Source organism: Pantoea sp. sgz302252, assembly GCF_042610525.1.
Lineage (GTDB): Bacteria > Pseudomonadota > Gammaproteobacteria > Enterobacterales > Enterobacteriaceae > Erwinia.
This window is the reverse complement of record NZ_JBHDVM010000006.1, coordinates 322325-371157: the sequence shown is the minus strand read 5'-3', so window position 1 is coordinate 371157 and position 48833 is coordinate 322325. Positions and strand designations below refer to the sequence as shown.

Sequence of the window (48833 nt, the reverse complement as noted above, 5' to 3'; positions counted from 1 at the left end):
TTTAGACCTTCGGGTCATGACTCTCCCGGTGACATGGGAAAGGCGAAATACCTGATATCAGAAGCAACATTCTGAATTCAGTACAGAATCGGTGGAGCGGTAGTTCAGTTGGTTAGAATACCTGCCTGTCACGCAGGGGGTCGCGGGTTCGAGCCCCGTCCGTTCCGCCACTTTATATAAGCCCTGAGCAGATGCTCAGGGTTTTTTTTTGCTTCTATTATTAACTGGCTTGTTCCCGCATTAAGATCTTCTTGCCCCGAAAGTATTAATTTATCCGTTAACAACCGACTTTAATTAACAGGCGCCATACCTACAGGATGCTGCTGCAGCCATTCGTCAAGGAAATCGATAAATGAGCGTATACGCGGGCTGACGATGCGATCGCCGTAATAAACAGCATTAAAAGGCATATCAACCGGCAGCAGCTTATCTGCCATTATTTCTGTGAGCGTACCTGCCGCAAGATCCCCATCGATCATGTAGTCGGAAAGACAGGCGATGCCGTTGCCGCTCAGGCAAAGCTGTCTGAGTGTTTCGCCGCTGTTTGAAGTGGTGGCCGGAATGATTTCGTAAAGCTGACCGTCGCTTTGAGCCACTGGCCAGCGATTCAGATTTAAAGGTTCAACAAAGCCAAGGCAGTCGTGTCGGGCAAGCTCTTCAATTGAATCAGGAATGCCGTGTTGCTGAAGCCAGCCCGGACTGGCAACGATCTTTCGTCGACTGTTAAACAGCAGGCGGGCACGCAGGCTTGAATCAGTTAAATCGCCTGCCCGAATGGCGACATCTACTCTTCTTTCTATCAGGTTGATGTAGGTTTCAGAGGAAACCAATGAAAGCGTGATGTCAGGAAAACGCTCGCGAAAAGGTTTAATCGCCGGCATCAGCAGATGTAAAACCACTGGCGTAGCCGCATCAATGCGCAGAGAGCCCTGCGGCAGCCGTTTGCTTTCGGCCAGCTCGTTTTCTGCCGCCGCCATGTCCTGCAAAATGCTTTGTACTCGCTTAAAGTAGGCTGCGCCTTCCTGAGTCAGCGTTATCTGGCGAGTCGTGCGGGTTAACAGCTCAACGCCCAGCTTTCCTTCCAGCTTTTTGACCGTGCGGCTTACAGCGGAATTCGCCATATTTAGCCTTTCGGCGGCGCGACTGAAGCTGCCGTTTTCCACCACGGCGACAAAGATCGCCAGTTCCTCTGAGTTTGCCTTCATTACCGCTTCCCGAACAATATTCTGCCAGAGATTGTTTACAGAAGGTCATTAAAGCATGTGAAAACCGATCAAGCTATCTGGCCGATAGTCTGTAAGTGCTGAATAAAGCCAGTTTTTCTCTATTTCTGACTGCTCTCTGAACAGCAGAATATTTTGTGTCCTGAAGCGACGAGTGTTCAGACAGGCATGCATCATACCAACAGAGCGCGAACTGTAAGAAAACGCTTAAAAGACGCTAAGACGGACGGCGGTTAAAGTTTGCTTACCTTCAACTGGCACTTATTAGCCGCCTCTGATTGAAACCCGGCTATAAAGCCCCTATAACTGAATGCAGGAATCATTAGTCAACATGCAGAGGTCAGACGCTAACGTGCGGAAAAAAACTTATGCCATGAGATATGTCGCGGGACAGCCAGCGGAACGTATTTTCCCGCCTGGCGCACTGCTGCATATGGGCAAAGCCTTACCGCCCGGCGCGCCGCTGACGACCCACTCGACATTGCGGGTGCTGGTCTGGAATATCTTTAAACAGCAGCGGGCGGAGTGGCTTTCAGTACTGCAGAATTTCGGTAAAGATGCGCAGCTGGTATTGTTACAGGAAGCGCAAACCACCCCGGAGTTAATCCACTTTGCCACCAGTAATTATCTGGCAGCGGATCAGGTTCCGGCTTTCGTGCTGCCGCAGCATCCTTCTGGCGTTATGACGCTGGCTGCCGCCCATCCGGTCTATTGCTATCCGCTGCGTGAACGCGAGCCTTTGCTGCGCCTGGCGAAATCAGCACTGGTCACCGCCTATCCGTTACCGGACGGCAAAATGCTGATGGTTGTTAATATTCACGCCGTGAATTTTAGTCTGGGTATCGACGTCTATAGCAAGCAGCTTGGCCCGATCGGCGAGCAAATCATGCATCATAAAGGGCCGGTCATTATGGCTGGCGACTTTAACGCATGGAGCCGTCAGCGCATTAATGCGCTTTATGCCTTCGCGCATAATATGGGCCTGCATGAAGTTAACTTTACGGACGATCATCGGCGCAAGGCATTCGGCAGGCCGCTGGATTTTGTCTTTTACCGCGATATGGGCGTAGCAGAGGCCTCTGTTCTGGTAACGCGCGCTTCCGATCATAATCCACTGCTGGTTGAGTTCAAGCCTTAAGCGTCGATTAGCGCGATAGCGCGCACAGGCGAAGCGGAAGCGCCTTTCAGGCGTAAGGGCAGGGCAATAAAGGTAAAAGCCGTTGGCAGGCTGTAGAGATTTGCCAGACTTTCGATAATTATGCCATCCGCGCTCAGTATTGCCTGATGGGCTGGATAGTCTTTACTGTCAGCGCAGTCCAGCGACATCGAGTCCGTACCAAAAACCGTCACGCCTTTCTCCAGCAGATAACAGGCGGCGTCGCCGGAAAGCCCCGGCCAGCCGCTCATAAACGCCGCATGATTGGGGCGGCACCGCCACTTCTTGTCGTAACCGGTACGGAACAACAGGATATCTTTGGCCACAATCTTGCCGTAGCTGGCCTCCCAGTCTTTAACCATGGCAGAAGAAATTGCGCTGTTGGGCGGCAAATGAGCCATATCCAGACAGCGGCCGCGTCCTGTTAGCTGACGGATATTAATTTCGTCGATGCTTTTTCCCTGCGGCATAAAATGGACTGGCGCATCAATGTGGGTGCCACAGTGATCGCCCAGGCTAAGCTGGCAGTTATAGTTACCGTCCCCGGCCGCAAAACTCTCCGCGCGACTCAAGAAAAAGCGACCGTCGCCGGGCCAGACCGGCATGTTCTCTTCACAGATATGGCTTAGCTCAATCAGACGCTGCTGGCCCAGCAATCTGACTAATTCACTGGTCATAACACTCTCTCCTGCTGAACGAGAAGAAAGCAGTAAAGCACAGCTGCAGAAAGGGAGGAAGGCGGGCATAAAAAAACCAGTCCGGAGACTGGTTTTTCAAAGGTGCTAGCTGTCTGGCGTAGCGCTGTTGTTAACAAACAGCGTTAGCCGATCGCCGGGCTGAATATTTGCCGAACCGCCGCTGTTCCAGCGCAGCAAATCTTTCGTTTCAACGCCGTGACGTTTTGCGATGCTGGCCAGAGAATCACCCTTACGAACCTTATAGGTGATGCTGTTGCCATTATCGGCCAGTTTGGTCGCGTTACCGCTGCCGCCCAGGCTTAACGTCTGTCCCGGTTTGATGGTCGCTCCCTGCAGGTTATTCGCCTGCTGCAGCGCTTTTACCGAAACATTCAGGCGCTTCGCAATACCTGACAAAGTGTCGCCGTTACGTACCTTGTAGGTGGTGTTGCTGGCCAGCGCCGTTGGCTGCACGGCCGCGATATCGCCTGTTGCCAGGGAGTCACGCAGTTTCGCCACGTTCGACTTCGGCACCATAATGTAGTGAGGCCCATTAGGTGCGGTCTTGCCGCGCTTGTAACCCGTATTAAAGCTTTTCAGCTTGCTTAGCGACATGCCGGCCATTTCCGCCGCCTGCGTCAGCTCTATCTGCTGGCCCACTTCTACACGCGCCAGCGCGCGGGTTTCGTTAGGCTCCGGAAGACGAATGCCGTAGCGCTTGTTGTTTTTCAACAGTTCGCTTAACGCCAGCATCTTCGGTACATAAACCGTAGTTTCACGCGGCAGCGACAGCGACCAGAAATCCGTGGCTTTACCGCGAGCCCTGTTGCTTTTTATCGCTTTCAACACCCGGCCTTCGCCGCTGTTGTAAGCCGCCACGGTCAGCAGCCAGTCGCCGCCAAACATGCCGTTCAGTCGCTGCATCATATCCAGCGCGACCTTGGTTGAAGCGACGATATCGCGACGACCGTCATACCACTGGTTCTGCTTAAGTCCGTAATTGCGTCCCGTTTGCGGCACAATCTGCCAGATGCCGGCGGCATTGGCAGAAGAGGTCGCATGAGGATCAAAAGCGCTCTCCACTATGGGTAATAGTACCAGTTCCATCGGCATCTTACGTTGCTTAATCTGCTCGACTATCCAGTACATATACGGCTCGGCCCGTAACGTTACATCGTGGAGATAGCTCTTGTTTCTTAAATACTTTTGTTTTTGTTCGCGTATCCGGGGGTTTTCCGGAACCTTCATCTTCAGCTCGTCGCCAATGAAATTCCACAGATCCTGATCTTTCGTCAGGCTGGTCCCATCATCCTGCCAACGTGGCGATAACAACCGATCTGCGTTCTGACTGCTCTGCGCTGAAGACAAACTCTGTGCATGCTGTTCGGGGGCGTCATGCTTTGACGCCTGGCACCCCACCAGCAAGACCGAGGCGAGAAATATCGCTGTAGCCTTCATGTGTGTGTCATTGTTCGCTTAAAAGACGAGCAACTATACGTGCTCGGGCTGCTCAACACAACCCGAAAAATCAAAAACGATCTTTCTTCTCGCGTAGAGTTGCAAATACGTGCCATTCGTGTTGCGGAGGTGTTTCATATCCAATAACTTTTTGTAATTCAGCGTCTTGCGTACGCAGAAAAACATTTATTTGCCGCTCTGAAGCCAGCGTTACCGGCAAGGAAACTACATTTTTTGCACGTAACTCCTTAATTTTATGATAATAGCCTGCTATTTGCGGATCCTGAGGCAGCAGCGTAGCCGCAAACTTCATATTTGATAACGTATACTCATGCGCGCAGCAGACCAGGGTTTCTGCCGGTAGCTGGTTAAGCTTTTGAAAAGAATCAAACATCTGCTCAGGCGTTCCTTCAAACAGGCGCCCGCATCCGCCTGAGAACAGCGTATCCCCACAGAAAAGGTAAGGTTCACTATAGTATGAGATATGTCCTAAAGTGTGACCTGGCGTAGCAATTACACTAAATTCGAGCCCCAAAATAGCCACTTTATCACCTTCAAAAACTACCCGGTTCGTTCCTTTATCTTGTGTCTCCTGCGGGCCGTAAACCACCAGATCCGGATAGTTTTGCAGCAGTTCTTTTACGCCGCCAACGTGATCATGATGGTGGTGTGTAAGCAGAATCGCCGCTGGCCGCCACTGATTTTTTTCCAGCGTTGCCAGGACTGGCGCCGCTTCGCCCGGATCCACAATCAGACAATCGCCCTGTTCGTTATTTAATATCCAGATGTAGTTATCCTGAAGAGCTGGAATGCTGGTAAGATTCATTATCGCCTCGTTGACTGGCCGCAATGGAAAGAAGATGGTAAAGCATGAAGCCCGCTAAGACACGCCATATTCGTCACGTGCCGCAATCCTGGGAAGAGATGCCCTGGGGAGAATACTATCGTGACGCGCTAACCCGGCATCTGCAGCCCTGCCTCGACAGGCTGTACGGCTTTCATCTGCTAAAAATAGGCCAGCTAAGCGCAGAGATAGATACGGAAAGCTGCGCTATCTCACACCAGGTTAATGTGGGAACCAGCGGCGCGAACATGCAGGTTTTCGCCGATCCCGGTAGCCTGCCATTTGAATCAAAGTCGGTTGACGCCTGTTTGCTGGCACATAGCCTGGCGTGGAGCAGCGATCCCCATCGCATTTTACGCGAGGTAGATCGCATTTTGATCGATGACGGCTGGATGATTATCAGCGGTTTCAACCTGTTCAGCGTATTGGGAATGGGCAAGCTAATTCCCGGTCTGCGCCGTCGCGTTCCCTGGAACAGCCGGATGTTTACGCAGACCAGACTGATGGACTGGCTCAGCCTGTTGAATTACGAAGTGGTGCAGCGTACGCGCTTTCAGGTGCTGCCCTGGAACAGCCAGGGCGGCAAGGTGATCAGCACGCATCTTCCGGCACTGGGCTGTCTGAGCATAATTGTCGCCCGTAAGCGTACTTTCCCGCTAACCATGAACCTGGCTAAAAAAGCGGCGGCAAAAAGAAGGTTAAGCCCCGCCGTCGGTGCCACCAGCAGAATGCGGCAGCGCCATCAGGATCCCGACTGATAGCCGATATCTTCAAAAGCCGGGCTACCGGCCGCCGCACGCGCCAGCTCGTCGCAGCGCTCGTTTTCCGGGTGGCCTGCATGGCCCTTGACCCATTCCCATTTAATCTGATGATGGCCCAGCGCTGTATCCAGCCGTTTCCATAAATCGACGTTCTTAACCGGCTTTTTATCTGCCGTTTTCCAGCCGCGCTTTTTCCAGTTATGGATCCAGCTGGTAATACCCTGGCGCACATATTGACTGTCGGTGCTGATCACCACCTCGCACGGTTGGGTGAGCGCCTCCAGCGCGACAATAGCCGCCATCAGCTCCATACGATTGTTGGTGGTCAGGTGGTAGCCTGCGCTGAACGTTTTTTCGTGCTTACCGTAGCGTAAAATAGCACCGTATCCGCCCGGGCCAGGGTTGCCAAGACAAGAACCATCGGTGAAAATTTCTACCTGTTTAGGCATCTCTGGTAGACTCTCTGTGGAAAAACGCCAAGTCTGACATAAACAGGTCCTATGAGCACAGTAAATACAACGCGTCAGATCGTTCTCGATACTGAAACCACCGGTATGAACATGATTGGGGTGCACTATGAAGGGCATCGCATCATCGAAATCGGCGCCGTTGAGGTCGTCAACCGTCGTCTCACCGGCAATAACTTTCACGTTTACCTGAAGCCGGATCGACTGGTTGATCCGGAAGCTTTCGGCGTACACGGCATCGCCGACGAATTCCTGGCCGATAAGCCAACCTTTGCCGACGTCGCCGATGATTTCCTGGCCTATATAGAAGGCGCCGAGCTGGTGATCCATAACGCCTCGTTTGATATCGGCTTTATGGACTATGAATTCGGCATGCTTGGCCGCAATATCCCTAAAACGGAAACCTTCTGTAAGATTACCGACAGCCTGGCGATGGCGCGCAAGCTGTTTCCCGGCAAGCGCAACAGCCTCGACGCACTTTGCTCGCGTTACGAAATAGACAACAGCAAGCGAACGCTGCACGGCGCACTGCTCGACTCAGAAATTCTGGCCGAAGTTTTCCTGACCATGACCGGCGGGCAAACGTCGCTGAAGTTTTCTATGGAAGGCGACAGGCAGGAGCAGAGCAACGATGAGGCAATCCATCGCATTACGCGTCCGGCTTCAGGGCTACGCGTAGTCGCCGCTACGGCGGAAGAAATTGCCGGACATGAAGCCCGTCTCGATCTGGTGATGAAGAAGGGCGGAAGCTGCCTCTGGCGCGCCTGAAGAGAAGGAAACGCAGCGCCAGCCGAAAAAACAGGCAGTCGATCTTAAAGCCGAAGAAAAAGCATTGACGGGATGCGGCCTGCACCGTAATATTCGCCCCGTTCCCGACGGGGAACAAAGCGCGGAGCGGTAGTTCAGTTGGTTAGAATACCTGCCTGTCACGCAGGGGGTCGCGGGTTCGAGCCCCGTCCGTTCCGCCAAGTATTAAGAAAGCCTGATGCAGCAATGCATCAGGCTTTTGTCATTTCAGGGCTTTAAAAGGCGCAATGTTAAAATCAACATCGTCACACAGCCTGCCTCTGCTGATGGCACGACTAAGCCCGTATCAGTGCCTATGTGCCGGAAAACATATTCATCACGATGCCGCCGCTGATAATCAGCAGCATGGCTATGATCGCCGGTAAATCGGGTTTTTGCCTGTAAAGGATCATTGAGCAGACGGTCACACCGACAATGCCAAAGCCACACCATAGCGAATAGGCAACGCCTACAGGAATAGTGCTCATAGCGCGGGTAAGAGCGAAATAGCACAGAGCATAGGCGCCAATCACCAGCAGCGAGGGGCCAGGTTTGCTGAAGCCGTGGGTCTTTTTGATCATTGAAGTGCCGGTAATTTCAGAGCCTATTGAAAGCGCCAGCCATAAAAAGCCAAAATTAAACATTTCCATCCCTCTTATTAGTGAGTTGCTTCTTTATCTACTGCGGATTCCGGCGCCGGATGCGCTTCCTCGCCCATTCTGGAAAACAGATTCATGATGACAATGCCGCTGGCGATAACGGCCATGCCGACAATGGTGGCAGCATTGGGATGCTGACCGTAAAACAGCATGCCCAGAGAAGAGACAACCAGAATGCCGGTACCTGACCAGGTGGCGTAGGCCAGGCCGACGGGGATATCTTTTACCGCACGCGACAGCGAGTAGTAACAAACAGAGTAAAGAACGACGAGCAGGGTCAGCAGCAGCATTTTTGTTATGCCTGCGCTGTTATCAAACATTTTTAGCGTTGAGGTCGCCAGCGTTTCTGACAGGATCACCAGCATTAACCACAGCCAGCATTGAGTTTTGGAAGACATAGTCAGCTCCAGAGTTTATTGTTTTTGATAAAATCGCGGGCGGCATCGGTAAGGCGGGCGGCAGGCGCGGAGGCCAACGCTGGATTACCGGATACGTCCGCTACGGTGAGATAACGATGCGGCCCGGCAACCGGCGTCGGTTCCGCCGTATTACCTGACGATTTGCGCGTCAGCTCGCTGCTCGCCAGTTTTTCCAGCAGCTCATTCATCGAACACAAAGTCACGCCGCATTCAGCCAGCCTGGCGAGCGTAGCCTGCCTCTGCTCAGCGTAAGCCGAGCGCGCCACCGCGCCGCGCAGCTGATTCAGCTCGCTATAAGGGTCGCAGTGATAGCGCAGCGCCAGCACGGGCAGGCCGGCAAGCAGAGCTTCCTGTATCCGCATAGCGGCCGGATTTTGCAGCGTGCCGTTCACCAGGCCTGCCGCCAGCGAATAATCCAGAAAAGGCAGTACCAGCGCCCGACAGGGTTCAGGCGGCTGCCCGACGACCGACAAAGCGTTGCCCAGCGTTTGCCACTGCTCGCTATCCGTAAGCCCTTCATCCAGCCATACCTGCAGCCGTTGTCCGCAAGAGGCCAGCCGGTCACGAATAATTTCCCGGTAGCCGCTGGCGGCGGTAACAAGAACCGCTACCGGCGGCTGCAGCCGTTGGAGGATCCGCACCACCATGCGCTCAAGCTCTTTATCGTTCATCGCTGGCCTCCGTTAGCGTATCAGCGACACCAGCGCGCCGTTTTTCAGTCCGGCGGCATTGGCTTCTTCTGTGTCGATATGGAATTCAAGAACAAAATTGTCATCCACCCGGACGACCACTTCATCGAAAGTCAGCTGACGTTCACCGTGGCTGCGCACCCTTACTTTCTGGCCGTTGATCACCTTCAGCTGGTGGGCCTCCTGTGGCGACATATGGATATGCCGCCACGCGCAAATTACCTGGGAACGCAATTCCACATGTCCTGCCGGGCCGATCAACAGAGCGCTGCCTGCGTTATCCAGCTGTCCGGACTCGCGTACGGGTGCGGAGATACCCAGGGTAAAACAGTCGGCGCGGGAGATTTCGAGCTGAGAACGCTGACGCGTTGGGCCAAGTACACGAACGTTGCGGAGCGAGCCTTTTGGGCCGACGACGCTGACACACTCCTGGGCGGCGAACTGGCCCGGCTGGCGAAGTGGTTTGCAAGGCGTCAGAACATAGCCCTGGCCGAACAGCTTCTCCACATCCTGCTGCGACAGATGGACATGCCGATTGGAAATGCCAACAGGGATCGCTGGCGCGCTGGCCGCAAGGCGGGCAAAAATATTTTCACGTAGCTGGCTGTCGATCATGCCTTTTTCCCTTTCTTCGACGCGTTCTTATCTTCCGGTATGCTTTCCTCTGCCGCTGCGGGCAGCGTGGCTGGCATTGCAGGTTCCGTTCCCGCTGGCGGCAGCGTAACGGCTTCATTCGCAGGGCGTGGCGGATAGCCTTTCAGGTTATAAAGCGCATCCACTACGCTGCGTTCCGGACGCGCGATCACCAACGAGCTGACCAGCTGCTCTGCGTTTATCACGCTGGCGGCGCGTTCAATAGCGGTGTGAATGGCGCTGATTTCTCCTTCAAAACAGACGCTGACCCGTCCCGATCCGGGTTTGCGGTAGCCGATACAGCTTACGCCTGCGGCTTTACAGGCGGCGTCTGTGGCCTGAATCGCGGCGATCAGGCCGCGGGTCTCAATTACGCCTATACTTTTCATTGTCGGCTCCTGTTAATGGCGAACTAAGCGAATAGCAAAATCAAAATGAGCGAAAAACTTCTCCAGCTGGTTTAATTCCTCGCTGCTGTATGAAGGATCGTCAGAAATGGGATAGGGCATCGCCAGGCGTTGATATTTTTGCCGTCCCAGCTGGTGGTAAGGCAGCATATCAATACGACGGATATTTCCGCGTTTCGCCAGCTTCTGCACATATTCAACTGCGCCATTAATGGCGTCCCAGGAATCGTTATAACCGCGTACCAGCGGCATACGAATAATCACCTCGGCACCCGAATCCACCAGCCATTCAAGATTACGGCGAATATTCTCATTGCCGATGCCAAACAGCGATTTGTGCGCCTCGCTATTAATCTGCTTAATATCAAATAAAAAAGTGTCGGTCACCGGCTTCAGCTTCTGATAATTAGCCAGTGAGGTTGTGCCCTGGGTTTCCACGGCTGTGTTAATCATCATCTTTTTACATTCACTAAACAGCGCAACGGCAAAATCGGTTTGCAGGCTTAATTCGCCGCCGCTAAGCGTCACGCCGCCGCCGGAAGAGAGATAGAAAGCGTAATCCTGCATAATAATTTCCATCAGCTCGCTGACCGTAACGTCTCTGCCAATAATATCCAGCGCGCTCTGAGTACAAATCTCTTCACATTTACGGCAGCCGATGCATTCTTTATTCCGATCGATAAAATGCGTCATCAGGCCGTTTTCTTCTTTCCGGTAATGCACGCCAGCCGGACAAACCTCGGCGCAGTCGCCGCAATTAATGCACTTATCGGCTGAATACATAACCTGAAACCGGCTGCTTATTCCTTCAGGGTTAGCGCACCAGGGACAGCGTATATTGCAGCCTTTGAAGAAAATCAGCGTGCGAATACCTTCTCCGTCATAGATTGAATATTTTTGAATATTGAAGATGCGCCCGGTTAATTCTTTTTTTTCACCCAAATCTGCCTCCTGTATAAAACCGGACATCCTTGTCCGTTGCTTTTCGCTGTCGACTAAAAATGCTCGATCAGGGTGCGGCTGATAATTTCATCCTGCACTTCTTTACACAGCTCCACGAAATAGGCGCTGTAGCCAGCGACGCGAACGATCAGGTCACGATATTTTTCCGGCTCCTGCTGCGCTTTTTTCAGCACTTCGTTATCGACGTAGCTGAACTGCATCTGCCCGTTACCCAAAATCGAAGCGGTGCGCAGCAGCGTGATCAGTCCCTGGCGGCCTTCCGGCGTATCCAGTAATCCCTTAAGGAACTTGAAGTTGTGCACCATGCCGATATTCATGGATTCGACGTTCATCTTGCTGACCGATTTGATAATCGCAGTCGGGCCCTGCTTGTCCGCGCCCTGGGTCGGGCTGATGCCGTCGGAGAGCGGCTGCCAGGCCAGGCGGCCATTTGGCGTGGCGTTGGTCAGTTCGCCTATCGGCGTGTTATTGGAAATGGAAAGCGTGCCGTGGCTGAGCGTGGAGTAAAGCATTTTGTATTTGCGGCACTCTTTCTCAGTCCATTCGGTAATATCCAGCGCATAGCGATCGACATCGTCGTTATCGTTGCCATATTTCGGCGCGTTCAGGCAGTCGCGGCGCAGCGCGTCATAGCCGACAAAGTTCGCCAGCAGCGCATCGCGGATCTGCTCCAGGGTGTATTTTTTATCCTCATACACCAGCTTGCGGATGGCGACGAGCGAGTCGACATAGGTAGCCAGCCCGGAAAAAATCAGGCCCGGCCCGTGGTTAATAACGGCGCCGCCAGCGGCCACGTCTTTGCCGCTCTCCATGCAACCCTCCACCAGCAACGACATCAGCGGTTTAGGCGCTACGTCGCGGTGGACGCGCTGGCTGATCACCGTGCCGATCGCCGAGAGGCGTACAATATGGGCGATCTGCTTTTTCACCGCCGCATCAAAGTCCTCGAAAGTGCGCAGCTCGCCCAGATCGCCGGTATCCAATCCCTGATAGCTGTCGAACAGCACCATCCGTCCACGGTTAAGCACAAACTCTATCGCGATCGGCCACTGGGTATAGCCGGTTGAAGTCCACTGATAGATACGGCCCGATTTCTGCGGCTCTACGCAGCCCATCAGGCAGTAGTCGCGGGCATCCTCAAAGTCGAAGCCTTTACGCAGCATCATCTTGATATGGGAATCGTCAAAATGGCAGGCCGGGAAGCCCATGCCCGCTTTCACCACATCAACGATCTTCTCCATATATTCCTGCGGCGACTGGTTATGGATGCGGCAGGCCAGTGAGGGCTGGTAAACCTTAACGAAGCGCACCGCATCCATAATCAGGTACGTCAGCTCGTTACAGGCATCGCCGCCGGATCGTTTTTGGCCGCCGACGGTCAGGTTAATAAACGGCTGGTAGCCTGCGAAATATTTCGCGCCCGCTTCGCTGGACATCCACATCAGTTCGGCGCACTTGATAATAAACGCCTGCATCAGCTCCAGCGCCCGATCCCGGCTCAGGCGGCCTTCGCGGATATCCGCTTCATACAGCGGGTAGCAGTACTGATCGAGACGCCCCAGCGACAGCCCGGTCTGGTTCTCTTCAATCTCGAACAGGGATTCGACCGTCCAGATGCTTTGCAATGCTTCCTGCAGCGTTTTCGGCGGATTAGCCGGGACATTTTCGTTAACGTCGGCAATCGTCAACAGTTCGGCGCGTCGCTGGGCGTTCTGTTCGTTGGCCGCCAGCTCGCGGGCGCGGGCGGCGATACGGTGCGCATAATTGACCACGCCTTCGCAGGTTTCTATCGCGGCTTTATAGAAGTAAATCCGATCGATATCTTCCGGGTTCTCCATGCTCAGCGTGGCCAATTGCGCCAGCGCGTCGGCCTTGATGCCGTTCATTCCTTTGGTAAACAGCAGGACGTCATAGCCTGGACAGGTATCGCCGCCGCCGTTTATCTGATGATAGGAGAGGTCGCTGACAAAGGTTTCGCCGCTGAATGACCAGACGCCCGCTTCGCGATATTGCGCTTCGCAGATCTCATCCAGCGAGCGGCCTTCCCAGAAAGGCACAATCTCTTCACGAATGGTTTTTTTATCTTCTTCGCTGATTTCAAACGGATCCTGCGGACGTGTGCTCATGGTATCCAGCTCGTCGCGTACCCAGCGCCAGGCGATATCCGGCGAGAAAGCGCCAGCGCGCGGTTTGCCGCAGGGATGGCCGACGATCAGCTCTTGATCCTGTATCAGGATTGGCGCGGTTTCGCAGGCGTGACGGAAAGCTTTGGCGCGCAGTAAAATCGTTGGCATGCCCGGGTTAGCTTTCGTGACTTCCGTAAAGGCCAGCGCGCGCCAGATTGACACACTTGGCCTGACCTGAAGATATTGGTCGCGCAGATGCTGTATACGGGGCGTTAGTCCGGCCATTGTCCGTGACGCAGGCGGCACTGAAGCCTTTTTCCGTTCGCCCTGATACAGACGTACCGAAATATTTTTCGCGCCCAGATTGTAATGAGCGGCAAGGAACAGTGCGGAAAGGTCGTTGATAACCACGCTGCCGTCATCCAGGCTGGCGCCCTGCGGCAAAGCATCGAACATCGGATAGCCGTCGATAGCGTAGGCGGCGCGGACTTCACTCAGCTGCGCCAGCTTAAACCACAGACATTCAACGATTTCATATGCTTGCTGAGGCGTTAGCCTGCCGCTGTCGATATCGCGTTGATACCATGGCAGGAGTGCTTTATCCACGCCTTCGGGGTTAACGGCGTAGCTGCCGTTATCGAGCTGCAACGCCAGCTGCAACAGATAAAATGCCTGGCAGGCTTCCTTAAAGTTTCGCGCAGGCAAGCCCGGTACGTGATGCAGCATTGCGGCGGCCTCGCGAAGCTCCGCCTGGCGGTATGGGTTATCTTCAGCAGCGGCAAGCTTTTCAGCCTCGCGGGCCAGATTTTGCGCCAGCACAAGCAGGGCATCGCAGGCGTAAATCGCCGCGCGGCAGGCGTTAGCTTCTTCCATGCCGCTACGGCTGACGGCGCTGCCGAGTGCGCGCATTTTTTCTTCTATTTGCTGCTTAATCGCCAGCACGCCTTTTTCAACAACAAGCTTATAGTCTGGCGAGTCCGGTTCGTCTTTCAGGCTAAGGAAGCGGAACACGGAAGGGCGCTGTAACGCAGTTTCATCATGGAAAATAACGCCGTGCGGCTTAGCGGTCTGGTTGCCGACAATCAGCTCATCGACGCTGACGCTGAGCGGTAGCTGGCGCATCAGCTCATAAAAGCGGCGCGCGGGTTTGATCGCGGCGGGCACGCCAGCGATATCGCCGTCAAGGGTGCTCAGAATGCGCGCATGTTCGCTGCACAACATGGTTTTTTGGGCAAGTTGCCGTTCCGCCAGCACGCCGACGCGTGGTGTCAGGTTGTAATGTGCCATAAGGTTCTCCTGATGCTTATATCAATAGCCCTGAGCGGCCGGGCCGTCCTGGCTGCCTGTCCACGCCTGCCGGTAAAGGTGGGTTAAGGTTTCGGCGTCCGGCGTACGTGGATTGCCAGGCGTACAGCCGTCGCGCAGCGCCTGGTTGACCAGCTCCGGCAGCCGCTGTTCAAAATCAGCGTCGTTAATGCCGACGTCGCGGATGCCGCCCGGCATAGCCATCTCGTCTTTTAGGGTGCGGATCGCGGTCAGCAGACTGGCGACGCCCTGGTGCGTGCTGTCGGCAGGCAGCCCCAGCAGCTGTGCCAGCCGGGCATATTTACGTGCCGCTTCGGTATCCCGCGCCTCGCCAGCGTTCCAGCCAACGACCTCCGCCATCAGCAAGGCATTAGCGCGGCCATGAGGAATACGAAAAATACCGCCAAGCGCGTGCGCCAGACTGTGTGTGATCCCCAGCGAGGCATTGGTAAACGCAATGCCCGCCATACAAGAGGCGTTATGCATTTTTTCCCGTGCCTGCTGGTTATTGCCGCTGCGCCAGCAGGCGGGCAGATAGCGAAACACCAGCTGCACCGCTTTCTCCGCCAGCGCGTCGGTAAAATCGCTGGCCGTACGGGAAACGTAGGCTTCCAGCGCGTGGCACAGCACATCCATTCCGGTATCGGCAGTGATGGCTGGCGGCACGGATAGCGTCAGCGAAGGATCGAGAACGGCGATATCCGGCAGCAGCGAAGGATCCACCAGCACTAATTTTTCGACGCCTGCTTTCACCACCGAAAAGGCAGTAACTTCCGAACCGGTACCGCTGGTGGTCGGGATGGCGATAAAACAGGGACGCCCGCGCGGTGTAGCCGAACGCATCTGCGCGAGGGCGAAGATCACCGCTTTGGCTGCATCGATCACCGAGCCGCCGCCCAGCGCGACCACCAGATCCGGGTAGCTGGCATCCATTAACTTCATGCCGCGCACGACGGTGGCGATATCAGGATCGGCTACTACGTCGTCCCAGATCTGAAAGGCGATGCCGCGCTGGCGCCAGATTCGGGTTACGCGGTCGGCCAGGCCGAATTCGATCATCGCCTTATCCGTTACCAGCAGCGCGCTGCGTGCCGACTGCTGTTCCAGGATGCCGAGCGCATCCTCACCAAAGCGAATCCGGGGTTTCAGCAAAAATTCACTCATTGGATTATTTTCTCCTCAGCGATCCCGAAAAACGTTCTCGACAATGGCCACCACCGACATAGCCCGATAACGTTCGCTGTTTAATGCGAAATACTCTTCCGCCAGCACAATGTCATGTAAGCCCGCGCCAACATGGTCAACGGCGACCCAGCTCTTGTCCTTCATCGGCTGTTGGTTATCATCCAGCCGGGCGATCAGCAGCAGATTGCTGCCGCGCAGCTCATCGCATTTTTGCGTGGCGACCACATAACCGGTTACCTTTGCGAGAATCATGGTTTTATCGCCTCATAGCCGTGCGTTAATCGTTCAGGCGCGCCAGCGCCTGGCGAATCAGACGCTCTACGTTTTGCTCGCCAATCTCTTCCGGGGCTGCGGCGCTAAACCGATCGTCTGCCGTTGGGCCATTGTTGGCGGCAAGAGAGCGAAAACGCGTATCCTCAAGGATGCTTTGGCGCGAATCGTTCGCCGGAACCATAGGGGCTGGCTGCGGTTCCGCATGGCTGGCGGAAGGCGAGCGCAACTCTTCAATAGAGCGCACGCCGTAGCCTACTTTGCGGATATTAAGCAGGTTCATCGGCCCGACATTGTCAGAGCTGGAACCGCCGCCGACAGCGCCGCAGCCAAGCGTCAGCGCGGGCGCAAGATTGGTTGTCGCGCCAATGCCGCCCAGCGCGGCCGGGGTATTGATCAGAATACGATTAACAGGTTTTTCCAGGCTGAACTGCCGGATAACTTCCTGGTTGCGGGTATGAATAACCAGCGTATGCCCCAGGCCTTCATTGGTCAGTAGCTCTACTACGCGACGGCAGGCGCTTTGCCAGTCCTGCTCCACGTAGAGGCCGAGCACCGGACACAGCTTTTCGCGAGAGTAGGGGTTATGACGGGAAACCTCGGTCTGTTCGGCAATCAACACTTTGGTGCCTGCCGGCACGCTGAAACCGGCCATCCGGCTCAGATCGGCGGCGGTCTTGCCCACCGTTTTGGGATTGATAGTGCCGCCAGGCCGCAGCAGCAGGGCCGCTATGCTGTCCGCTTCGCCTGCGCTCATCAGCCAGGCACCCTGTGCTTTCAGCTCGCGGAGCGTCTCATCGTAAATAGCTCGTTCGACGATAATTGACTGTTCGGAAGCGCAAATCACCCCGTTATCGAAGGTTTTGCTGGTGATAATATCGCTTACCGCCTGCCGGATATCGGCGCTGCGTTCGATAAATGCCGGGCCATTGCCAGGTCCGCCGCTGATGGTCGGCGTGCCGGAAGCGTAGGCTGCGCGCACCATGCCTTCGCCACCGGTCGCCAGAATCAGCGAAACCTCTTTGCAGTGCATCAGCTCAGAGGTGGCTTCCAGCGTCAGCTCGGTGACGCCGCTGACGCAGCCCGCCGGAGCGCCTGCGGCCTCTGCGGCGCGCCGCACGATATCAATCGCTTTCCAGCTGCACTCGCGGGCGCCCGGATGCGGCGAAAAGATAATGGCGTTACCGGCCTTCAGCGCGATCAGCGTTTTGTAAAAGATGGTTGAGGTTGGGTTCGTCGAGGGCACCAGCGCGCAAATCACGCCCAGAGGCACGGCCACGTCCATGACCTTTTGCGCCGTATCTTCATGGATGATACCGACGGTTTTCACTTCTTTAATGGTGCCGTAGACGCGCAGCGAGGCAAAGCGATTCTTTAACACTTTGTCCTGCCAGTTGCCGAATCCCGTCTCTTCGGCGGCCATTTTTGCCAGCGCTTCCGCGTGGTGAGCTGCTTCGTGAGCCACATTCTTAACGATGGCGTCGATTTGCTGCTGTGAAAAAGTGGCCAGCGTGGCCTGGGCCTTTTTAGCATTACGCGCCAGTTCTCGCGCATGCTGGCGTGAGCGGAGGTCGTTATCCAGTTCTGTCATGAATCAATCCTTAATCAGGCTTAAAAAGGGGCGGAAGCCGCGTCCTGTCAGGTTATGCCCGATGCTTTGCAGCGATTTTTTCGATATCGTTGTGCGGCCGCGCGATAACGCGGCTGGTGACTACTTCGCCAACGCGTTTCGCCGCCTCAACGCCGGAATCCACCGCCGCTTTTACCGCGCCGACATCGCCTTTCACCATGGCGGTCACCAGACCGGAGCCGACGTTTTCATAGCCGATCAGCTCGACGTTGGCGGCTTTACACATCGCGTCCGCCGCCTCAATACAGGCCGCCAGGCCTTTGGTTTCAATTAAACCAAGCGCTTCTTTCATCGTGCTTTCCCCTTACTCCGCCACTTTGTACTGCGCGACAATTTTGTTGATGTCGCCATGCGGGCGGGCGATAACCAGTGAAGTCACTACTTCGCCAATGCGCTGGGCGGCTTCCACGCCGGAATCTACCGCTGCCTTCACCGCGCCAACATCACCTTTCACCATGGCAGTCACCAGACCGGAGCCGACATTTTCATAGCCGATCAGCTCGACGTTGGCGGCTTTGCACATTGCATCCGCTGCGCCAATACAGGCCACCAGGCCTTTGGTTTCAATCAAACCTAATGCGTCACCCATTTGCGTTCTCCTGGCCTCAGGCCTTGTGTTTTATGACGATTTTGTTGATGTCGTTATGCGGACGGGCAATCACCAGCGAGGTCACTACTTCGCCAATGCGCTGCGCCGATTCCACGCCGGAATCCACCGCTGCTTTCACCGCGCCGACATCGCCTTTCACCATGGCGGTCACCAGACCGGAGCCGACGTTTTCATAGCCGATCAGCTCGACATTGGCGGCTTTACACATCGCGTCCGCCGCTTCAATGCAGGCCACCAGGCCTTTGGTTTCGATTAGTCCTAATGCGTCACCCATGTATTTTCCTCCCGGAACAGTTTTTCGAGTAGAAAGGCTGCCCGCACAACGGCGTCAATATGCGGACAGCAGCGTTCCGGGCCACTATAGGGGAAGAATGCTTGTGAGGAATTTAAAATTAAATTCACCTTATTTTTAGATTTTTGTTCTGCTATTTAGCTTTTATTAGCGCTGTAATAAGTTATTTGTGCTTTTTATTAGCGAGTGATAAGACAAGCATAAAGCGTGATTTAGCCTTTCCGGACGATAGCGGGATGATGTTATTTTTGTGTTTATTAATTGCTAAAAGAGGGAGGCAAAGCCCACCGTTAACTGTGGCGCCGGTCGACTTTTCCGTGGAAGGCTAAGGGCAAAAAGTGCGGTTTTAGACAAGGGCAAAGCTGAGGAAGCCTAATTGAATTCGCTGCCGAACTGCAGCGAGCAGATATAGAGCGGAGAGTTGATGGAGCTGAGCAGCAGGGCGCGGTCGTTCAGCTTGCGGGCATTGAGAAACAGGCCGTCATGGCTGTCGGACATTTCCCGCATAAAGTAGTCGAAGAGAATATCCGGCGATTCGTCGATAGAAGAGGCGCTGGCCTGCCATTTATCGATAGAGTAATGACGCTCGCTGGCTGAAATACGCTTGCTCTTCCAGGTAAAGTTAACGTAGCGCTGCAGATAGAGCCAGCCAGCAGCGGAATCCGTATAGCCTTCCACCACCAGTGACCCCTTGCCGTCTGCGGCAAAGTTAAAATGGACACTGCCGTTGATATTTTCGTTTTCCATATTTTCGAAGCGCATAATCGCTTTAGCGCTGCAGCGCATCACGCCGGTATGCTGCTGGGGAAGCAGTCGCCAGACGCAGAGTCCGACGGCGCCAAGCAATACCAGCCCGGAAAGGGCAAAGACTTTACGCGGCGCGAGTCTCATGTTGCCTTCCAGGCATAGTAAAAATAGCTGGCGCAATAGCTGAAGGGATCGTCTTTATTCGCGGCGCAGTGGGCAAGAAAAACGCGTCCAAGATTGTCGGGCTGCAGCTTTTCGCCATAAAAAAAGACAAAACGCTCGCCAGGTTTGCAGTCAAGCTTCAGCCGCTGGCGCACGTTGGTAAAGTTTTTACCTCTGGCGGCGACAGGGCCGGAACGCAGCATATCTTCGCTTTCCAGCAGCACGCACTGGCCATACTCTGTGCGGGTCAGGGCAACGGAAGGGGCATCGCCGCTGCCCGCAAAGCTGAAAAATAGCAGTAGCAGCGCCAGCAGAAACAGAAAGGCGCTGGCCATATACCAGCAGACGGGACAGGGGCGAAGCGACTGTGGCTGATGCTCTGCCGCTGGCGGAGCGCTGATTTCCTGCCTCGGCGGCGGTTCTGTTCCGGGCGGATCATCCAGCGCTTCAATAGCAATAGCCGGGTTTAGCTGTAGGTGGCCGCGCGAAATGGTAAGGATGATGTTGTCGATCTGGTAATGGCGGAAGGTTTTGCGCAGCATGCTCAGATATTGATTGAGATTGCTGTTGGAGGAGGTCAGCCCGTTGTCATCCCAGACTTTTTTCAGGATCTCTTCGCGACAAACCACGCCCCGGTTGCAAAGGAAAAAATAGAGCAGCGCGCTGGCGGTGATCGAGAGCTGGCTGTCCGGCTCGTTGCTGCCCGGTAGCGTTAACGTGCCGTCCGTCGCGTTGTAAATAAGGCTGGCGTTAAGGGAGTAGCGCATTAAAGTCTCGTCCGTGCAAAAGCGTCGCTGGCCGGGACAAACCACCATTGACGCTGGCCTCCGGCAAAATGTCAGGCTTACATAGGCCGCATCATACCGAGCAACGGAGCAGGGAATATGATCGCTATCAAGGAGAAAGGGAGACGGCGAAAGGGAATGCCAGTAATGCGTCCAGGCTCACAATTTACCGCTGCCGGGAGCGGTCAAAAGCGTGGTTCCCGGCTATCGGCGTAAGGAAAATCTTACTCCATTAAGGTTGCGCGGCCAAAAGCGCCGATCCACTGCTGCTCAAACTGCTCTACGGCGGCGGCTACCGCAGGCGCAGAAAAAATCTGCCCGGCGACATCCAGCGGCAAGGTAATAGCACCGCAGCCAGCCAGCATACAATCCAGCGCCTGGCGCGGCGTTTTAAAGCTGGCGGCCAGCACCACGGATGAGGGCGCGTGCAGCCTCAGCAACTGCTGAAGATCTTTTACCGTCTGGATCCCGCTGCCGCCCTGAGCATCAATACGGTTAACGTAAGGCGCAATATACTCTGCGCCAGCCAGCGCCGAAAACAAGCCCTGCGCCGCGCCATACACGGCCGTACCCAGCGTCGGCACGCCTTCTTTTTTAAGCAGTTTAAGCGCCGCCAAACCTTCTGCCGTAACCGGGATCTTCACCACCAAATCGGGAATGATTGCGCGCAGCTGCAGCGCTTCTTTCACCATCTCCTCTGCCCGTGAAGCAATAACCTGCGCAAAGAGTTTTCCCTCGCCGTTCAGCGCTTCCTGCAGTTCAGGCAACAGTGTCGCCAGCGGCTTTTTTCCGCCGGCGACAATAGCCGGATTGGTCGTTACGCCTGCCAGCGGCAGGACGCGAGCCAGGCGCTTTACTGCCTCTACGTCGGAGGTATCAAGATAAAGTTCCATACCAACTCCTTAACTCTTTTGTGAGCTGAAACCAGATTTACAAAGATTATCCCGCCTGCGGTTTTTTTTATTGCTCAGGGTCAATATTACTTTCTTTCGAAAGTTATTTAATTTTCGTACGTAAGCATTGAGGGGCAGGCGATGATTTTTAATATCCAGCGTTACTCTACGCATGACGGGCCAGGCATCCGTACCGTCGTCTTTTTAAAAGGCTGCTCGCTACGGTGCCGCTGGTGTCAGAACCCGGAGAGCTATTCGCGGCGTCAGGAAGTGCTGTTTGACGCGCGGCTCTGTTTACAGGACTGCGAACTTTGTCAGCAGGCCGCTCCGCAGGCTATTACCCGACAGCATGAACAGATGGACATTTTCCGTGAAAAGCTACAGCCGCAGGATTTAGCGGCGCTGGAAAACTGTTGCCCGACGCAGGCGCTGACAATCTGCGGAGAAGAGAAAAGCGCAGCGGAAATCATGGCGGTGGTCAGGCGCGATAAACCCTTTTACGAGCGTAGCGCGGGCGGCATGACCTTATCGGGCGGCGAACCTTTTATGCAGCCCCGACTGGCGGAAGCGCTGCTGCGCGCCAGTCATCAGGAGGGCATCCATACGGCGGTAGAAACCTGCCTGCATGTGCCATGGCACGCTATTGCGCCCAGCCTGCCTTATAGCGATCTCTTTCTGGCCGATCTGAAGCATACCGATGAAGTGAAATTTCAGGCCTGGACCAAAGGCTCGGCAAAACGCGTGCTGACTAATTTGCGTAAAGTCGCGGCAGCCAACAAGCCGATGATTATTCGCGTACCGCTGATCCTAGGCTTCAATGCGGATCGGCAATCCCTGCAACAGATTGTTGATTTCGCGGCTGGTGAGCTGCAGGTCAGCGAGATCCACATACTTCCCTATCACACGCTGGGCAGAAGCAAATATGCCTTACTTGACCAACCTTATCTTGCGCCGGATAAGCCGCTGACCTGTGAAAAAGTTATCGATTTTGCGCGAACCTACGCAGAGCGGCGAGGCCTTAAGACCCTGTTAAGAGGATAAAGCGATGACCGTACTTAATCTTGATACCCTGAACGATCGTATCCGCAAACACAAAGAAGCTTTGATTCATATTGCTAAGCCGCCCATTTGTACTGAACGGGCGCGACACTACAGCAAAATTTACCAGGAACAGCAGGATAAACCAGTGCCGGTGCGCCGCGCGCTGGCGCTGGCCCATCATCTTGCGGAACGTACTATCTGGATCCGGCACGATGAGCTGATCGTGGGCAATCAGGCGAGCAAAGTACGAGCCGCGCCGATCTTTCCTGAATATACCGTTTCGTGGATCGAAAAAGAGATCGACGATCTTGCGGATCGTCCGGGCGCGGGTTTCACGGTAACGGAAGAAGATAAACTCGTTTTACATGAGATTTGCCCGTGGTGGCGCGGCCAAACCGTGCAGGATCGCTGCTACGGCATGTTTACCGATGAGCAAAAAGCGTTGCTGGCAACCGGCATTATTAAAGCAGAAGGCAATATGACTTCCGGTGATGCGCATCTGGCGGTAAATTTCCCGCTGCTGCTGGAAAAAGGCCTGGATGGCCTGCTGGAAAAGGTAGCGATGCGCCGGGCTGAAATCGATTTGACCCGGCTGGAAGACCTGCACGGCGAACAATTTTTGAAAGCTATTGCTATTGTTTTACAGGCCGTCAGCGAGCATATCAGCCGTTACGCCAGCCTGGCCCGCGCAATGGCGGAAAGCGAAAACAGAGCCGAACGCCGGAAGGAGCTGCTGGCTATCGCGGAAAACTGCGAAGTCATCGCCCATCGGCCGCCGGAAACCTTCTGGCAGGCGCTGCAGCTTTGCTACTTTATTCAGCTGATTCTGCAAATTGAATCCAACGGGCATTCGGTTTCATTTGGCCGTATGGATCAATATCTTTATCCGTGGTATCGCCGCGATGTGGAGTTGCAGCAGCACATTAGCCGCGAACAGGCGATTGAGCTGCTGCAAAGCTGCTGGCTCAAGCTGCTGGAGATCAATAAAATTCGTTCCGGCTCGCACTCTAAAGCCTCTGCGGGCAGTCCGCTTTACCAGAACGTCACCATCGGCGGCCAGAACCTGATTGCGGGCAAAGCACAGGATGCCGTTAACCCGCTCTCTTACGTCATTCTTGAATCCTGCGGCCGTCTGCGCTCGACTCAGCCTAACCTTAGCGTGCGCTATCATGCTGGCATCAGCGACGACTTTCTGGATGCGTGTGTGCAGGTAATCCGCTGCGGTTTCGGCATGCCGGCGTTTAATAACGATGAGATCGTTATTCCGGCATTTAGTAAGCTGGGTATTGAGCCGGAAGATGCTTACCAGTACGCCGCCATTGGCTGTATTGAAACCGCCGTTGGCGGTAAATGGGGCTATCGCTGCACCGGTATGAGCTTTATCAATTTCGCGCGCGTGATGCTGGCGTCGTTGGAAGGCGGGCGGGACGCCACCAGTGGCCAAACATTTTTGCCGCAGGAAAAAGCACTTTCGACAGGTAATTTCGCCAGTTTTGACGAAGTCATATCAGCCTGGGACAGGCAGATCCGTTACTACACGCGCAAATCGATAGAAATCGAATATGTAGTGGATACGGTGCTGGAAGAAAACGCGCACGATATTCTCTGCTCGGCGCTGGTGGATAGCTGCATTGAGCGGGCGAAGAGCATCAAGCAGGGCGGCGCTAAGTATGACTGGGTCTCTGGCTTACAGGTCGGTATCGCCAATCTGGGCAACAGTCTGGCAGCGGTAAAAAAATTGGTTTTTGAACAGGGCGCTGTCGCGCAGCAGGCGCTGGCAGAGGCGCTGGCGACCAATTTTGACGGCCTGAACGGCGAGCAGTTACGCCAGAGGCTGGTGAACGGCACGCCAAAATATGGCAACGATGACGACTATGTGGATGAGCTACTGACGCGCGCTTACCAGACCTATATTAACGAGCTGCAAAATTACGTGAATCCACGCTTTGGCCGTGGGCCCATCGGCGGCCGTTACTATGCGGGTACCTCTTCTATTTCAGCTAACGTGCCTTTTGGCGCGCAGACTATGGCGATGCCGGACGGACGCAGAGCCGGTACGCCGCTGGCGGAAGGCGCCAGCCCGGCTTCGGGAACCGATCGCCTGGGGCCGACGGCGGTTATCAGCTCAGTCAGCAAGCTGCCCACCGAAGCGATTCTGGGCGGCGTGCTGCTGAATCAAAAGCTCAATCCCGCCACGCTGGATAATCCGGGCGATCGGCAAAAGCTGATGATGCTGCTGCGAACCTTTTTTGAAGAGCATAAAGGCTGGCATATTCAGTACAATATTGTCTCGCGTGAAACGCTGCTTGCCGCTAAAGCAAAACCGGAGGCCTGGCGTGATTTAGTGGTGCGTGTCGCCGGTTATTCCGCGTTCTTTACCGCGCTTTCGCCGGATGCGCAGGACGATATTATCGCCCGTACTGAACATATGCTGTAACGTCCCGAAAGGCCGGTTCCGTCAGGCGGAGCCGGCCTTTTGTATTGGTACACTCACTGTGGAAACAGGATTTTTACCTTTTCTGTATCGCCACGCGGCCCGCATAGCCCGGCGCTGCGCTTACGTACTCCTCACGCGCCATCCAGCGGTAGCAGCCTGCCGCCAGCGCGACGCCAATAAACCAGCTGAAGTTAGCTACCTCGCGCAGCGAAGGCGTAAAACTTATTATCAGCCCGATGAGTACCGAAGGCAGCAGCGCGGCGATCGCTTTAGGGTTAAAGCCGCCGCGATACCAGTATTTCCCCTGCGGCGTGGCGTTAAAGAGATCGTCCGTGGAAATTTGTCCGCGCTTAATCAGATAGAAATCGCACAGCAGAATGCCGAACAAGGGGCCGATAAAGGCGCCCAGCACATCCAGCGTATAGTGGATCAGCTCCGGCGACTGAAACAGATTCCACGGCGTCAGCAGCACTGAGCCCACTGCGGCAATCATCCCGCCAGCCCGAAAGCTGATTTTCTGCGGCGAACAGTTAGAAAAATCAAAAGCGGGCGAAACGAAGTTGGCAACTATATTAATACCGATAGTGGCGGTGATCATGGTCAGCAAACCTACCGCTACCGCTAAATCGCTGCCTACGCGGCTGACCGTTTCAATAGGGTCGGTAATCATATGGCCAAACAGCGACTGCGTGCCGGAGACGATCACCACAGTTACCACAGAAAAAAGCAGAAAGTTAAACGGTAAACCCCAGCGATTGCCGCGGCGAATAGCCTGCATGCTTTTGCCGTAGCGGGCGAAATCGCCAAAATTAAGCAGCGGGCCGGAAAAATAGGACACGACCAGCGCCGTGGCGGTAATCATCTGCCAGAGCTGCTGGCTGCCGCTTAGCTGCTTAGTGGAAAGCGTAAAGGAAATACCATCGAAGCCGGTCTTGTATACAATCCATCCCGCCAGCGCAACCATCACTACATAGACCGCCGGGCCAGCTACATCGATAAAACGCTTGATAGCGTTCATGCCGTGCCAGAACACCAGCGCCTGAGCCAGCCACATAAAACCAAAGCAGATCCAGCCAAGCTGCGACAGGCCGAGCCAGGAAACCTGCGTCATGGGCGCCAGCGCAGGCCAGAACTTTAAGGACACCAGCATCAGCGCGTTCGCGGCCAGATAAGTCTGGATGCCATACCAGGCGAAAGCGATCAGGCCACGGATCACGGCCGGGATATTGGCGCCGAACACGCCAAAAGCCTGACGGCAGACAACGGCGTAAGGGACGCCTGTCATCTGGCTGGGCTTAGCCACCAGATTAGCGAAAAGCTGCACAATGCAAATTCCCGCCAGCAGGCAAATCAGCACCTGCCAGCTGGCCAGCCCAAGCGTAAAGAAGCTGGCCGCCACGACATAACCGCCCATACTGTGCACGTCCGACATCCAGAAAGAGAAAATGTTGTACCAGCTCCAGTTCTGCTCGCGTGTCGGAGCCAGATCTTCATTGCATAACCGCGGACTATAGCTGGCGCGAGCCTGTTCTGCTGACGCCGGAGAAATATTTAGACTCTTTGGCATGAAACCTGCTCCTCAACAATTAACTGACGATCAAACGAGTTACCGGAGGTATTGCAGGATCCAGGCCAGAAACTGAATTCATGTATACAATGCGAAGAAATAATGTGTACGATTTGCAGCAAGATAAACCTGAATGGACCAGGAAATGAAAAGTGAAACCGGCCTGAAAACGGCTTGCGGCCTGAATGATAAAGATGAACTTATCTATCAGGCGCTGATGAAAGCGATGGTAGAACGCCAGCTGCCGCCGGGTAGTAAACTGCCGGAAGAAGCGCTCTCGGAAGTCTTCGGCGTCAGCCGTACCGGCATTCGTAAAGTGTTGACGCGCCTTGCGGCGGTGCAGATGGTTGTTTTAACGCCCAAACGTGGTGCACAGGTGGCGAAGCCTTCCGTGGAGGAGTCGCAGGATATCTTTCGCACTCGCGAATTGCTTGAATGCGCCAATCTGCCCGCAGTGCTGTCGCGCTGTCAGTCTACGCACCTGGCTGCGCTGAAAAAGCTGATTGGCCAGGAGCAGCAGGCGCATGAAGAGCGCGACGGCCCGGCGGCGATCCGGCTTTCCGCCGCTTTTCATATCCAGCTACAGGCCATCTCCGGCAATCAGGTGCTGACTGAACTGGTCACCCGGCTGACTCAACGCTCTTCGCTGGTTATTGCTGCCTGGGGCAGGCCCTGGCAGCAGGGCTGCCGCTGCGACGATCATGGGCATTTGGTCGAGCTGTTAAGCCAAAAGAATCTGGTTTCGCTTACTGAAGCTATGCGGCAACATTTTGCGCATATAGCGGCGAGCCTGCACTTTGAGAGCGGCGGCGAGACGCTGCCGGACTTTGCCAGCCTGTTTGCCGGTTTTGGAGAAAGAAATGTCGGTTAGCCAGCTTATTCAGGTAATCAACCCCAATACCAGCCTGGCGATGACGGAAACTATTGGCGAGGCGGCGCGTGCTGTGGCTTCGCCAGGCATAGAAATTTTGGCGGTTTGCCCGGCGGAAGGCGTGCCGTCAATCGAAGGCCACTTTGACGAAGCGGTTGCCGCTATTGGCGTACTTGAACAGGTCAAGGCCGGACGCGAACAGGGCGTATGCGGGCATGTTATCGCCTGCTTTGGCGATCCGGGGCTGCTGGCCGCACGCGAACTGGCCACTGGCCCGGTGATTGGTATCGCCGAAGCGGCAATGCATATGGCCACCATGGTCGCGACTCGCTTTTCTGTGGTGACAACTTTGCCAAGAACGGTGATTATCGCGCGTCATCTGTTGCAGCAGTACGGTTTTGAACATCATTGCGCCGCGCTGCATGCTATCGATCTGCCGGTGCTGGCGCTGGAAGACGGCACTGGGCTGGCGCAGGAAAAAGTGCGCGAGCGCTGCATCAGGGCGAAAAAAGAGGACGGCAGCGGCGCCATTGTCCTGGGCTGCGGCGGCATGGCTATGCTGGCGCGCGAACTGACGCAGGAGCTGGGGATGCCGGTGATTGACGGCGTAGGCGCAGCGGTAAAGATGGTCGAATCGCTGGTGGCGCTGGGGCTCTCGACCAGCAAGCAGGGCGATCTGGACTATCCGGTGCGAAAAACCCTGTCGGGTCACTTTAAGCGCCTAAACTAAGTTAACTTGCTCTGGAACAGGACTGCGATCATGACCGATGCTGATGAAAAAAAAGAGTATAGCTTCAATAAAAATTATCCCCGCGATCTGATCGGCTATGCTGGCAAACCGCCGCATGCGGCCTGGCCAGATAATGCGCGTATCGCCGTGCAGTTTGTTCTGAACTATGAAGAAGGCGCGGAAAACAGCGTGCTACATGGTGATGCCGGTTCCGAACAGTTCTTATCGGATATTATCGGCGCGGCCAGCTATCCTGAACGGCATATGTCGATGGAGTCACTGTACGAATATGGCTCACGCGCCGGTTTCTGGCGTATTCATCATGAATTTCAAAAACGCGGCCTGCCGCTGAGCGTCTTTGGCGTGGCAATGGCGCTGGCGCGTCATCCGGAAATCGTCGAGGCGATTAAAAACGCCGACTATGATGTGGTCAGTCATGGCTGGCGTTGGATCCACTATCAGGCAATGGACGCAAAAAACGAACGTCAGCATATGCAGCAGGCAGTAGAGACACTGACCGAACTTTTCGGCAAGGCGCCGACCGGCTGGTATACAGGACGCGACAGCCCAAATACGCGCAGGCTGGTAGTGGAACAGGGGGGATTTACCTATGACAGCGACTATTACGGTGACGATTTGCCGTTCTGGACTAAAGTGACCTGTCAGGACGGCACGGTGAAGCCGCATCTGATTATTCCCTATACACTAGAGACCAACGATATGCGTTTTGCCACGCCACAGGGCTTTAATACGGCGGAGCAATTTTATACCTATCTGAAAGACAGCTTCGATGTGCTGTATGAAGAAGGTGAAACCTCGCCGAAGATGCTTTCCATCGGCATGCACTGCCGTCTGCTGGGGCGGCCGGGCCGTTTCCGGGCGCTGCAACGTTTCCTGGACTATATCCAGCAGCACGACAGAGTCTGGATCTGCACGCGGCAGCAGATTGCCGAACACTGGATCAACACACACCCGGCACCGCAAGAGTAAAAGCCGGTTTAGCGCCTGTTTTTTAAGATGGCCCGCGAAATCCGGCCATCTTTTAACTTTTGTAATAACAAAGTATCCGTAATTAAATAAACTTTGCCAACAAATTTATAATGCCTCTATGGAAGTTTTTTTTACGCTGGTGCGGCTAAAAGCGGCTGTGTTACATGCCGTTTCATTATTTTTATGAGCCGGATTCCGGTTTGTAATAAAGGGCCAATGTCAGAGATGAGCGGTATTGACGTAGTAAAGTAGAGCATTATAGTGGGCGGAAGCTGGCTACCACGATGAAAAAAATAATGTGGTAAAAAGAAGCGGCGTTGTTGTTTAAAGATAAAGGGTAAGGATAAACGGGGCTGTGGCGTAAATTTACCGTCGGAGCTTCAAATTTTAGCAAAACAGCAGAGGCATAAGGAGGGCTGGGAAATGGGCAGGAGGCTAAAAGCAAAGCAAAAAAAGAGCAGTAAAAGCTATCCCTGTTCCGATGGGGTTATCAGGAACAGTAGCATTGACGGAGGCGCTATGTTTGGGTTCAGAGTGGCAAGACTGGAATCAGATGTCGATAACGTGAAAAAAGATATCCATAAAATCAAGGTTGATCTGCGTGAGATACGTAAAGATCTTACGTGTGAGACTACCAGCCTGAGGCAAGGTTTTGTAAAAGAAACCACGACCCTGAGAAAAGAAGCCAAAACGGATTTTCGCCTGCTTTTTAGCGCGATTATATTTGTGGCGCTTGGGCTGGCCGGTATTATAGCTAAAGGTTTTCACTGGTTTTAATGGTCTGCTGAAAATAGCAAGTCAAAAATAAGGTCTGATACAGAAAGCATTTTTAGGGTTTTTCAGGCGCGTTAATATTGATGCTGGTTTATTTTTAAAGCCACTAGCTAAGCTCATCCTGTTATTGAATGCAGTAACAAGCAGAAAAAAAATGTAAGCGTGGCGGGTAAAACGTGGGCGCTTATTGACCGGGGCGCTGTTTTTATCTGTCGTTCAGCAAGAGCTCTTTTATAGGGGCACAGGCTCAACTATAAACCCGGCGGGGCGCGGCGTCCGCTTTGATAAGCAGAGCGGACGCGCACCAGCAGCCCTTTTCCTTAGCTCATCAGGCTGACCTGAGCGGCGACAATTCGCCAGCCTTCGGGCAGCTTTATCCAGGTCTGCTGCTGGCGGCCGATTTTATCCGTGCCTTCACGCGTAAATTCGGTACTGCATACCGCGCAGTCATCGCCAAACGTGGTGATAACCGTATTGCGCAGCTGGCGATCCAGTCCTTTTGCAGGTCGTGCGGCACGAAAAGCGCGAATGGCCTCAATACCGTAAAGATTTTCTCCGGCGCCCAGCCGCACGGTGCGCTCATCGTGCCAGAAAAGCTCGTCGAGCACGGCGGTATCGTTGCCGGTCAGCGCCTGCTCATAGCGGTAAAAGGCGGCGGTCACTTCCGCCAGTACCGCTGGCGTATTGATTTGGTTTTTCATACGGCAAAAGCTCCTGCGACCGGGGCTTTGGCGATGCCCATTTTTTCCAGCGTCCAGGCTGCGCGCAAGCAGGCTTCTTCTCTGAAGGGGGCGGCAATAAGCTGCAGGCCGATCGGCATGCCGTCCGGCGTTTGTAGCGGCACGGTTGTTACCGGCAGGCCAAGGAAAGAGACAGGCTGCGTCAGCATGCCCATACTGGCGCGAATAGGGAGATCGCTGTCGTTAATGCGCATCGTTTCCTGCCCAATGGGCGTGGCGCTGGCAGGCGTGGCAGGCGCAATCAGCACGTCAAAGTGTGTGAACAGCGGCAGCACCTGCTCGCGAAAATAGTGGCGAAAGCGCTGTGCCTGCACGTACCAGGCCGAAGGCGTCATCGCGCCAGCCAGCAGGCGCTCGCGTGACAGCGGTTCAAAACGTTCCGGCTGCGTACGCAGGGCGGGCAGATAAGCGTTGCCGCCTTCAGCTGCGGTAAGGATAAACGCGGCGGTACGGGCCAGCGCGGCCTCCGGCATCAGAACCTCTTCCTGCGCGTTCAGCGCTTTTGCTGCCACAGCTACCGCCGCGCGCGCTTTATCATCGCACCAGGTTTGAAAATAACCGCCCAGCACGCCACAGCGCAGGCCTTTGGCTCCCTGTTGCAACAGGCAATGCGCAGGCTGCACGGCTTTTTCCGCCTGAAAACCATCCTGCGGATCGCGGCCCTGTAGCGCATCGTATACCAACGCCAGATCTTCGGTGGTTCGGGCAAACGGGCCAATGTGATCCAGACTGGCGACAAAGGGCTGGCTGCCGCTGCGCGACAGACGGCCAAAGGTTGGCTTCAGACCAAAAATGCCGCACAGCGAGGCGGGCACGCGGATGGAACCGTTGGTGTCCGTCCCCAGCGAGAAATGCACCAGCCCGGAAGCAACCGCCGCCGCCGATCCGCCAGAAGATCCGCCAGCGATGCGCTGCAAATCATGAGGGTTACGGGTAGCGCCGTAATGGCTGTTTTCGGTGGTAAAACCATAGGCATAGGCATCCATATTCAGCATGCCGGAAAGCAGCGCGCCCGCTTCGCTTAGTTTGCGCACCGCCCAACTGTCTTCCCTGGCTGCCTGCCGATCGCTGAACAGGCTGGCGCCTGCCAGCGTAGTATGCCCGGCAACATCAAAAAGATTTTTCACGGCATAAGGCACCGCCGCCAGCGCAGGCAGAGGCCGATCTTCCCGGCGCAGCCGATCCAGACGATCGGCCTCGCTCAGCATGCGATCCCGGGTAACGCTGGTCCAGGCATTGATCTGCGGGTTGGTTTGCTCGATCTTATTGAGGGTCTGCTGCGCAATCTCACGGGCGCTCAGCTCGCCTTTAAGCAGGGCGGCCTGGAGTTCAGCAATAGACAAGGCGCTGAGCGTCATAATTTATATACCCCCGCGACTTCCTGCCGGTCGTCCAGAGGAAAAGCCATCAGCGGTTCGGCCATATCGGCGATGCGGGAAAACTGCGTCAGCAGCTCGCCGCGGCGCTGATCATCCAGCGTCAGGCCCAGCGCCTGCTCCATAAGTGCGAGATAAGCCGCCCAGTCGATTGCGGTTTCTTTCATTTTTTTCTCCTGTTAAAAACCGGCAGCGCTGCCGTTGCTGCGGGGATCGCAGGCGCCTTCCAGCATACCGTTGGTGTGGCGGACGATAGCGCCCGCGTGGCCGACCGCCTCGCTGAAATCAGGCAGAGCCTCAACCTCATGCCCCAGCTCGCGCAAGCGGGTAAAGGTTTCGGGCGAAAAGCGGCCTTCCAGCTTCAGAGAATCGGAGGTCTGGCCCCAGGTTCGTCCGAGTAGCCAGCGCGGCGCGCTGACGCACTGCTGCAGCGGCATGTTTTGCACCACATGACGGGTAAAAATGGCCGCCTGGGTTTGCGGCTGTCCATCACCGCCCATAGAGCCGTAGACCATAGTGCGGCCATCGTTCAGCCGCGCGGCGGCGGGATTGAGCGTATGAAAAGGCTGCTTGCCCGGCGCTAAAGCCAGCAGATGCGCCGGATCCAGGCTAAAGGCCGCGCCGCGATTCTGCCAGGTGATGCCGGTGCCGGGGATCACCACGCCGCTGCCAAATTCGTGATAGATGCTTTGAATAAAAGAGACGGCCAGGCCGCTGCTGTCCATTACGCCCATCCATACCGTATCGCCAGGCCCTTTGCCGGTGCCCCAGGGCGCAGCGTGGTGGTCACTGATTTCGCTTGCCAGTGTTGCCAGCCGATCGGAATCGAGCAGCGCCTGCATCTCGTCGCGCATATGCAGCGGATCGGTGATATAGCGATCGCGCAGCCCGAAAGCCAGCTTGGTCGCTTCCACGATACGATGGATGGTCTGCGCCTCGTCCGCTTGCGCCATCTGCAAACGGTCGGTAATGCCGAGGATCGCCAGCGACACCAGGCCCTGGGTCGGCGGCGTCATGTTGAAAACTTCGCCATATTCATGGCGGAGGCTTAAAGGTTTGCGGCGTTTTGCCCGCTGATTATTAAGATCTTCCAGCGTAATCGGCATACCCAGCGCGGACATTTCGCTGGCCAGCTTGTTCGCCAGCGAGCCGCGATAGAAGCTTTCCAGGCCTTCTTCCGTCAGCATACCCAGCGTGGCGGCGAGTTCCGGCTGGGTAAAGCGGCTACCTGCGCGCGGCACTTCGCCGTCCGGCAGAAAGGTAGCGGCAAAACCGGGCTGCATTGCCAGCTCATGATATTTACTGGCGGTAGCGGCTGCCTGCGACTGCGTTACGGGAATGCCGTCCGCTGCATAGCGGATAGCGTCGGCCAGCAGTCGCGAAAGCGGCATAACGGCGCTGTCGGACTCTTTCGCCACGGCCAGCGCTTCTGCCCAGCCGCTAACCGTTCCCGCCACGGTCAGTGCCGCTTTCGGCCCGCGGTGAGGGATAGCAGCCGCGCCCTCGTAAAAAGCAAAGTCGGCCAGCGAACCCGCAGCGCCGCTGGCGTCAATAGCTACCGGCTCGCCCTGTGGCGGCACGATTAGCCAGAAGCCATCGCCGCCAAGGCCGTTCATATGCGGATAAACCACGGCGATAGTAGCGGCCGCCGCAACCATAGCCTCGATAGCGTTGCCACCTTCCCGCAGGACGGCCAGCGCGCTTTCGCTGGCAAGATGGTGAGGTGTCACGGCCATGCCGAGCGGTGCGATATTGCTCTGAATCATCAGGATCTCACTGTGGGTCATGAATAGTTGAGTCAAGCAAGAGCCGTTCCACTTTGGCAGGCTCAGCCGGTTAAGCGTTAAAAGCGTGCAGGACACAGCAGGAAAAATTTGTTTGGCAGGCACGCTATTTGTATAGTCCCTGAAACTAAAGTTACCAGAGCTCAGGTTATGAAGCAGCTTGATGAACGTCTGAAAAGCCACTATCCGCAGCTGTCGCCGCAGGAACAGCGGGCGGCGGATTTTATCTTCGATCATTTCGACGATTTGATTAGCTATAACAGCGCTGAGCTGGCGCGCCTCAGCGGCGTATCCAAAGCTACCGTCAGCCGCCTGTTTAAGCGACTGGGCTACGAAAAATACCGCGATATGCGCGATGAACTGCGTGTTCTGCGTCAGAGCGGCATGCCGCTGGCGGATAACCGCGATGCGGTACAGGGCAATACTTTACTGGCGCGCCATTACAAGCAGGAGATGGCGAACCTGACGCAGTGGGTTAATCAGCTGGATGCGGCCCAGTTCAGCGAGGTGGTGCAGAAGTTGGCGACCAGCAGGCGTGTTTATATCGTCGGCATGCGCAACTCCTGGCCGGTAGCGCTGCACTTTCGCCAGCAGTTGCTCCAGGCACGCGGCGAGGTAATGATCGTGCCGCAGCCGGGACAAACGCTGGCGGAAGAGCTGCCGGATATGACGCCGGACGACATCGTAGTCACTATCGCCTTTCGCCGCCGGCCGCGCATTATCAAGCCGTTGTTACAACAGCTTCAGCAAAGCGGCATTCCCACGCTGGTGATCTGCGAGCCCCAGGCGCAGGCGATTCTGGCGCTGGCACGCTGGCGGCTTTGCGCACCACTGGACAGCGTGTCCGCTTTCGATAGCTACGCCTGCGCCAACAGCCTGATTAATTTACTGACCAACGCGCTGCTGCATGAGCTGCTGAGCAAAGGACGCCAGCGCATCCATCATATTGCCGATCTCTATAGCCAGCTGGACGAGCTGGAACAACGCTGACAGGGCACCATTTTGGTGCTTTGCTTTATTTCAGGGCAGCGGCGAAGCCAGATTAAAAACGCTTTCCGGCCCGCTACCCCATCTTTTCTATCTCTTCTTATTGTCTGGTTTTAAGGGTTTTTTTTTCTTATTTTGCCAGGGATACGGTTTTTTTTGCGGCTGGCACATTAGTTGCAAATGCTTTTTTCAGGAATCTTTCGTTTCATCTTGTGTTGACCGGGGAAGAAAAAAATGAAAAAAGCATTACTGATGTTAGCCAGCGCAGCCCTGATTTTTACGCATGCCGTAAAAGCGGATCAGCTACAGGATATTGAAAAGCGCGGCGTACTGCGCGTGGCCGTACCCCAGGATTTTCCGCCCTTTGGTTCTGTAGGCACCGATCTGCAACCGCAGGGTTACGATATTGATATGGCCAAATACCTGGCGAAACAGCTGAAACTTAAGTTGCAGCTGGTGCCGGTGACCAGCGCCAATCGCGTGCCTTATCTGCAAACCGACAAGGTAGATTTGGTGATCTCCAGCCTCGGCAAAAATCCTGAACGCGAAAAAGTTATCGCTTTCAGCCGCGCCTATGCGCCTTTTTTCCTGGGCGTATTTGGGCCGAAAGACGCGGCGCTAAAAGATGCGGCGGCGCTGAGCGGCAAATCAATCGGCGTCACCCGCGGCGCAGTAGAAGACATGGTGCTGAGCGATGCTGCGCCAAAAGATGCGCAGCTGAAACGCTATGAGGACAACAACACCACGCTTTCCGCTTATCTCTCGGGGCAGGTGCAATATGTGGCAACCGGCAACCTGGTGGTAGCGGCGATCGCCCGCCAGAACGCCGATAAAGCGCCGGTAGCGAAATTTATGCTGAAGGATTCACCGTGCTTTATCGGCATGCGGAAAAATGAGCCGACGCTAAAAGCGAAGGTGGACGCGCTGATCGACCAGGCAGTGAAAGATAAGACGCTGGACGGGCTGTCGCAGCAGTGGCTGAAAGCGCCGTTGCCGGCCGATTTCAGCGCGTAAGGCGGCATTATGACGGAGCAACTCGACTTTTCCGCGCTGCTGCCTTACTGGCCGCAGCTGCTGGCCGGGCTGTGGGTCACTATCCAGCTAACCGTGATGGCGACTATTGGCGGCGTGGCGCTGGGTATTTTTGGCGCAGCCTTGCGTAGCGGGCGGCCTTCGGTGCTCAGCCGCCTGTGGGGCTGTTATGTGGAGCTGATCCGCAACACGCCCTTTGTGGTGCAGCTTTTCTTTATTGTTTTTGGCCTGCCTAACCTGGGCCTGAAGCTAACCGCAGGCGAAGCGGCGCTGCTGGCGATGCTGATCAACCTTGGTGCCTACAGCACAGAAATCATCCGCGCCGGGATCCAGGTCACGCCAAAAGGGCAGTGGGAAGCGGGCCGCGTGCTTGGCCTGACCCGCTCGCAAACCTTTTTGCGCGTAGTGCTGCCGCCTGCGCTGAAGCGTATTTATCCCGCACTGGTCAGCCAGTGCATTATCGTGATGCTGGGCTCGTCGGTGGTTTCGCAGGTCTCTTATGAAGAGCTGACCTTCGCCGCCAACCTTATTCAGTCGCGTACTTTTTTAAGCTTTGAAGTTTATCTGGCCACCACGCTGGTCTATCTGGCGCTGTCGATTACGATGCGCCAGCTATTACTGATGGCCGGACGCAAATGGTTAGGAGCCCAATGAACACTTTTACCGACTGGGATATTTTACGCAATCTGCTGCTGGCGGCGCGCTGGACGCTGCTGCTGTCGCTGACCGCTTTCGTCGGCGGCACGCTGGTGGCGACGCCAATGGTAATGGTGCGCCTGACCCGTCGTCGCTGGCCCAACCGGTTAATCAGCGCCTATATCGAACTGTTTCAGGGCACGCCGCTGCTGATGCAGCTGTTTCTGGCTTTCTTCGGCGTGGCGCTGTTTGGCGTAGACGTTTCGCCCTGGACAGCGGCTTCGCTGGCGCTGACGCTCTACAGCAGCGCCTTTCTGATCGACATCTGGTTCGGCAGCATTCAGGCGCTGCCGAAAGGGCAGTGGGAGGCTTCGCGCTGCCTGGGGCTGAGCTTCGGGCAAACCTTATATCGCGTGGTGCTGCCACAGGCGCTGCGCATTGGTATCGCGCCGACCGTAGGCTTTGCTGTACAGGTGGTGAAAGGCACCGCGCTGGCTTCCATTATCGGCTTCGTCGAGCTGACTAAAGCGGGCACCATCCTGAACAACGTTACTTATCAACCCTTTAAAGTGTTTGCGCTGGTGGCGCTGGGCTACTTCCTGATCTGCTATCCGCTGTCGCGCTACAGCCAGTACCTGGAGAAAAAATTCAATGCCGCTCATCACCATTAATCAGGTACAGAAATATTACGGCGACAACCACGTGTTGAAAGGCGTGGATCTGGACGTCGAAATGGGCGAGGTCATCTCAATTATTGGCCGCAGCGGCTCAGGTAAAAGTACGCTGCTGCGCTGCATTAACGGGCTGGAAGGCTATCAGGAGGGTAGCATCAAGCTGGGCGGCATGACCATTACCGATCGCGATTCGCAGGCGCGTGAAATCAGCCGTTCCGTCGGCATGGTCTTCCAGAACTTCAATCTGTTTCCGCATATGACGGCGCTGGAGAACGTGATGCTGGCGCCCAGGCGCGTGCTGAAAAAAAGCGAAGCCGAGTGCCGGGCGCTGGCGGAGCAAATGCTGGAGAAAGTGGGGCTGGGCGAACGCATGGACTACTACCCGTCGAACCTTTCCGGCGGCCAGCAGCAGCGCGTGGCGATCGCGCGGGCGCTGGCGATGAAGCCGAAAGTCCTGCTGTGCGATGAAATCACCTCGGCGCTGGATCCGGAGCTGGTAGGCGAAGTTTTAAAAGTACTGGAGCAGCTGGCGAGCGAAGGCATGACGCTAATTCTGGTCACGCACGAAATGAATTTTGCCCGCGAGGTCGGCGACCGCGTGGTGTTTATGCATCAGGGCCGCGTGCGGGAAGAGGGCGACAGCAAAAGCCTGTTCGCCAATCCGCAAACGCCGGAGCTGAAACAGTTTATCTCATCGGTGCGCGGCCTGAGCTGAGCGCCGGATCGACAAGAGAAGGAAAGAAAATGGACGTAACCCGCTATCCACAACTTAATCCGCCGCAGCGCCTGCTGATGGGGCCAGGTCCGATCAACGCCGATCCTCGCGTGCTGCGTGCTATGTCCAGCCAACTGCTCGGTCAATACGATCCGGCAATGACGCATTACATGAACGAAGTGATGGCGCTTTATCGCGGCGTATTTCGCACGCAGAACCGCTGGACGCTGCTGATCGACGGCACTTCCCGCGCCGGGATCGAAGCGATCCTGCTGTCAGCGATCCGTCCCGGCGATAAAGTGCTGGTGCCGGTATTTGGCCGTTTCGGCCATCTGTTGTGTGAAATCGCCCGCCGCTGCCGCGCCGAGGTTCACACCATTGAAGCGCCCTGGGGAGAAGTGTTTACGCCGGACCAGATTGAAGATGCAATCAAAAGCGTGCGTCCGCGTCTGCTGCTGACCGTTCAGGGCGATACTTCCACCACCATGCTACAACCGCTGGCGGAGCTTGGCGGCATCTGCAAAAAGTACGGTGTATTGTTCTATACCGATGCCACGGCCTCGCTGGCAGGCAACGCGCTGGAAACTGATGCCTGGGGACTGGATGCGGTTTCCGCCGGGATGCAGAAATGTCTTGGTGGCCCGTCCGGCACTTCGCCGATCACGCTTAGCCCGGAAATGGAGGCCGCGATCCGCAAGCGCAAATGCGTTGAGGAAGGGATCCGCACCGCTGCGCATCAGGATGGCGATGAGGAGATGATCTATTCCAACTATTTTGATCTGGGCATGATCATGGATTATTGGGGGCCGGAGCGACTGAACCATCATACCGAAGCAACCACCGCGCTGTTCGGCGCTCGGGAATGCGCGCGGCTGATTATGCAGGAAGGGCTGGATAGCGGCATCGCCCGCCATAAGCTGCATGGCGATGCATTGCTGAAGGGTATCCAGGGAATGGGGCTGGAAACCTTCGGCGATCTGAAACACAAGATGAACAACGTGCTGGGCGTAATCATTCCGCAGGCTGTTAACGGCGACCAGGTCCGCAAGCTAATGCTGGAAGATTTCGGTATTGAAATCGGCACCTCTTTCGGCCCGCTGCACGGCAAGGTCTGGCGCATCGGTACTATGGGCTACAACGCCCGTAAAGATTGTGTGATGCAGACGCTAAGCGCGCTGGAGTCAGTACTGACCTATCTGGGCTACAAAACGCCGCAGGGAGCAGCGATGCAGGCGGCCTGGGATCATTACGCCGCCGGGAGCCGCTGATGCAGCCGGTCAGCCTCGCAGAGGCGGAACGCGCGGCGACAAGGATCATGGCACGCTGCGATAGCCTGGCGGAAATCAGCGAAACGCCGGATGCACTGACCCGTGTTTACCTGTCGCCTGAACACCTTCAGGCCAACAGGCTGGTCGGCGAATGGATGACGGCTGCCGGTATGCGCGTCTGGCAGGACAGCGTCGGCAATATCTGCGGGCGCTATGAAGGGCAGCAGCCAGGTGCGCCCGCGCTGCTGCTTGGCTCGCATCTGGATACCGTGCGCAATGCAGGGCGCTATGATGGCATGCTCGGCGTGCTGACCGCCATTGAAGCCGTACAGGCGCTGCACCAGCGTAACCAGCGGCTGCCGTTGGCTATCGAAATCGTCGGCTTTGGTGATGAAGAAGGCACCCGTTTTGGTATCACGCTGCTCGGCAGCCGTGGCCTGACAGGCAGCTGGCCGGAAAGCTGGGTCAGCCATCCAGACGGCAACAGCATCACCGTGGCGCAGGCAATGGCCGATGCCGGACTGGACGCACAGGAAATTGGCCAGGCGGCGCGCGAGGTAAGCGATATCGTCGCCTATCTGGAGTTACATATTGAACAGGGGCCATGCCTGGAACAGGAGGATTTGGCGCTGGGCGTGGTAACGGCGATTAACGGCGCGCGCCGCCTGAATTGCCGTTTTATCGGCGAAGCGGGCCACGCGGGCACGGTGCCGATGACGCATCGCAAAGACGCGCTGGCCGCAGCGGCGGAATGGATGGTCTTTATTGAACAGGCCGCGCCAAAGCATGGCCCGCAGCTGGTAGCTACTGTCGGCACGCTACAGTGCCAGCCAGGTGCGGTTAATGTTATTCCCGGCGAAGTCATGCTAAGTCTGGATATACGCGGGCCGGAAGATCGGGCGCTGGCTGAACTGCTCTCAGAGCTGCTGACCCAGGCGGAGGCAATAGCGCTGCGGCGCGGTCTGAGCTTTAGCGCCGAAGAGTATTACCAGATCCCGGCCACGCGCTGCGATGAAAAACTTCAGAAGGTGCTGAGCGAAGCCGTAACTCAGGTTCAGGGACGCTCGCTGTCGCTGCCCAGCGGCGCGGGCCATGACGCCATCGCCATAGCGGAACGCTGGCCGGTCGGCATGCTCTTTGTGCGCTGCGATCGTGGCATCAGCCATCATCCGGCGGAGTCAGTAAAGACAGAAGATGTGGCAAAAGCGGTGCGTGCGTGGACAAAAGCGGTAAGTGACGTGGCGTTGTTGTGGCATACCGCAGGAGAAGAGCATGTCGCCTGAAGAGTTTAATCAGCTTTCAGTCCCCGAAGCGAAAAAACGGCTGGCGCACTGCGTAGCGCTGGAAAGCTGGATCGAGGCGCTGGTCGCCGCGCGCCCGTTCGCTTCGCTGGAGTCGCTGCTGCAAACCGGCGACAGGCTGGCGCGCGGTTGGGATGGCCTGGCGCTGGATAAAGCGCTGTCAGCTCATCCACGTATCGGCGAGAAGGCCAGAGGCGACGACAAAGAGGCTTCGCTTTCCAGAAATGAACAGGGCAGCGTGCAGCAAGCCGACAGCGAACTGAAACAGGCGCTACGCTCAGGCAACGCCACTTATGAACAGCGCTTTGGTCGGGTGTTTTTGATTCGCGCCAAAGGGCGAAGTGGTGAAGAGATGCTGGCCGAGCTGCATCGGCGGCTGGGCAACGATCCGCAAAGTGAGCAGCGGGAAGCGCTGGATCAGCTACGAGAAATCACGCTGCTGCGTTTGCGGGACACTTTTCAGTAACAGGAGCGCTTAATGAGCACCATCACCACCCATATCCTGGATACCGCGTTGGGCAAACCAGCCATTGGTGTAGCGGTATCGCTGGAGCAGAACAGTAGCCAGGGCTGGCTGCCGGTAGCTCAGGGAGAGACCGACGCGGACGGGCGTATTAAAGATTTAACCCCGGAACCGCTGGCGCCCGGCCACTACCGTTTGATTGCTGAAATCGGCGACTACTTTGCTGCCGAAGGACGCGACGCGCTTTACGTCAGCGCCCAGATCGACTTTGTGCTGCCGGAAACGGGCAGTCATTACCATCTTCCTTTCTTAATCTCACCGTGGTCGTGGTCAACCTATCGCGGGAGCTGAACCTTTAACCGCAGGTCACGCGGCCTGCAAGGCAGATAACAGCGGGGCCGCTCCCCGTCAGAGGGCACTACTATGACTATCAGAAGCGTCAGGCCAGAAGATACTCGTTATCCGGCAGGCAAATCCTTTGCCTGGGGATTACAGCATGTATTGACGATGTACGGCGGAATTATCGCGCCGCCGCTGATCATCGGCTCGGCGGCAGGACTCTCCGCAGCCCAGTGCGGCATGTTGGTAACGGCGGCGCTATTTGTCAGCGGCTGCGCCACGTTGTTACAGGCGCTGGGCGTGCCGGGCTTCGGCGCACGCTTGCCGCTGGTACAGGGCGTTTCCTTCGCGGGCGTTGCGACCATGGTCACATTGGTAACAGGCGATGGCGGGCTGCCGGTAGTCTTTGGTGCGGTTATCGCTTCTTCCCTGATCGGCCTGCTGATGGCGCCGCTGTTCGCTCATATTATCCGCTTTTTTCCACCGGTAGTGACCGGCACGGTAATCACCGTAATCGGCCTGTCGCTGATGCCGGTAGCCGCGCGCTGGGCAATGGGCGGTAATCCCCATGCATCAGGTTGGGGTTCGCCGGGCAATATCGGGCTGGCTGCGCTGACGCTGGGTCTGGTGCTGTTATTTAACCGTGTAGGCAACGCAGCATTTAAAAGAGTAGCCGTTCTGGCCGCAATGGTTATCGGTACGCTGTGTGCTTTTGCGGCCGGAAAAGCCAACTTCTCCAGCGTGCTTAGCGGTAAAATAGCGGCGCTGCCGGGCGTTTTCAGCTTCGGACTGCCTGTTTTCGATATGGCGGCCATTCTGTCGATGACGCTGATTGTGCTGGTGCTGCTGACCGAAACCACTGCCGGGCTGATCGCCATCGGCGAAATTGTTGGTACGGAAGTAGACAGCAAACGCATCGCCAGCGGCCTGCGCGCCGATATGCTAACCAGCGCGCTTTCGCCTCTGTTCAACTCTTTTCCGCAAAGCGCTTTTGCGCAGAATATTGGCCTGGTCGCCATCACCGGTATCAAGAGCCGCTATGTTGTCGCGGCTGGCGGCGTGATTCTGGTTTTGCTGGGCTGCCTGCCCGTGCTGGGACGGATTGTTGCCGCCGTTCCAGCGCCGGTGCTGGGCGGTGCTGGCGTGGTGCTCTTCGGCACGGTGGCGGCTTCCGGCATTCGTACCCTGGCGAAAGTAGACTACAAAGAAAATATGAATCTGGTAGTGGTGGCGACGGCGATCGCCTTCGGTATGATCCCCATAGTTATGCCGACTTTTTACGACCAGTTTCCCGGCTGGGTTCGCACTATTTTTCATTCCGGTATCAGCGCGGCCTGCGTGGTAGCGGTAGCGCTAAATATTCTGTTTAACCGGATTACTGCACCGGCAGCAATAGCAGAAGGCCGCTCGGGGTAAGCTGTCGCCATTTTGTGAGCCGTTGCGCGGTAAGCCTGAATCTTCTCTTTTATAGTCCGTCTGTTTTTATGCCGCTGCTTAAAATCAGGAAAAGGGACTATGAGCTATCATCCAAGGATACGGAAGCTGATCGCGCTGCTGCATCAGGCGGGCAGCCCGCTGACCGGACGGGAAATTGCTAAAAAGCTGGCGATTAAAGTCAGAACGCTGCGCAGCGATATAGCCCGCTATCGGGAGGATCTGGCGCAGGATGGCGTGCAGCTGCTTTCCCGTCAGGGCGTAGGCTATGAGCTGATCGTTAGCGATGGCGATAAATATGCCGCACTGCTTGATGCCTTTCGCCAGCCGGGCAGCGATCGGCATGCCGTACTCCCGCGCACGCTGACCGAAAGAGTAAATTATCTTATCCGGGCTTTGCTCGCCGCCAGCGATTATCTCCGCCTGGACGATCTCGCCGACGAAATGTGCGTCAGCCGCTCTACGCTGAATAGCTGCATGAAAGAAGTACGCGAGTCGCTGGCCCGTTTCGGGCTGCAGCTGAGCGGAAAATCCGCCTGCGGCGTTAAACTCAGCGGCAGCGAACTTGGCCTGCGTCAGGCTATCGCCCGCTACTTTTTCTACGATGATAATCTTCCGGCAGATGCCGACGCGCTGCAGCTGGCCCGACGCCGCGAAATCAGGGCAATGCTGGCGGAGACGCTGGAAGAAAATCAGCTGAAGCTGACCGATACCGGATTGCAAAGTATGGTGGTTCATCTGGAAATCGCCTTGCTGCGTCTGACCGTCTCTTCCGGAAAACCTTCGCTGCCGACAGACTACGCAGGCTTACAGGACAGCAATGAATACCTGGCGGCGCGACAACTGGCGGCACGTCTTGAAGCGGCTTTTGGCGTCCGCTTTCCTGAGACCGAGCGCTGTATTATCGCTATTCATCTGAGCGGCAAGCGCAGCCTCAGCCCACAGTGCCTGGACGAAGCCAGGTCAGATATTTCCCAATTAATTGACAAGATTATTCGCCGCCTCGTCAGCGTTTATAACGTTAATTTTGCCGATGATTTTGAGCTGTATAAGCTGCTCTCACTGCATTTAATGCCGATGCTTGAACGCCTGCGCTGGCAGCTAAAAATACAAAATCCGCTGCTGCAACAGATAAAAGAAGAGAATCTCCAGGCTTTTGATATGGCGGTACTGGCCGCGGATACAATTCGGCAGGAAACCGGGCTAAGCATGGATGAAGCGGAAACCGGCTATCTGGCCGTGCACTTTGCGCTGGCGCTGGAGCGGCAGGAGCGGCAGCACAAAAGTAGCGTGGTGGTGGTCTGTGCCAGCGGTACAGGTAGCTCGCAGCTACTGCTGTACCGCATCAAACAGCGGTTTGCTCAAAGCCTCAGCCGGATCAGCGTGGTGCAGCTTTATGAGCTGAAACAGTTCGATCTACGCGGTTACGATGCCATCCTGTCGACCGTTGAAGTGCCTTTTGCAACAGAAGTGCCGCTGCTGCGCATTAATGCTTTCCCTGAGCTTCAGGAACTGACGCGGGTAGAGCAGTGGCTGCAAGCGGCGCGGCCAGCGGCTTACGGTATTCCTGAAGCTTATTTCCGGCGCGAGCTTTTTTTTACCGATTTGCAAAGCCGCGAACGGGACGCGTTGATTAGCGAGTTCTGCCAGCGAATCGCTCGCCATGTTGCCGTCGGCGAGAACTTCACGCAAAGAGTGCTGGCGCGCGAGCACCTTTCCTCAACCGAGTTCGGCAACGGCGTAGCTATCCCTCATCCTTTGCAACCCGGCGGCGAGCAGACTTTTGTCGCCGTTGCTATCCTGCCTGCAGCAATCCTCTGGCACACAAAAAAAGTGCGCTATCTGTTTTTACTGAATATTTGCGAAGGTGAAAAGGCGCCTCTTGACCCTCTGTACGACTGCCTGATTTCGTTGCTGGAAAGCCCGGACAGGCTGGCACAGCTCACTGATGCCACTTTTTCAGCTTTTCTCAGTCTTCTACGCTCTGAGGATAAGAAGCCGCAGGCGGGGGAAATCCGTCTGTAAAAAATGCCGCTTCCTCTGCGGCATTTTTCTGTATACGAATATGGGGTGAGAAAAGCCAGAATAGCGGTTGTAAAAGCAGCGAGGCGCGAAACCTTCGCGCCGATGGAGAAGGAAAACAAAAATGGAACATGCCTCAACCGCTTTGCTGGAAAAATACCTGATGCCCGTGGTGGCTAAAGTAGGCAGCAACAAAGCTCTGACCATTATCCGTAACGCAATGTGCGCCTGTATGGCGCTGTTGATTATCGGCAGCACTTCAATTCTTTTTTCCAATATTCCCTGGGCGCCTGCCGCGCGTTTTATGGCGCCGGCCGAGCCGTTTTTTAACGCGATTTTTAATGCCACTACCGGCATGATGGGACTGTTGACGGCGGCCAGCATCGCTTATTACGGCGCGCTGGAATATAAGCAGGATATTTTTGTCAGTATCGCCACTTCGGTCAGCCTGTTTATTCTTAGCCAGCATCATTATTCCGGCGGCGAACTGGCGCTAAACGTGGAGGGGCTGGGGACGCCCGGCCTGATTAGCGCTATTTTAATCGGTTTTATTACCTTAAAAATCCTGGACTTGTTTAAACGTAAAAATATTGCAATACGGCTACCGAAAGGCGTGCCGGATGCTGTTAGCGAGTCTTTTACTTCGCTTTTGCCCGCTCTTTTTCTGCTGGCGGCTTTTAGCCTACTGGTGGTGGTATTTCATTTTAATATTAATGCCATTATCAGCCGCGTTATGACTCCGGTTACCTTCGTACTGAATTCGGCGCCGGGCTATGCCGTTTACCATATGCTCTGCGCGCTGGTGTTTTTTTGCGGCATCAATTCCCAGGTCGTTATTGGCGTGGCGATGCCTTTTCTGATGCAGAACGGCGCGTTGAATGAGCAAGCCTTTCGCGCTGGCGAAGAAGTGCTCTATGCCGCAACCAATGCTACGGATGCGATGATTTGGTCCGGCGGGACGGGCGCGACGCTGGGGCTGGTGTTACTGATGTCGCTAACGGCAAAAAGCCAGTATTTCAGAAAGCTGGGGCGCATGTCGCTGGGGCCGGGTATTTTCAACATTAACGAACCGGTCATTTTCGGCACGCCAGTCTGTTTCAATCCGCTTTTTCTGCTGCCTTTTATCTTTACGCCGGGCCTGCTCGCTGGCACAACCTATCTGCTTATGCAGCATGGCGTGATCGATCTGCCGCATGTCGCCAATCTGCCCTGGACCACGCCGGGCTTTATCGTGGGATTTCTGATGACCGGCGGCAGCCTCTCCACCACGCTATGGTCTTTGCTGATCGTAGTGATTTCGCTGCTTATCTACTATCCCTTCTTCCGTATCGCTGACCGGCAGCTTTATCTGAAAGAGCGTGAAGAAGCGGCAAACATTGAAAAGGAAACTACCGCATGAGCCATCCTGTACAGGCCGCTTTTCCGGCAGATTTTTTATGGGGCGCGGCGACTGCCGCCTATCAGGTCGAAGGTGCATTCGATCGCGACGGCAAAGGCGTTTCCGTGCAGGATGCCAAAAATCACTGCAACGCCTTTCACGACACCTCGGTAACATCCGATCATTATCACCGCTTCCGCGAGGATGTGGCATTGATGAAAGAGCTGGGGCTGAAGTCCTACCGTTTTTCCATTGCCTGGACGCGTATTTATCCGGATGGCGTAACCCTGAACCAGCCCGGCATCGCTTTTTACCATCAACTGATCGATGTATTACTGGAAAACGACATTACGCCACTGATTACGCTTTATCACTTCGACCATCCGCAGGCGCTGCAGGAGCGCTATAGCGGCTGGTACAGCGACCGGATGATTGATGATTTTCTGCGTTTCGCTGAAACCTGTTTTCGATCGTTTGGCGATCGTGTCCGCCACTTTATGACGATATGCGAGTCCAATAATGTTGTTCTCTATCCCGATTTAATCGGCGGTGTGCCGCAAGGTGTAGAGGTAGAAACCTGGCGCTTTCAGGTCAGCCGCGTGATGGCGCTGGCGAATGCCCGAGTAATAAAGCTTTGCCGCCAGCTGCTGCCCCAGGCCAGCATCGGGCCCTGTATTGGTTATGCCGTCGCCTATCCGGCTACCTGTGCGCCGGAAGATGTGCTGGCCGCGCTGAACGAAGATGAATTTCGGACTTTTTATCCGCTCGATCTGCTGTGCCTGGGGCGACAGAACCCGGCCGTGGTCAGCTTTTTTGCTCGCCGGGGGCTGGATATCCGTTTGCCACCTGACGAACTGGCGGAGATCGGCAGCGTAAAACCTGACTTTATCGCCTTTAACTACTATCAGAGCGACGTAGCTAAGCACTGCCCGGAAGAAAGCCGGCAGCAGCAGCCCGATTTTAATCCCGACGGCCAACAGGGCGGTTTTACTTACCCGGCCTTTCCAGGCCTTTACGCGGGCGACAGCAACCCTTATCTGCCCCGCAACGACTGGGACTGGGAGATAGATCCCGTAGGGCTGCGTATCGCCTGCCGCAGGCTTTACGATCGCTATCAGCTGCCGCTGATGATCACGGAAAACGGGCTGGGCGCTCGCGACACGCTGGCGGACGGCGAAATCGCTGATTTATACCGGATCGACTATCTGCAAAAACACCTTGTGCAAATGCGGCTGGCAATGGCTGAGGGCGTTCCCGTACTGGGCTATTACGCCTGGTCTTTCATGGATGTGATGAGCACCAGCAACGGCTATGGCAAACGCTATGGTTTTGTTTACGTGGACAGAGAAGATAAGGATTTAAAAACGCTGAAGCGCTTTAAAAAGGCCAGTTTTTACTGGTACCAGAACGTGATCGAAAGTCAGGGAAGCGCGCTTTTCACAACTGAACAGGAGAGTTTTCGATGAAAAAGATTTTACTGATGTGTTCCGCCGGGATGTCGACCAGCATCATGGTGAAAAAAATGCAGGAAGCAGCGGAAAATATGGCGGTTAACGTCGCTATTAAAGCTATTCCGGAACAAGCCTTAAACGAACATCTGGCGGGAACGGATATTATTCTGCTTGGGCCGCAAATTCGTTTCTTAAAAGAAAAGGTGCAGGAGGCGGCGCAGCCCGTGCCCGTGTGCGTTATCGATACCATGGACTACGGCACCATGAACGGCGAAAAGATCCTGCGCGAGGCGCTGGCCAGGCTGGAAGCAAAATAATATGGATATGGAAAACATCTGTTTTGAACTGATTTGCCACGTGGGTGAAGCCCGCTCGTCCTTTATCGAGGCGATCCAGGAGGCGAAAAAAGGGCATTTTGCCCGGGCGCAGACGCTAATAGAAAGCGGCAAAGAGAGCTACAGCCAGGGACATGCGGTGCATGCCCGGCTGGTGGAAGCAGAGATGAACGGTTTGCAGGAGCGGCTGCCGCTGATTCTTATTCATGCTGAAGATCAGATGATGAGCGCAGAAAATTTCAAAATATTGAGCGAGGAATTTGTCGCGCTCTATCAGCGTCTGCTGGTTCATTAAGGAAAAGCCCGACGCAGCCAGCGCCGGGCCCTAACTCTGCATTACAGGCTAAAATTATCCGCATCGCGCCACGCCGGAAAGCGCTCGCGATATTCACGTAACGTCTCCAGCGCCAGCTCTGCATTCAGTACGGCAGGCTGGTGCGGTTCGCCAGCGGCTATTATATCGCCCAGCGGACTGATAATCCGGCTATCGCCGCTGTAGCTATGGCCGTTAGCGTCCGTACCGACCCTGTTGCAACCAACTACATACGCCTGGTTTTCAATTGCCCGCGCCAGCAGCAACGCCTGCCAATGCGCTGACCGCGCCGCTGGCCAGTTGGCAACATAGAGCGCCAAATCGTAATCATTACGGTTGCGGGAAAAAACCGGAAAGCGCAGGTCGTAGCAAATCTGCGGCAGAATGCGCCAGCCGCGAAAAGCAATGATTTCACGGCTTGCGCCTGCCCGGTAGTGGTTGTGCTCGCCAGCCATGCGAAACAGATGACGCTTGTCATAGCGATGCGTTGTGCCGTCCGGCTCGACCAGCAGGAAACGATTTACTGCGCCTTGCAGGGTCTGAATAGCGACGCTACCACCAACCATGGCGTTGGCCGCGCTGGCTTTTTCCTGTAGCCACTCCACCACGCGCGCTTCCGGCAGCGAGCTTTGCGCTGCTTCCATGGCAAAGCCGGTAGTAAACATCTCCGGCAGCACGATCAAATCGCGGTCTTTCAGGCCGCTAAGCAGGCCGTCAAAAAAACGCAGGTTGGCTTCGCCGTCCATCCAGACCAGCGGCTGTTGTAAAACGCTGAGCTTCAAAGTTGACACAGGCGCTCCGCAGCGGCATCCAGCGTGGCTTCCTGCTTGGCGAAGCACAGGCGGATGAGTTTATGAGGGAAAGGTGCGGCGCAGAACACCGACAGCGGAATTGCCGCGACGCCCGCTTCTTTGGTCAGCCACTGGCAGAAGGCGACATCGTCCAGATCGGAAATGGCGCTATAGTCGGCCAGCAGAAAATAAGTGCCCTCGCACGGCAGGATTTTCAGACGGCTTGTTGCCAGCGCC

Annotated in this window: 52 protein-coding genes and 2 tRNA genes (1 of these 54 cut by a window edge); 26 read left to right on the top strand and 28 right to left on the bottom strand. The window is 55.7% G+C overall.

All coding sequences use genetic code 11. The features are described 5' to 3' along the window. Positions 1–93 precede the first annotated feature (93 nt). Positions 94–170 (top strand) — tRNA-Asp (locus ACETPC_RS14005). A gap of 120 nt (positions 171–290) precedes the next feature. Here ACETPC_RS14005 and yafC read toward each other — a convergent pair. Next, a complete protein-coding gene (gene yafC, locus ACETPC_RS14000) occupies positions 291–1205 on the bottom strand; it encodes a DNA-binding transcriptional regulator YafC (RefSeq protein ID WP_380182216.1) in 915 nt (304 codons plus the stop codon). A 370-nt stretch (positions 1206–1575) separates the two neighbouring features. On the opposite strand from yafC, the gene ACETPC_RS13995 reads away from it, so the two are divergent. Next, the gene (locus ACETPC_RS13995) at positions 1576–2361 is read left to right on the top strand and encodes an endonuclease/exonuclease/phosphatase family protein (protein WP_380182236.1); all 786 of its coding nucleotides are present in this window, start codon (positions 1576–1578) and stop codon (positions 2359–2361) included. Here the strand turns inward: ACETPC_RS13995 and ACETPC_RS13990 are convergent. The 3 genes from ACETPC_RS13990 to gloB all read right to left on the bottom strand — a co-directional run bounded on the left by ACETPC_RS13990 (position 2358) and on the right by gloB (position 5340). Then, positions 2358–3056, bottom strand: coding sequence for a cyclase family protein (locus ACETPC_RS13990; protein WP_380182214.1), 699 nt, complete (start codon positions 3054–3056; stop codon positions 2358–2360). The genes ACETPC_RS13995 and ACETPC_RS13990 overlap by 4 nt on opposite strands. 105 nt (positions 3057–3161) lie before the next feature. After that, positions 3162–4514, bottom strand: a complete 1353-nt coding sequence (mltD, locus tag ACETPC_RS13985) for a murein transglycosylase D (RefSeq protein ID WP_380182212.1) — start codon at positions 4512–4514, stop codon at positions 3162–3164. Between the two features lie 70 nt (positions 4515–4584). Then, positions 4585–5340 carry a hydroxyacylglutathione hydrolase gene (gloB, locus tag ACETPC_RS13980; RefSeq protein WP_380182210.1) on the bottom strand — a complete coding sequence of 252 codons (756 nt, stop codon included), beginning with the start codon at positions 5338–5340 and terminating at the stop codon, positions 4585–4587. Between the two features lie 44 nt (positions 5341–5384). Here gloB and ACETPC_RS13975 point away from each other — a divergent pair, with 44 nt between their 5' ends. Continuing rightward, positions 5385–6116: a methyltransferase domain-containing protein gene (locus tag ACETPC_RS13975; RefSeq protein ID WP_380182208.1), complete on the top strand. Its 732-nt coding sequence runs from the start codon at positions 5385–5387 to the stop codon at positions 6114–6116. On the opposite strand, the gene rnhA is transcribed toward ACETPC_RS13975, so the two are convergent. After that, positions 6101–6568, bottom strand: coding sequence for a ribonuclease HI (gene rnhA, locus ACETPC_RS13970; RefSeq protein WP_380182206.1), 468 nt, complete (start codon positions 6566–6568; stop codon positions 6101–6103). The genes ACETPC_RS13975 and rnhA overlap by 16 nt on opposite strands. Before the next feature lie 51 nt (positions 6569–6619). Between rnhA and dnaQ the strand changes: the two genes are divergently transcribed. Then, positions 6620–7354 carry a DNA polymerase III subunit epsilon gene (gene dnaQ, locus ACETPC_RS13965; protein WP_380182204.1) on the top strand — a complete coding sequence of 245 codons (735 nt, stop codon included), beginning with the start codon at positions 6620–6622 and terminating at the stop codon, positions 7352–7354. Between the two features lie 123 nt (positions 7355–7477). After that, a tRNA-Asp gene (locus ACETPC_RS13960) sits at positions 7478–7554 on the top strand. Between the two features lie 132 nt (positions 7555–7686). Here ACETPC_RS13960 and ACETPC_RS13955 read toward each other — a convergent pair. The 16 genes from ACETPC_RS13955 to fsa all read right to left on the bottom strand — a co-directional run bounded on the left by ACETPC_RS13955 (position 7687) and on the right by fsa (position 21147). After that, the gene (locus ACETPC_RS13955) at positions 7687–8016 is read right to left on the bottom strand and encodes a DMT family transporter (protein WP_380182202.1); all 330 of its coding nucleotides are present in this window, start codon (positions 8014–8016) and stop codon (positions 7687–7689) included. Between the two features lie 14 nt (positions 8017–8030). Then, entirely contained in the window at positions 8031–8429 is a 399-nt protein-coding gene (locus ACETPC_RS13950) for a DMT family transporter (RefSeq protein ID WP_380182200.1), read from the bottom strand. Positions 8430–8431: 2 nt separating this feature from the next. After that, positions 8432–9121 carry a hypothetical protein gene (locus tag ACETPC_RS13945; protein WP_380182198.1) on the bottom strand — a complete coding sequence of 230 codons (690 nt, stop codon included), beginning with the start codon at positions 9119–9121 and terminating at the stop codon, positions 8432–8434. 12 nt (positions 9122–9133) lie between these two features. Then, positions 9134–9754 carry a phosphate propanoyltransferase gene (locus ACETPC_RS13940; protein ID WP_380182196.1) on the bottom strand — a complete coding sequence of 207 codons (621 nt, stop codon included), beginning with the start codon at positions 9752–9754 and terminating at the stop codon, positions 9134–9136. Continuing rightward, complete coding sequence (locus ACETPC_RS13935; RefSeq protein WP_380182194.1) at positions 9751–10161, bottom strand: BMC domain-containing protein; 411 nt, start codon at positions 10159–10161, stop codon at positions 9751–9753. Before ACETPC_RS13935 ends, ACETPC_RS13940 begins: the two co-directional genes overlap by 4 nt. Positions 10162–10173: 12 nt before the next feature. Beyond that, the gene (gene cutD, locus ACETPC_RS13930) at positions 10174–11148 is read right to left on the bottom strand and encodes a choline TMA-lyase-activating enzyme (protein ID WP_380182192.1); all 975 of its coding nucleotides are present in this window, start codon (positions 11146–11148) and stop codon (positions 10174–10176) included. Positions 11149–11174: 26 nt separating this feature from the next. Continuing rightward, entirely contained in the window at positions 11175–14555 is a 3381-nt protein-coding gene (cutC, locus tag ACETPC_RS13925; protein ID WP_380182190.1) for a choline trimethylamine-lyase, read from the bottom strand. 21 nt (positions 14556–14576) lie between these two features. Beyond that, the gene (locus ACETPC_RS13920; RefSeq protein ID WP_380182188.1) at positions 14577–15737 is read right to left on the bottom strand and encodes a 1-propanol dehydrogenase PduQ; all 1161 of its coding nucleotides are present in this window, start codon (positions 15735–15737) and stop codon (positions 14577–14579) included. A 15-nt stretch (positions 15738–15752) separates the two neighbouring features. Further along, complete coding sequence (locus tag ACETPC_RS13915) at positions 15753–16010, bottom strand: EutN/CcmL family microcompartment protein (protein WP_380182186.1); 258 nt, start codon at positions 16008–16010, stop codon at positions 15753–15755. 25 nt (positions 16011–16035) lie between these two features. Continuing rightward, on the bottom strand, positions 16036–17619 hold the full coding sequence (locus tag ACETPC_RS13910; RefSeq protein WP_380182184.1) for an acetaldehyde dehydrogenase (acetylating): 1584 nt from the start codon (positions 17617–17619) through the stop codon (positions 16036–16038). A gap of 52 nt (positions 17620–17671) precedes the next feature. Further along, positions 17672–17950, bottom strand: a complete 279-nt coding sequence (locus ACETPC_RS13905; RefSeq protein WP_380182182.1) for a BMC domain-containing protein — start codon at positions 17948–17950, stop codon at positions 17672–17674. Positions 17951–17962: 12 nt separating this feature from the next. After that, entirely contained in the window at positions 17963–18247 is a 285-nt protein-coding gene (locus ACETPC_RS13900; RefSeq protein WP_380182180.1) for a BMC domain-containing protein, read from the bottom strand. 16 nt (positions 18248–18263) lie between these two features. Beyond that, a complete protein-coding gene (locus ACETPC_RS13895; RefSeq protein ID WP_001540796.1) occupies positions 18264–18542 on the bottom strand; it encodes a BMC domain-containing protein in 279 nt (92 codons plus the stop codon). Between the two features lie 390 nt (positions 18543–18932). After that, on the bottom strand, positions 18933–19451 hold the full coding sequence (locus ACETPC_RS13890) for a FidL-like protein (RefSeq protein WP_380182178.1): 519 nt from the start codon (positions 19449–19451) through the stop codon (positions 18933–18935). Next, a complete protein-coding gene (locus ACETPC_RS13885; protein WP_380182176.1) occupies positions 19448–20236 on the bottom strand; it encodes a transcriptional regulator in 789 nt (262 codons plus the stop codon). Before ACETPC_RS13885 ends, ACETPC_RS13890 begins: the two co-directional genes overlap by 4 nt. A 242-nt stretch (positions 20237–20478) precedes the next feature. Further along, a complete protein-coding gene (gene fsa / locus ACETPC_RS13880) occupies positions 20479–21147 on the bottom strand; it encodes a fructose-6-phosphate aldolase (RefSeq protein WP_380182174.1) in 669 nt (222 codons plus the stop codon). 141 nt (positions 21148–21288) lie between these two features. Here fsa and ACETPC_RS13875 point away from each other — a divergent pair, with 141 nt between their 5' ends. Beyond that, positions 21289–22188, top strand: a complete 900-nt coding sequence (locus ACETPC_RS13875) for a glycyl-radical enzyme activating protein (RefSeq protein WP_380182172.1) — start codon at positions 21289–21291, stop codon at positions 22186–22188. 4 nt (positions 22189–22192) lie between these two features. Next, positions 22193–24625 carry a formate C-acetyltransferase/glycerol dehydratase family glycyl radical enzyme gene (locus ACETPC_RS13870; RefSeq protein ID WP_380182170.1) on the top strand — a complete coding sequence of 811 codons (2433 nt, stop codon included), beginning with the start codon at positions 22193–22195 and terminating at the stop codon, positions 24623–24625. Positions 24626–24698: 73 nt separating this feature from the next. Here ACETPC_RS13870 and ACETPC_RS13865 read toward each other — a convergent pair whose 3' ends face one another. Continuing rightward, positions 24699–26192: an NCS1 family nucleobase:cation symporter-1 gene (locus ACETPC_RS13865; RefSeq protein ID WP_380182168.1), complete on the bottom strand. Its 1494-nt coding sequence runs from the start codon at positions 26190–26192 to the stop codon at positions 24699–24701. Between the two features lie 145 nt (positions 26193–26337). On the opposite strand from ACETPC_RS13865, the gene ACETPC_RS13860 reads away from it, so the two are divergent. From ACETPC_RS13860 to ACETPC_RS13845, 4 genes are all read left to right on the top strand, one after another. Continuing rightward, the gene (locus ACETPC_RS13860) at positions 26338–27063 is read left to right on the top strand and encodes a GntR family transcriptional regulator (RefSeq protein WP_380182166.1); all 726 of its coding nucleotides are present in this window, start codon (positions 26338–26340) and stop codon (positions 27061–27063) included. Then, complete coding sequence (hpxA, locus tag ACETPC_RS13855) at positions 27053–27793, top strand: allantoin racemase (RefSeq protein WP_380182164.1); 741 nt, start codon at positions 27053–27055, stop codon at positions 27791–27793. Before ACETPC_RS13860 ends, hpxA begins: the two co-directional genes overlap by 11 nt. A gap of 30 nt (positions 27794–27823) precedes the next feature. Further along, positions 27824–28783, top strand: a complete 960-nt coding sequence (gene puuE, locus ACETPC_RS13850) for an allantoinase PuuE (protein ID WP_380182162.1) — start codon at positions 27824–27826, stop codon at positions 28781–28783. A gap of 423 nt (positions 28784–29206) precedes the next feature. Further along, a complete protein-coding gene (locus ACETPC_RS13845; protein WP_380182160.1) occupies positions 29207–29560 on the top strand; it encodes a hypothetical protein in 354 nt (117 codons plus the stop codon). A 317-nt stretch (positions 29561–29877) separates the two neighbouring features. On the opposite strand, the gene hpxZ is transcribed toward ACETPC_RS13845, so the two are convergent. Genes hpxZ through ACETPC_RS13825 form a run of 4 tightly spaced genes read right to left on the bottom strand, consistent with a single transcriptional unit; the run spans position 29878 to position 33439 of the window. Beyond that, positions 29878–30258, bottom strand: coding sequence for an oxalurate catabolism protein HpxZ (gene hpxZ / locus ACETPC_RS13840; protein WP_380182159.1), 381 nt, complete (start codon positions 30256–30258; stop codon positions 29878–29880). Beyond that, positions 30255–31655: an AtzE family amidohydrolase gene (locus ACETPC_RS13835; RefSeq protein ID WP_380182157.1), complete on the bottom strand. Its 1401-nt coding sequence runs from the start codon at positions 31653–31655 to the stop codon at positions 30255–30257. The genes hpxZ and ACETPC_RS13835 overlap by 4 nt, the downstream gene beginning before the upstream one ends. Beyond that, positions 31652–31840, bottom strand: coding sequence for an oxalurate catabolism protein HpxX (gene hpxX, locus ACETPC_RS13830; protein ID WP_380182156.1), 189 nt, complete (start codon positions 31838–31840; stop codon positions 31652–31654). Before hpxX ends, ACETPC_RS13835 begins: the two co-directional genes overlap by 4 nt. Positions 31841–31852: 12 nt before the next feature. Further along, positions 31853–33439: a gamma-glutamyltransferase family protein gene (locus ACETPC_RS13825; RefSeq protein ID WP_380182234.1), complete on the bottom strand. Its 1587-nt coding sequence runs from the start codon at positions 33437–33439 to the stop codon at positions 31853–31855. A gap of 168 nt (positions 33440–33607) precedes the next feature. Between ACETPC_RS13825 and hpxU the strand changes: the two genes are divergently transcribed. The 15 genes from hpxU (at position 33608) to ACETPC_RS13750 (ending at position 47787) form a co-directional block, all read left to right on the top strand. Beyond that, positions 33608–34447, top strand: coding sequence for a MurR/RpiR family transcriptional regulator HpxU (gene hpxU / locus ACETPC_RS13820; RefSeq protein WP_380182154.1), 840 nt, complete (start codon positions 33608–33610; stop codon positions 34445–34447). 231 nt (positions 34448–34678) lie between these two features. Next, the gene (locus ACETPC_RS13815; RefSeq protein ID WP_380182153.1) at positions 34679–35458 is read left to right on the top strand and encodes a transporter substrate-binding domain-containing protein; all 780 of its coding nucleotides are present in this window, start codon (positions 34679–34681) and stop codon (positions 35456–35458) included. A 9-nt stretch (positions 35459–35467) separates the two neighbouring features. Next, positions 35468–36130 carry an amino acid ABC transporter permease gene (locus tag ACETPC_RS13810; RefSeq protein ID WP_380182151.1) on the top strand — a complete coding sequence of 221 codons (663 nt, stop codon included), beginning with the start codon at positions 35468–35470 and terminating at the stop codon, positions 36128–36130. Then, positions 36127–36783 (top strand): amino acid ABC transporter permease, encoded by a 657-nt coding sequence (locus tag ACETPC_RS13805; protein ID WP_380182150.1) that lies wholly within the window; start codon positions 36127–36129, stop codon positions 36781–36783. The genes ACETPC_RS13810 and ACETPC_RS13805 overlap by 4 nt, the downstream gene beginning before the upstream one ends. Beyond that, complete coding sequence (locus ACETPC_RS13800; RefSeq protein ID WP_380182148.1) at positions 36764–37501, top strand: amino acid ABC transporter ATP-binding protein; 738 nt, start codon at positions 36764–36766, stop codon at positions 37499–37501. The genes ACETPC_RS13805 and ACETPC_RS13800 overlap by 20 nt, the downstream gene beginning before the upstream one ends. Positions 37502–37530: 29 nt before the next feature. Next, entirely contained in the window at positions 37531–38769 is a 1239-nt protein-coding gene (locus ACETPC_RS13795; protein WP_380182146.1) for a pyridoxal-phosphate-dependent aminotransferase family protein, read from the top strand. Beyond that, positions 38769–40052, top strand: coding sequence for an allantoate amidohydrolase (hpxK, locus tag ACETPC_RS13790; RefSeq protein WP_380182144.1), 1284 nt, complete (start codon positions 38769–38771; stop codon positions 40050–40052). Before ACETPC_RS13795 ends, hpxK begins: the two co-directional genes overlap by 1 nt. Beyond that, on the top strand, positions 40042–40536 hold the full coding sequence (gene uraD, locus ACETPC_RS13785; RefSeq protein ID WP_380182142.1) for a 2-oxo-4-hydroxy-4-carboxy-5-ureidoimidazoline decarboxylase: 495 nt from the start codon (positions 40042–40044) through the stop codon (positions 40534–40536). The genes hpxK and uraD overlap by 11 nt, the downstream gene beginning before the upstream one ends. Before the next feature lie 12 nt (positions 40537–40548). Then, positions 40549–40884 carry a hydroxyisourate hydrolase gene (gene uraH / locus ACETPC_RS13780; protein ID WP_380182140.1) on the top strand — a complete coding sequence of 112 codons (336 nt, stop codon included), beginning with the start codon at positions 40549–40551 and terminating at the stop codon, positions 40882–40884. 72 nt (positions 40885–40956) lie between these two features. Continuing rightward, positions 40957–42288: a nucleobase:cation symporter-2 family protein gene (locus ACETPC_RS13775; protein ID WP_380182138.1), complete on the top strand. Its 1332-nt coding sequence runs from the start codon at positions 40957–40959 to the stop codon at positions 42286–42288. A gap of 99 nt (positions 42289–42387) precedes the next feature. Continuing rightward, positions 42388–44331 carry a BglG family transcription antiterminator gene (locus ACETPC_RS13770; protein ID WP_380182136.1) on the top strand — a complete coding sequence of 648 codons (1944 nt, stop codon included), beginning with the start codon at positions 42388–42390 and terminating at the stop codon, positions 44329–44331. A 121-nt stretch (positions 44332–44452) separates the two neighbouring features. Further along, positions 44453–45727 carry a PTS sugar transporter subunit IIC gene (locus ACETPC_RS13765; RefSeq protein WP_380182134.1) on the top strand — a complete coding sequence of 425 codons (1275 nt, stop codon included), beginning with the start codon at positions 44453–44455 and terminating at the stop codon, positions 45725–45727. Further along, positions 45724–47172, top strand: coding sequence for a glycoside hydrolase family 1 protein (locus ACETPC_RS13760; RefSeq protein WP_380182132.1), 1449 nt, complete (start codon positions 45724–45726; stop codon positions 47170–47172). The genes ACETPC_RS13765 and ACETPC_RS13760 overlap by 4 nt, the downstream gene beginning before the upstream one ends. Beyond that, positions 47169–47474 carry a PTS sugar transporter subunit IIB gene (locus ACETPC_RS13755; RefSeq protein ID WP_380182130.1) on the top strand — a complete coding sequence of 102 codons (306 nt, stop codon included), beginning with the start codon at positions 47169–47171 and terminating at the stop codon, positions 47472–47474. The genes ACETPC_RS13760 and ACETPC_RS13755 overlap by 4 nt, the downstream gene beginning before the upstream one ends. Before the next feature lies 1 nt (position 47475). Further along, a complete protein-coding gene (locus ACETPC_RS13750; RefSeq protein WP_380182128.1) occupies positions 47476–47787 on the top strand; it encodes a PTS lactose/cellobiose transporter subunit IIA in 312 nt (103 codons plus the stop codon). Positions 47788–47828: 41 nt separating this feature from the next. On the opposite strand, the gene ACETPC_RS13745 is transcribed toward ACETPC_RS13750, so the two are convergent. After that, positions 47829–48596, bottom strand: a complete 768-nt coding sequence (locus tag ACETPC_RS13745; protein WP_380182127.1) for an amidohydrolase — start codon at positions 48594–48596, stop codon at positions 47829–47831. Further along, on the bottom strand, positions 48584–48833 hold the 3' portion of the coding sequence (locus ACETPC_RS13740; RefSeq protein WP_380182125.1) for a pyridoxal phosphate-dependent aminotransferase. It continues 911 nt past the right edge of the window; 250 of the gene's 1161 nt are visible here — the last part of the coding sequence; the start codon falls outside the window, past its right edge — the gene reads right to left on this strand; its stop codon occupies positions 48584–48586. The genes ACETPC_RS13745 and ACETPC_RS13740 overlap by 13 nt, the downstream gene beginning before the upstream one ends.

Excerpts from the sequence above, each read along its gene's own strand:
- ACETPC_RS13975 (WP_380182208.1), top strand. The coding sequence starts at position 5,385 with ATGAAGCCCGCTAAGACACGCCATATTCGTCACGTGCCGCAATCCTGG.
- hpxK (WP_380182144.1), top strand. The coding sequence starts at position 38,769 with ATGCAGCCGGTCAGCCTCGCAGAGGCGGAACGCGCGGCGACAAGGATC.
- ACETPC_RS13770 (WP_380182136.1), top strand. The coding sequence starts at position 42,388 with ATGAGCTATCATCCAAGGATACGGAAGCTGATCGCGCTGCTGCATCAG.
- ACETPC_RS13810 (WP_380182151.1), top strand. The coding sequence starts at position 35,468 with ATGACGGAGCAACTCGACTTTTCCGCGCTGCTGCCTTACTGGCCGCAG.
- ACETPC_RS13915 (WP_380182186.1), bottom strand. The coding sequence starts at position 16,010 with ATGATTCTCGCAAAGGTAACCGGTTATGTGGTCGCCACGCAAAAATGC.
- hpxZ (WP_380182159.1), bottom strand. The coding sequence starts at position 30,258 with ATGAAAAACCAAATCAATACGCCAGCGGTACTGGCGGAAGTGACCGCC.
- ACETPC_RS13950 (WP_380182200.1), bottom strand. The coding sequence starts at position 8,429 with ATGTCTTCCAAAACTCAATGCTGGCTGTGGTTAATGCTGGTGATCCTG.
- ACETPC_RS13875 (WP_380182172.1), top strand. The coding sequence starts at position 21,289 with ATGATTTTTAATATCCAGCGTTACTCTACGCATGACGGGCCAGGCATC.
- ACETPC_RS13920 (WP_380182188.1), bottom strand. The coding sequence starts at position 15,737 with ATGAGTGAATTTTTGCTGAAACCCCGGATTCGCTTTGGTGAGGATGCG.
- ACETPC_RS13890 (WP_380182178.1), bottom strand. The coding sequence starts at position 19,451 with ATGAGACTCGCGCCGCGTAAAGTCTTTGCCCTTTCCGGGCTGGTATTG.
- ACETPC_RS13870 (WP_380182170.1), top strand. The coding sequence starts at position 22,193 with ATGACCGTACTTAATCTTGATACCCTGAACGATCGTATCCGCAAACAC.
- ACETPC_RS13760 (WP_380182132.1), top strand. The coding sequence starts at position 45,724 with ATGAGCCATCCTGTACAGGCCGCTTTTCCGGCAGATTTTTTATGGGGC.
- puuE (WP_380182162.1), top strand. The coding sequence starts at position 27,824 with ATGACCGATGCTGATGAAAAAAAAGAGTATAGCTTCAATAAAAATTAT.
- yafC (WP_380182216.1), bottom strand. The coding sequence starts at position 1,205 with ATGAAGGCAAACTCAGAGGAACTGGCGATCTTTGTCGCCGTGGTGGAA.
- ACETPC_RS13990 (WP_380182214.1), bottom strand. The coding sequence starts at position 3,056 with ATGACCAGTGAATTAGTCAGATTGCTGGGCCAGCAGCGTCTGATTGAG.
- hpxU (WP_380182154.1), top strand. The coding sequence starts at position 33,608 with ATGAAGCAGCTTGATGAACGTCTGAAAAGCCACTATCCGCAGCTGTCG.
- hpxX (WP_380182156.1), bottom strand. The coding sequence starts at position 31,840 with ATGAAAGAAACCGCAATCGACTGGGCGGCTTATCTCGCACTTATGGAG.
- ACETPC_RS13910 (WP_380182184.1), bottom strand. The coding sequence starts at position 17,619 with ATGACAGAACTGGATAACGACCTCCGCTCACGCCAGCATGCGCGAGAA.
- ACETPC_RS13750 (WP_380182128.1), top strand. The coding sequence starts at position 47,476 with ATGGATATGGAAAACATCTGTTTTGAACTGATTTGCCACGTGGGTGAA.
- ACETPC_RS13775 (WP_380182138.1), top strand. The coding sequence starts at position 40,957 with ATGACTATCAGAAGCGTCAGGCCAGAAGATACTCGTTATCCGGCAGGC.
- ACETPC_RS13860 (WP_380182166.1), top strand. The coding sequence starts at position 26,338 with ATGAAAAGTGAAACCGGCCTGAAAACGGCTTGCGGCCTGAATGATAAA.
- ACETPC_RS13940 (WP_380182196.1), bottom strand. The coding sequence starts at position 9,754 with ATGATCGACAGCCAGCTACGTGAAAATATTTTTGCCCGCCTTGCGGCC.
- uraD (WP_380182142.1), top strand. The coding sequence starts at position 40,042 with ATGTCGCCTGAAGAGTTTAATCAGCTTTCAGTCCCCGAAGCGAAAAAA.
- ACETPC_RS13765 (WP_380182134.1), top strand. The coding sequence starts at position 44,453 with ATGGAACATGCCTCAACCGCTTTGCTGGAAAAATACCTGATGCCCGTG.
- uraH (WP_380182140.1), top strand. The coding sequence starts at position 40,549 with ATGAGCACCATCACCACCCATATCCTGGATACCGCGTTGGGCAAACCA.
- mltD (WP_380182212.1), bottom strand. The coding sequence starts at position 4,514 with ATGAAGGCTACAGCGATATTTCTCGCCTCGGTCTTGCTGGTGGGGTGC.
- ACETPC_RS13835 (WP_380182157.1), bottom strand. The coding sequence starts at position 31,655 with ATGACGCTCAGCGCCTTGTCTATTGCTGAACTCCAGGCCGCCCTGCTT.
- ACETPC_RS13865 (WP_380182168.1), bottom strand. The coding sequence starts at position 26,192 with ATGCCAAAGAGTCTAAATATTTCTCCGGCGTCAGCAGAACAGGCTCGC.
- ACETPC_RS13945 (WP_380182198.1), bottom strand. The coding sequence starts at position 9,121 with ATGAACGATAAAGAGCTTGAGCGCATGGTGGTGCGGATCCTCCAACGG.
- ACETPC_RS13795 (WP_380182146.1), top strand. The coding sequence starts at position 37,531 with ATGGACGTAACCCGCTATCCACAACTTAATCCGCCGCAGCGCCTGCTG.
- ACETPC_RS13885 (WP_380182176.1), bottom strand. The coding sequence starts at position 20,236 with ATGCGCTACTCCCTTAACGCCAGCCTTATTTACAACGCGACGGACGGC.
- ACETPC_RS13935 (WP_380182194.1), bottom strand. The coding sequence starts at position 10,161 with ATGAAAAGTATAGGCGTAATTGAGACCCGCGGCCTGATCGCCGCGATT.
- ACETPC_RS13905 (WP_380182182.1), bottom strand. The coding sequence starts at position 17,950 with ATGAAAGAAGCGCTTGGTTTAATTGAAACCAAAGGCCTGGCGGCCTGT.
- ACETPC_RS13755 (WP_380182130.1), top strand. The coding sequence starts at position 47,169 with ATGAAAAAGATTTTACTGATGTGTTCCGCCGGGATGTCGACCAGCATC.
- cutC (WP_380182190.1), bottom strand. The coding sequence starts at position 14,555 with ATGGCACATTACAACCTGACACCACGCGTCGGCGTGCTGGCGGAACGG.
- rnhA (WP_380182206.1), bottom strand. The coding sequence starts at position 6,568 with ATGCCTAAACAGGTAGAAATTTTCACCGATGGTTCTTGTCTTGGCAAC.
- fsa (WP_380182174.1), bottom strand. The coding sequence starts at position 21,147 with ATGGAACTTTATCTTGATACCTCCGACGTAGAGGCAGTAAAGCGCCTG.
- ACETPC_RS13815 (WP_380182153.1), top strand. The coding sequence starts at position 34,679 with ATGAAAAAAGCATTACTGATGTTAGCCAGCGCAGCCCTGATTTTTACG.
- hpxA (WP_380182164.1), top strand. The coding sequence starts at position 27,053 with ATGTCGGTTAGCCAGCTTATTCAGGTAATCAACCCCAATACCAGCCTG.
- ACETPC_RS13805 (WP_380182150.1), top strand. The coding sequence starts at position 36,127 with ATGAACACTTTTACCGACTGGGATATTTTACGCAATCTGCTGCTGGCG.
- dnaQ (WP_380182204.1), top strand. The coding sequence starts at position 6,620 with ATGAGCACAGTAAATACAACGCGTCAGATCGTTCTCGATACTGAAACC.
- ACETPC_RS13895 (WP_001540796.1), bottom strand. The coding sequence starts at position 18,542 with ATGGGTGACGCATTAGGACTAATCGAAACCAAAGGCCTGGTGGCCTGC.
- ACETPC_RS13825 (WP_380182234.1), bottom strand. The coding sequence starts at position 33,439 with ATGATTCAGAGCAATATCGCACCGCTCGGCATGGCCGTGACACCTCAC.
- gloB (WP_380182210.1), bottom strand. The coding sequence starts at position 5,340 with ATGAATCTTACCAGCATTCCAGCTCTTCAGGATAACTACATCTGGATA.
- cutD (WP_380182192.1), bottom strand. The coding sequence starts at position 11,148 with ATGTCCGGTTTTATACAGGAGGCAGATTTGGGTGAAAAAAAAGAATTA.
- ACETPC_RS13800 (WP_380182148.1), top strand. The coding sequence starts at position 36,764 with ATGCCGCTCATCACCATTAATCAGGTACAGAAATATTACGGCGACAAC.
- ACETPC_RS13955 (WP_380182202.1), bottom strand. The coding sequence starts at position 8,016 with ATGTTTAATTTTGGCTTTTTATGGCTGGCGCTTTCAATAGGCTCTGAA.
- ACETPC_RS13845 (WP_380182160.1), top strand. The coding sequence starts at position 29,207 with ATGGGCAGGAGGCTAAAAGCAAAGCAAAAAAAGAGCAGTAAAAGCTAT.
- ACETPC_RS13900 (WP_380182180.1), bottom strand. The coding sequence starts at position 18,247 with ATGGGTGACGCATTAGGTTTGATTGAAACCAAAGGCCTGGTGGCCTGT.